This window comes from Haloferula sp., from assembly GCF_049672945.1.
GTDB lineage: Bacteria > Verrucomicrobiota > Verrucomicrobiia > Verrucomicrobiales > Akkermansiaceae > Haloferula.
In genome coordinates, this window is the sequence record NZ_JBATWY010000254.1 from 1 (window position 1) to 50490 (window position 50490).

Here is a 50490-nt window from a genome sequence, read left to right on the forward strand (position 1 = left end):
AAGCTGCTTTTCAAATCGGAGGAATGATTTGTGAGGCATTTCGACTCGGTCGGCTTAATGGTAATTTCCCCACATTCACCATTCGAGCGGCTTTCGCCGCTGCTGTCCGTTGGGATCAGAGAAGAAAATACAAGCGCAACGATTTCCACGATTTTGGGCATGCGGCTGCGGCACTTCCTTACTTCGATATTTTTGCGACAGAAAGATCCCTCCGCCATCTTCTCGTCACCGATCTGAAGTTTGATGCCCGGTTCGACACCGCCATCGAATTCGAGCCAGAAGCGATTTTGGAACGACTGTCTGCAATATGATGCTTTCATGGCCGTAAAACCTCACGAGGTATCTCGTCGCACTTTGCGTTCTTTTCCCATTCTTAAAGGACGCCCTTTCCACCCTTTGCCATCGGTCAATGGGTAACGTGCATGGTCTTTTACTTTTTGGTGATCGCGATGGCGAGGTCGCTGTGCATCTTGAAGTGCGTGAGGGCCTCCTCGATGTTCTTGCTGTCCGCGATTGCCAAGGCAGGCTTCGCCACGCTCTTTGGTGGCATTTCTGGATAGCTTTTGAGGTCTTCTCTTCGGCAAATTCCGGTTTGTCCTCCGGTGTGGGTTGGTGATTCAGGGACGACGTCCTTTCCCTTTTGTTCCGATGTGTATGGCGAAATCATCGAGGCAGGTAGGTTCGAATTTGAGCAGCCATCCCACACGACGGTGAGGGAGATCTCCTGACGAGGCATGTCGCCGGATAGAACGTGGACTAATGCCGAGATACTCGGCGGCTTCCCCAACGCTCAATAACCCGAGCGAGGGACGGTTGGATTGTGTAGATGTTTTCAATTTATCAAGATGCAGACCAATGGTTGGGGAGTCGTTGAGCGGGGTTGCATTCCGCGCAGCGATCCCGCCCTGGCTTGCTCCTGGTCCCTTTTATCACCGACGGCCAAGTCGGGAGGGCGTAGCATCTTGCTATCCAGTTACACAATTTCACGTGGCCAAAACAACGGCAGCAGTGATAGGTCACGATGCCAACAACACTTCAGTTGCGGCATGGGAGACAAGTATTTCAAAAATATTGGAAGCGCAATAAGAAAATTAAATTATTTTAATAATAAGAAGATGTTTAACTAAATATAATCTCGTTAGCCGGATACCTATGCTGTTCGGCCTCGGTTGGAGTGTGATTAGTATTTATATAGTCTTTTCAGACGATCTAAACCGAATTGCCATTTCTTAAGTCGCGTTGACGGCGTCAATTAGCATCGAAAGCCCGATGCGTGCCGATAGAATGTCTCAAAGTATCGACTTCTATTGGTACTAAATGTTCGGGGTTGAATCCATACTTCAAATGGCGAAAACATTGTTGAAAATGTATGCCTTTTTAGACACTGGAATTGATAGTGCCCTGTCCTAAAATTCGCGATGACTAGGACTCGTTCATCAGCGCTCGAATCCCTCCTTTAGAAGACTTGAATGATTGACTATCTGACTCTTTCAAAGAGCCAGCCGATCTGGCGGAGAGCCATTTATCTTTATCTGTGTTTTTTGGTATTTTTGCCTTTCAAAACAACATCTGGAGTAAGCGCCCAATACTGCTCTGCCTCATCGGCCGTGCGCTCGCCGTTCAGGTAGTATTGCCTGATCGTCGATTCGCTGTTTCCCATTTCGAGGGCAACCTTGCCGACATTGTCTAATTTCAAGACGCGATAAGTCCCATACGAATGCCGTAGCAAATCATCCTCAATGGATGGTAGATGCTCGGGGTAGAGACGTCGCTTCCATCGGCGAAACCGTTGATAAAACGCAAACCCATCTACCACTGGTCCCGACGGCGTCCCATCCTCGCGTTCGAGGATGTAATCAATCCAAGCGGCGAGGGTGCTGTTGATTGGAACCGGTCGTGCTCGTTTGACTTTTCCAAGCCGCTTTTCCTTAACTAGGTGCTTACGCCCTATGGCTTTCCAATCAAAATACAGCCAGCCACCATCAGGTTGTTCCGTCACAAATTCGTGGGGGCGGAGACCTGCGAATAGTGAAATAGTCACATAGGATAGAACCTCGCGATCATAGTTGGTGACTGCGATTCGTAATAATTCGGCAGCATCCTTAGGTGACATCGTGTTGACCGCGCGTTCTCCGGGGGTTGGTTTGGATATTCTTTTACATGGGTTTTCGGTAAGCAGGTCGTGTAGTAAGCACCACGTTCCAAAGGCGGAAATCACTAGCCAAACATTACGCGCTGATGCTGGAGTAGTCCGTTCTGATTCGTCTGCAATGAATCCGCGCAACACGGACACCTCTGCGGCTTCGAATACAGTGATCTCTGGATCTGGCTGGGCTCTTAGCCACAACCGAAGTCGATAGACACGTTCATTGATCGTCGCTGATGCTAATTTCCGGACTCCGCAATCGGCGACAAAACTATCGATTGCATCAGCAAGGGGCAAAGAAGCGGCTTGAGCAGAGTAATATGGCAACCAGAAGTCCACTGCGTCCGTCACTTTGGTTCCAGCAGCCTCACAACGTGCATGGAGCGCCAGCAGTTCCGCTACCAATGCTGGAGGCGCGTCTGCCAGCTCTTTCCCGCGCCTGAGCCGCGTCATCTTGTGCTCTCTGATCACGGAATCTATCGCAAGGCGAGTTTTCCGTTGAACGTATTTGTTACCGCCAAGGTGAACACGGTAGCTGCCGTCTGGAGTGCGGCTGACAGAGTAAGAAAGTGGCTTGGCCATAAATCACTCAAGCATAAATCCAATAGGTTGCCAATAGGAAAGTCCTGAAGAGACTATGAAATATAGGGAAAGAACGGTTTGCAAAACCGACATTCGGGGGTTCGATTCCCCCCTCCGCCTCCAGCTCTAAATCCCTTGTTTTAAGGGGTTTTTGATTCCGGTGAAGAAAAAGTGTGCATGAAAGTGTGCATGGTCTTCGATGGAGTCGAGTAAGGTCAGTGGCGTTCGATTTGATCCACGAGTGTCATGCAAACCGAGTCGTGTTCCCCATTTCGGGTCGCCCGGCAATGGTGGATGCTCCGTGGAAGCCGGACTCAATCCAGATGACAAATCGCCACACCGTCACCGCTGGTCCCCCCCCAATCACCGTTGTCGCCCCGAGTACTGCCGATTCTCCCCAACATTCCAAATCGATTCCTAAGGGCATGTCATCATTTTGGGGACTAGTGCCAATCTTGATTCTGCGATGTTCTCAATAAGGCTCAGGTGGGACTTCGCTTGAACGGCGAGGGTACTTGTCGAAATACGGCCATGTTCTTCGATCGATGATCCTGCGTGGCTCTCCCTGTTTTCGGGAAGGGTGCGAGGCGGGCATCCGGAAAACCAGCCAGGCTCTCCCAAATCAGGCCGCTTTCCTTAGCTAAACCCATGACACAAAACCCCGCTTCATCAGGCACCAAGTTCGCCTTCTCGGCAGTCACCACCCTTTTCTTCATGTGGGGCTTCATCACCTGCATGAATGACCTGCTGATTCCGAAGTTCAAGACGGACTTCGATCTCAACCAGTTCCAGGCGAACACCGTGCAGTTCGCCTTTTTTGGCGCCTATTTCCTCGTCTCCCTGCTCTACTTCCTGATCTCCGCCTCAAAAGGCGATCCAATCAACAAGATCGGCTACCAGAATGGTTTGGTCCTCGGTCTGGTCATCGCCGGCATCGGCTGCTTCATGTTCTACCCGGCAGCGCAGATCTATCAGTTTTGGCTGTTCCTCGCCGCTCTCGGAGTTCTCGGTGCCGGAGTCACCATCATTCAAATCGCCGCCAATCCCTACGTGACCATTCTCGGTCCGGAGCGCAGCGGCTCGTCTCGCCTGAATCTCGCGCAGGGCTTCTGTTCCCTCGGCTACGTGATCGCTCCATTCATCGGCGGGATCCTCATTTTCGGCTCGGAAGTCTTCGAAGGCACCCCGGTCGAGCCAGCCGTCGCGACCGAGACCATCGGCCTGGTCGAGACGCTTGTCACCGAAACCGAAAAAACCACCCTGACGGGCGAGGATGCCACCAAGGCGCTCGAAAAGACCAAAGCCGTCCTCACTGATGCCAAGGCGAAAGGCCTCGACATGCCCATGGCCAACGAACTGCGGGAACTCTCGATGACACTTGTCGAAGCCCAGCAGGAGGCAGGGCTGGCCACACCTCTCGCTGAAGAATCCCAAAGCAAAGCCAACGAGATCATCCGTGGCCTCCAGTTGGCGGAACTGGATTCCCTGAAAGCACCCTATCTCGGACTCGGTGCCGCCTTCCTCATCATCGCGGCGGTCTTCAAAATGATCTCCCTGCCATCCTTCACCCAAGAGGGAAAAATCGAGCCGGGGATCACCGCCTTCAAACACAAGCACTTCGTCTGGGGATGGCTCGCGATCTTCTTCTATGTCGGCAGTGAGGTCACCATCGGCAGCATCCTCGTCAACTACCTGGGAGATCCTTCAGTTGCCAACCTTCCCGAAAACGAAGCCGACAAATACCTTTCGTTCTGCTGGGGCGGACTGATGATTGGCCGCCTGATGGGAGCCATCTCACTGGGCGACATGAAGGAGTCCAAGAAACTTCCCTACATGATCCTCGCGGCCGTCATCTCCACCGGAATCATCTACACCTGCGCCACCTTCAAACAACTCCTCACCGTTGGCGAACACATCAATCCGATGGACATCCTTCCCTTCATCGGACTGATCGCCCTGAGCTTCATCTTCTTCAAACTCGGCAAATCCAGCGCCGGCAGAATGGTCGGACTCTTCGCCCTCGTCGCCGCCGCCCTGACGGTTTTCTCGATGAGCACCAGCGGCAGTTACGCACTGTGGTCGATCCTCGGCATCGGGCTTTTCAACTCCATTATGTGGTCAAACATCTTCAGCCTTTCGATCAAGGGACTCGGCAAGGATACGAGCCAGGGCAGCTCCCTGCTGGTGATGATGATCGTCGGTGGCGCCCTCATGCCGCTCGCTCAAGGATGGCTGACCGACAGCTATGGCATCCGCGCCTCACTCGGCATCGTGCTTCTCGGATATGTCTACCTCGTCTGGTATGGCTTCTTCGCTCCAAAGGCAATGGACACCGAAGAGGACATCACTCCGGTCGCAGCAGGTCATTGATTCACCATTCACATCTGCCACATGAAGTCCGAAGAAGACCCACGCACCGTCATGACGCTCGATGCTGGCGGTACGAACTTCAAGTTCTCCGCCGTTAGGGGCAACCAACTCGCCATCGAGCCTTTCTCTGTTCTCTCGAACGCCCACGATCTCGAGACCTGCCTCACCACCCTCATCAACGGCTTCAAAGAGGTCCGTGATTCCCTAACAGAGCCACCAGCTGCCATCAGTTTCGCCTTTCCGGGTCCATGCGACTACTCCCGCGGCATCATCGGAGACCTCCACAACCTGCCCTGCTTCCGAGGGGGCGTCGCGCTTGGACCAATGCTCGAGGAAATCTTCGGCATTCCCACCTTCATCAACAACGACGGCGACCTCTTCGTCTACGGTGAGGCCATCGCCGGATTACTCCCTCACGTCAACGTCCTGTTAGAACGCTCCGGCAGCCCCAAGCGCTACAAGAACCTCTTTGGCGTGACGCTCGGCACCGGCTTCGGTGGTGGCATCACCCGTGACGGACAACTTTTCAGCGGCGACAACATCTGCGCCGCCGAAGTCTGGATCCTCAGCAACAAACTCGATCCCGGCATGCCCGCCGAGGAGGGGGGCTGCATCCGTGCCGTGCAGAAAGCTTATGCCGAGAAAGCGGGAATACCTTTTGGAGAAGCTCCCGAGCCGAAGGACATCTTCGAAATCGGAAATGGAAACCACCCCGGGAACCAACAGGCCGCCATCGCAGCATTCGATCGCCTCGGTGAAGTTGTTGGGGATGCCATGGCCAATGCTCTCAGCCTCGTCGACGGCCTTGCGGTCATTGGAGGAGGCGTTTCAGGCGCGTGGCCCCTGTTTCTTCCCTCGATCATCGACGAGTTGAACAGCGACTTTCACAAGCCCACCGGAGAACCGGTTCGGCGTCTCACCCAGCAGGCCTTCAATCTTGAGGACTTGGCGCAGCTCGAAACCTTCCTCAAAGGCGACACCCGGGAAATCACCATCCCCGGCACCGACCGCACACTCCAATACGATCCCATGCCACGCATCGGCGTCGGCATGTCCCGCCTCGGCACCAGCGAAGCCGTCGCCATCGGTGCCTACGCCTTCGCCCTCAACCAACTCAACACTCTCTAACATGTTTCGTTCTATCCTTCTTTCCCTACTCACCCTCGGTACCGCCGCTGTTTCTGCACTGCTTCTGTTGGCATCTTCGCTCCACGCTGCGGACCCGGCCAGGCCAAACATCCTGTTCATCTGCACGGACGACCAATCCTACGATGCCCTTTCACATGTACAAAAGGAACAGGGTGAAGAGGGGCGCTTCCCCTGGCTGCAAACACCGAACCTCGATCATCTCGCCGCCCAGGGCGTGCGCTTCCGTAATGCCTTTGTGAACAATTCCCTTTGCTCTCCCAGTCGTGCGGTCAATCTAACCGGGCGCTTCAATCATGATCCCGGCAACAGTATCGCCTCGAATTTCCGGCCATTTCCGCTTCGCAATGTCACCCATGCCACGCTGATGCGGGATGCGGGCTACACCACCGCCTACGTCGGCAAGTGGCACATGGGCAGCCAGCGCGAGCGCCCGGGTTTCGACTATCATGCCACCTATGTCGGCCATGGTCGTTATGATAACTGCCGGTTCATCGTCGATGGCAAGGATGTCCCCACCAAGGGTTGGGTGGACGACGTCGCCACCGACTACGCCATCGAGTTCATCAAGAAACAAAAGACCTCGAACAAGCCCTGGTCGCTCATTCTCGGTTTCAAGACGCCGCACCAGCCGTGGGAACCACCGGCCCGCGCGAAGGACTTGTACGAGGGCGAACTGGCCCGCACGGTGCCGAACGTCAACACCCCGCCGATCTATTGGCCCAATCCAGCGCGGGCGAAGAAGCCGGTGCCGCCCACCATGCCGACGAATCTTGACTACTTCCGCTGCGTCAACGCGATGGATGATTGTGTCGGCCGTCTGCTGAAGGCGCTCGATCAATCCGGATTCGCTTCGAATACGCTCGTGATCTTCACCTCCGACAACGGCTTCTATCTCGGCGCGCACGCCACCGGCGACAAGCGCAGCGCCTACGAAGAGAGCCTGCGGGTGCCATTTCTCGTGCGCTATCCGGCACTGGGCGAAAAAGCCAGCGGCCGCGTCGTCGATGAAATGGTCCTCAATCTCGACCTTGCTAGATCGTTGTTAGACTTCGCCGGGGTTCCGGCTCCCGAGGAAATGAAGGGTCAGAGTTGGCGTCCTTTACTGACAGGAGAAAAGGTCTCATGGCGGCAGAGCTGGTTTTACGAATACTTCACCGAAAAGCAGAAAGGTACCCGCGTGCCCGACATCACCGCCGTGCGCACCAAGGATGCCAAGCTGGTCAAATATCCCGGTTTCCCAGCTTGGACCGAGTTGTTTGACCTGAAAGCGGATCCCTACGAAATCCGCAATCTGATCAACGATCCCGCCGCCGCGCTGCTCAAGGAGAAGATGCTCGCGGAGCATGACCGCTTGTCGAGGGAGGTCGACTACCAGGTACCCGACTTCGTGGACCGCCCGCCCGACTGGGGCAAGCCGGGCAGCCTCGCAGGTGAGCTCTCCGATCCATGAAACGATTTTTTCCATACTCCGTCCTGCTCATGTTCGCCGGCGTCGGCCTCGCTGCGGAAACTCCGGACCGGGCACCAAACGTCATTGTTATTTTCACCGACGACCATGGGTGGGCTGATGCCGGGTGCTACGGATCGAAGGATATCGAGACGCCGAACATCGATGCATTGGCGAAGCGTGGGGTGCGGTTCACCCAGTTTTGCGCAGCGGCTCCGGTCTGCTCGCCCTCACGCGCCGGCTTGCTGACCGGTCGTTTCCCGCCGCGTGCCGGGATGCCTGGAAACGCTCCGTCCACTCTCGGAGAACCGGGCATGCCGCCGGGTGAAGTGACGATCGCGGAAACGCTCAAGCAGGCCGGCTATGCGACCGGACACATCGGCAAATGGCACCTCGGTTTCACGCCGGAGACGATGCCGCTTGGGCAGGGATTCGACTACTCGTTCGGCCACATGGGTGGCTGCATCGACAACTTCTCACACTTCTTCTACTGGAACGGCCCGAACCGCCACGACCTGTGGCGCAACGGTAAGGCAGTCCAAATGCCAGGCCGGTATTTCCCCGACCTGATGGTGGAGGAGGCGGGGCAATTCATGGAGAAAAACAAGGATCGTCCGTTCTTCATCTACTTCGCGCCGAGTGTGCCCCACTACCCGTATCAAGGCACCCCGGAGTGGCTGGAGCGCTACAAGGATTTGCCTTACCCACGCAATCTCTACGCGGCGTTCCTGAGCACGATCGATGAGCGCATCGGGCACTTGTTAGAGCGCATGGATGCGCTGGGTCTCCGCGAGGATACGATCGTCATTTTTCAATCCGATCACGGCTACTCCACCGAGGATCGCGCGCACTTCGGCGGCGGCAGCTCGGGGCCGTTTCGTGGGGCGAAGTTCTCACTCTTCGAAGGCGGCTTCCGCGTGCCGGCGATCATCAGTTGGCCGGGCAAACTGCCGCAAGGCGAGGTGCGCGATCAACTCGCCCATGGCTGCGACTGGCTGCCGACCATCGCCGAACTCACCGGTGCGGAAATTCTAAATCCCGACATTGATGGCAAGAGCCTGCTGCCCGTCATCCAATCCGCCGATACACCCTCGCCGCATGACGTGCTGCACTGGGTCCATGGCAATAGCTGGGCGGTGCGCGAGGGCGATTGGAAAATCATCATCAACCCCCTCGAAACGGGAGGCAAAAAGCCCCGGGCCAAGGTGGAAAGTCCATGGTTGTCGAATCTCGCGCTCGATCAAGGTGAGCAAAAGAACTTCGCGGAGGAGTATCCCGATATCGTTAGAAAACTTACCGCGCTCCATCAGTCGTGGGTCAAATCGATCCCGAAATAGACCGTCAGGAATCCTCAATCCATCCTCGAATGAAAACCTTTCTCTACATCGCCTTCGCCCTGCTCGCCTGTCACGCGTCGTCCGCTGCGGAGCGTCCTAACATTCTTTTGATCTTCGCCGACGACATCGGTTACGAAGCGCTCAACTGTTACGGTGGGCAGGATTTTGAAACACCCAACCTCAACCGCATGGCCGAGCAGGGAGTCCGTTTCAGCCGCGCCTACACCAGCCCGGTCTGCACGCCTTCGCGGGTGAGCCTTCATACCGGGCTGTATGTCAACCGGCACGGCCATGACTCGGTTCTACCGGTCCACGGCGGCACCAGGAAGAAGGTGGATTTTGAGAAAATGCCGACTTTTGCCCAGCAGATCCGCGCCAACGGCTACCTCACCAGCGCCACAGGCAAATGGCAGCTCGCGACCCTCCAACATCACCCGAACCACATCCGCGAGGCTGGCTTCGACTCATGGTGCGCCTGGCAAATCTGGCGCGACGGCGGGAAAACCGATCGCCACTGGAACCCGACCTTCAACCAGAACGGTGAAATCCGCGACGACATTGCCGATCGTTTCGGCCCGGACGTTCTCGTCGACTATGTGATCGCACAGATGCGCACGGCCAAGGCGAACGGAAAGCCTTTCCTCATCGTCCACAACGAGCTGCTTCCGCACTGGCCTATTGTGGAAACCCCCGACGACCGGAAACTCAAACGCAAGCCCAGCCTCGCCCACTTCATCCACTACATGGACAAGCTGGTGGGGCGTCTCCTCGATGAGGTCGAAGCCCTCGGCATCCGGGAAAACACTTACGTCGTTTTCATGGGCGACAACGGCACTTGGGAACCCGATTTCAAGAACCCGAAATCCGGCCAGCCTGGCGAACGCCCTCACACCCGCCACACCACCGCGGGCAAGGTCAACGGTGGCAAAAACCAGCTCAACGACGGTGGCAGCCATGTCCCTCTGCTGGTTTGGGGGCCTCCATTCGTACCCGCCGGAAAGGTCTGCGGAGACCTCGTCGATGTCGTCGATCTTTTCCCCACTTTCTGCGAACTAACCGGCACGGAGATCCCCTCATCCATCGCCATCGATGGCCGCAGTATCGTGCCGCAAATCCACGGCAAGTCCGGGGTTCCTCGCCCTTGGACGCACAACGCCTTGAGTAAAAAGTTCGGTGGCGAAACCCTTTTCGATGGCAGCTTCCGCCTCTTCCGCAACAACGGGAAATTGATCGACGCCCGCGCCCTCCCTTTGGAGAAAACCGCCGACCCATCCGATCCCGAAGCGGCGGTTGCCAAGGCAAAGCTACGAGCGGTTTTTGAATCCATCAGCCCCGATGGCCCACGACCGCCGGTCCCCTTCATCAACGCCGCGGAGTAATCCCAAACCCATCCGATGAAAGAATTTTTTCTCTACCTCGCGCTCAGCATTCCGCTCTTTTCAGCGGAGAAACAGCACGACATCGTCGTCTATGGCGGCACCTCCGGCGGCATCATCGCCGCCATCCAAGCCGCGAAATCCGAGCGCTCCGTTGTGCTTGTCTCACCTACGGCTTACCTCGGCGGTCTCACCACCAGCGGCCTCGGTTGGACTGATCTCGGTAGTGATGCCATCCTCGGCGGCCTGAGCCGCGAGTTCTACACCCGCGTTTATCAGCACTACCAGAATGACGAGGCGTGGAGGTGGGAGAAGCGCGCGCAATTTGGTAACAAGGGGCAGGGGGCACCGGCGCTGAACCCGAAAACCCGTCTCGCCTCCGTCTTCGAACCCTCTGTCGCCACCGCCATCTTCGATGACATGCTCGAGGAGCACGGCGTCACCGTCGTCACTGCTCGGCTTGATCTGAAAAATGGCGTCGTCATGGAGGGCAAGCGCATCCAAAAAATCCGTACGGAAGACGGCCGGGAATTCGCCGGGAAGATCTTCATCGACGCCACTTATGAGGGCGACCTGCTCCCCGAAGCGGGCGTCAGTTTCACCACCGGCCGCGAATCGAATGCGACCTACAACGAAACCGTCAACGGCATCCAGAGCATGCGCGCCGTGAAAAACCAACTGCCCGACGGCATCGACCCCTACGTGAAGCCCGGCGATCCCTCCAGTGGCCTGCTCCCCGGCGTGAACCCGGACGCCGGTGGCGAGGATGGCGAGGGCGACCACCGCCTCCAGGCCTACTGCTTCCGCATGTGCCTCACCGACGTCCCCGGAAACCGCGTCGCGTTCGAAAAACCCGATGGCTTCGACGAGGCCGACTACGAACTCCTGTTCCGCGCCATCGAGGCGGGGCAGCGGAACGGTTTCACCAAATTCAGCCTCATGCCCAACCGCAAGACTGACTCCAACAACACGGGCGGCATCTCTAACAATCCGGTTGGCATCAACTACGGCAAGGACTGGAACTGGACGACCCTCGATCACGACGAGCGCCTCGCCCTCGCCAAAGAACACGAACACTGGCAGCGCGGCCTGATGTGGACGCTGCAGAATCATCCGCGAGTCCCGGAGAAAATCCGTGAGGAATATTCGAAGTGGGGGCTGGCCAAAGACGAGTTCACCGACAACAACCACTGGCCGCACCAGCTCTACGTCCGCGAAGCCCGCCGCATGGTTTCCGATTTCGTGATGACCGAGAATCACTGCATGCGCAAACAAACCGCACCGGAATCCATCGGCCTTGCCGCGTACACCATGGATTCCCACAGCGTCCAGCGGCACGTCAAAAACGGTATGGTCAAGAACGAGGGCGACGTGCAACGCCGCATCCCCGGCCCCTATCCGGTTTCCTACCGCGCCATCGTCCCGAAAAAGGGTGAATGCGAGAACCTCCTCGTTCCGTGGAGTCTTTCCGCCAGCCACATGGCCTTCGGCTCGATCCGCATGGAACCCGTCTTCATGATCCTCTCGCAAAGTGCCGCGACGGCCGCGGACATCGCGATTGATAAAGGTGTCCCCGTCCAGAACGTGCCCTACGAAATACTCGAAACCCGTCTTCTCGCCGACGGTCAAAAGCTGGTTGTCTCGAAGGCGAAATGAAGCTCCCCCATGAAATCCGAGCAACTGGAACACACCGGGTGACACGCCGGCGACCCCGACCAACCATGAACACCACCAAACTTCACATGCGCCCGTTGATCGGGGCATTCCTTGTCTCGTTTGCTGGCTTGTCGCTGGCGGCGGAGAAGCCTCCGAACATTGTCTTCTTCGCGTTGGACGACATGAACGACTGGGTTGGAGCGCTCGGTTACGAACAGGCAATCACCCCGAACATGGATCGGCTCGCCGAGTCCGGAGTCAACTTCACCAACGCCCATACGGCGGGCATCTTCTGTGCCCCTTCACGGACCGCGCTTTTCACCGGGCGTCATGCCACAAGCACGGGATGCTACACGACCCAGGTTTACTTTCACAGTTTGCCTGAGTTGACCCCGCTCCAGCTCGTCTTTCAGCGGGGAGGTTATTCCACTCATGGAGGTGGCAAGCTTTTCCACCACCCGGCGGGATTTGTCGACCTGAGGGGCTGGGATGAGTTCTTCGTTCGCGATGACGGTCAGAAAAGACGGGGCTGGCCACTCGATAGCTGGGAGACCGATATGGCGATCTTACCCAAGCCGTATCCTAACAGCATCTTTAACCACGACCGTGAACCGGCGAACAAGTTCTTCCTCGAGTGGGGTCCGGTGAAGAACGAGGACGAGGAAAAGATGGCCGACACGGTCCGCACCGAGTGGGCCTGCGAGCTGTTGCGCCGGAAGCACGAGAAGCCCTTGTTCCTGGCAGTCGGTCTCTACACGCCTCACTTCCCCAACTATGCTCCCCAAAAATACTTCGATCTCTACGACGCCGAGAAGATCAAGGCACCGGCCTACAAGAAGGACGATCTCGAAGACCTGCCTCCGGCGGTTCGCAAGGCAAAGCAGGCGCGTGGCGCGATCCACCGGAGGCTCGAGAGCCTGGATGCCGTCGAGGATGCGATTCACGGCTATCTCGCCTGCATCTCCTATGCGGATGCCATGTTGGGACGCTTGCTCGACGCGATCGAATCCGGACCGAACGCGGAAAACACCATCGTCGTTCTGTGGAGCGACCACGGCTACCATCACGGTGAGAAATTCGACTGGGGCAAGCACACGCTGTGGGAGCGGACGTCGAATGTTCCCTTCATGTTTGCCGGGCCGGGAATCGCGCGTGGCGCGAAGGTTAGCGCGACGGTCAGCCTGATCGACCTCTTTCCAACGGTGGTCGATCTCGCGGGTGTCGCCGATGCCCAGCAACGGGACGGCATCTCCTTGTTGCCGGTGCTCCGGGATCCGGCCGCTGCGAAGGATCGGGAGGTGTTGTTGCCGGGCATGAAGCCGAACGAATACGCGATCATGAACCGCGACTGGCGTTACATTCACTATGCCGATGGCGGAGAGGAACTTTACCGATTGGAGGAGGATCCGAACGAGTGGCACAATCTCGCTTCGCGCCGTGAACATGCACCGGTTGTGAAGCGCTTGAATGCCGCAGCACCGAAGCGCTTCGCCCAGCCCTTGCCGAGCAACAACGAGATCCGTCTTGTCGTCGACGGGGAGACATTCCGTTGGGAATCCAAGGGGAAGCAGAAAAAGAGGGCGGGGGGCGCATCAAACTGAGTCGACGAGATTCTGAGAATACTTCCACAAGACAAAAATGATCCTCACATGAAAACACTCGCCTTCGTCCTCAATCTGATTTTCTTCGCGCTGCTCCCATCTGTCGCTGCGGCTGGAAAACCCAACGTCATTTTCATCGTCTGCGATGACCTGAACACCCATGTCACCACTTCGGGCTACAAGCACATTCAGACACCGACATTCGAGAAGCTGGCAGCCAGCGGGATGAGTTTTGGTCGCGCCTACTGCCAGTATCCCGTCTGCGGCCCATCCCGTGCCTCGTTCCTCAGTGGGCTTTATCCTGAGTCAACTGGAGTCATCGATAATTTCTCGGACATCCGCCAAACCCGGCCGGGCACGGTTTCCCTGCCTCAGGCATTCAAGGAAAGCGGTTACTGGACGGCTTCCACCGGCAAGATCTTCCACAACGGAAAAGCGGATCACGGCGAGCTCGCATGGAACGAGGTCGTGCGCTTCGAGAACGACGAGATGCCGATCGAAGCGGCCGCGAGGAAAAAGTGGGAAGCCGAACACGGACCGATCACCAGGCCAAGGAACCGGAAGGCCTGGCGGGAATTTCTTCCGACCGTCGCCAAACAGACGCGCAATCAAGCGCCCGGTTGGGGCCCGTCCGGCCTCACCGATGCGCAGCATCGCGATGGTAAGAACGCCCGACAAGCGGCGGAGTGGATCGATCAGAAGAGCGATGGAGAGAAGCCGTTCTTCATCGCTGTGGGCATCCATAAACCTCACGTGCCTTTCCTGGCTCCTGACAAATACTTCGATCTCTATCCGCTGGACAAGCTGCAGTACGAACCGGCACCTCCCGACTTTTGGAAACAGGCGCCGAGGACCGCCATGTGTGGACGCTACAAGTCGATGGGCTTCGAACTTGGAGCCGAGAATGATCCTCTTCGCCGCGAACTGATGCAGGCCTATCACGCTTGCATCACCTTCATCGATGCTCAGATCGGAATGATCTTCGACAGCCTGAAGAAAAACGGCCAGTGGGACAACACGATCATCGTCCTCACTTCCGATCACGGCTTTCAACTCGGCGAGCACTTCATGTGGGGCAAGGATACCTTGTTCGAGGTTTGTAATCGCGTTCCGCTGATCATCCGCGTGCCGGGCGTGACCACGGACGGATCTTCCAGCGATGGACTCGTCGAGTTGGTCGATCTCTATCCGACTTTGACCGACCTTTGCGGAATCTCCGCTCCCGATGATCTGCAGGGAAAGAGTTTGGTCCCCATGCTCAAGGATCCCTCTGCCGTTGGAAAAGAACGGGTTTATACGGTCGTCTCGCGCGGGAAGGAACTCGGCAAGGCCCTTCGATCCGATCGCTGGCGATACTCGCGGTGGCAGGATGGGGAGGAACTTTACGACCTCAAAAACGATATCAAAGAACATCACAACTTGGCGAACTCACCAGAGTCCAAAGCCATCCTCGTGAAAATGCGCCGCGATCTGGCGGAAATCGAAAAGTCTGCTGCCTCCAAGAAGGTGGGTTCAGCGAATTCGGTTCGCTAGCGGGACCCTCTTCAATCTTGTGCCGTCCGATATTCGTTGCCTCCGCGCCCGACACCCAACCTGCGCTATCCTGATTTCAAACTCCGAACTCCATGATGAAGATGAAACTCGCAATTCTGGCGCTGCTTTTTCAGGGCGCAACGGCGGCGGAGACGACCTCGCTGGTTCAACTCGCCAATCCCCTGCAGGGCACCGACTCCGTGCGCGAGTTCTCGCACGGTAACACCTATCCGGCCATCGCACTGCCGTTTCCGATGAACGTGTGGGCACCCTACACCCAGCCGGCGGCCGATCCATTCTTCTATCAATACCGCCAGAACAAGATCCGCGGTATCCGGCAGACACATCAACCGAGCCCCTGGATCGGCGACTATGCGAATTTTTCGCTGATGCCGGTTTTCGGCAAGCTCGCCGTGACCGAGGAGGATCGCGCTTCGGTTTTCCGTCATGAAACGGAGATCGCGTGGCCGAGTTATTACAGTGTCCGTCTCGATACCTGGAAGGCGACGATGGAGGTGACGCCGACCGTGCGAGCAGCAAGTTTCCGCTTCACCTTCGAGGAGGGTGGCGACGGCTACATCGTGCTCGATGCCTTCGACAAAGGTTCCGAAGTGGAAATCATCCCTGGGGAAAACAAGATCATTGGTATCTGCCGCAGCCACCGCGACGGCGTGCCGGAAAATTTCGCCAACTATTTTGTGATCGAGTTCGACCGCTCTTTCGAGGCGCATGGCACCTGGACTCCGGAAGCCGTCCATGAAGGCAAGTCCAAGCTCGCCGCCGAGCATGTCGGGGCCTATCTCAAGTTCAATGTCGCCGCAGGCGAGGCGATCAGCTGCAAGGTTGCGTCTTCCTATATCAGTCCCGCCCAGGCGCAGCGCAATCTGGACCGCGAGATCGGCAAGCGGGATTTCGATGCCGTCCTCGCTGCGGCCGATGCCACATGGAACGCCACGCTGAACCGCATCCAGGTCGAAGGCGGCACCGAAGAGCAACAGCGCACCTTCTACAGCGCGATGTATCGCAGCGTGATTTTTCCGCACCGCTTTTTCGAATTCGATGAAAATGACAAGCCGGTCTATTACAGTCCCTACGACGACAAGGTTCATCAGGGCACACTCTACACCGACACCGGTTATTGGGACACCTTCCGCGCCTCGCATCCGCTCTACAACCTGCTCTTCCCGGAAATCAGTGCGGAGATCCTCCGAGGTAATCTAGCAGCCTATGAGCAGAGCGGCTGGCTCCCTTCATGGTCGAGCCCCGGACATCGTCAATGCATGATCGGCAACCACTCCTTCTCACTGATGGCCGACGCCTGGGTCAAGGGCATCACCAGCTTCGATGCCAACAAGGCGGTGGACGCGATGGTGCACGATGCCAACACGCAGGCACCGGAAAAGATCCGCTCGATCGGCCGCGACGGTGCGGATTTCTATCAGAAAAATGGCTATGTACCTTTTCCTGAGTTCAAAGAGGCCACCGCCAAGACCTTGGAATACGCCTACAACGATTTCTGTGCCGCGGTGCTGGCACGCGCGATTGGTCGCGATGCCGAGGCGGACGAGTTTGCCAAGGATGCGATGAACTACAAGAATGTCTTCGATGCCGAACTGGGCTTCGTGCGCGGGCGCAAGGCGGATGGTTCCTGGTGCGAAGACTTCGATCCCATCGAGTGGGGAGGCCCGTTCACCGAAGGCAACTCATGGCACTGGACATGGAGCGTTTTTCAAGATGTGCCGGGCCTGATCCAACTTCTGGGTGGCGACGAGGCCTTCGCCAGAAAACTCGACGCCGTCTTTTGCACGCCACCCGATGTGAACGTCGGCAGCTATGGCAAGATGATCCACGAGATGACCGAGATGGTCGCGCTCAACATGGGGCAATACGCACACGGCAATCAGCCGATCCAGCACATGCCCTACCTCTACAACTACGCCGGTCAGCCATGGAAAACCCAGGCTCGGGTGCGCGAAGTGATGAACCGCCTTTATCATCCCACGCCGGACGGTTTCTGCGGCGACGAGGACACTGGTCAAATGTCGGCTTGGTATGTTTTCAGCGCCTTGGGTTTTTATCCTGTCTGCCCCGGGACCACGGAATATCAGATTGGCAGCCCGCTGTTCGACAGGGCGACGATCCACCTGCCCAACGGCAAAACCTTCGTGGTAAACGCCAAGGCCAACGGCCCGCAGCGCCCTTACATTCGCGGCGCCAAGTTAGATGATATAAATTTCAATAAAACCTCTCTTCAACATTCTCAGATTACCGGGGGAGGGGAGCTGACCTTTGAAATGACATCCGCCCCCAACCATGCTTGGGCCATCGGAACCTCGGGAGATACCGGTTCAACCTCCAGTCTGAAATCCGGACTTCTCGCCCATTGGTCTTTCGAGTCACTCAAAGAGATCGGATCGGACGTTTCCGGGAACGGTCACGACGGGAGTGTGGAGGGGAAGGTCGCTTGTGTGCCAGGCCGGGTTGGCAATGCGCTGGACGTGAGCGGCGGAAATCATTTCATCCGCGTCAGTGGGGATTCCAACTTGTTTCGTTTCGGCCCCAATGATGTCTGGAGCATGTCGGGCTGGATCAAGGCGAGCGAGAGTGGCAGCGGCTGGCAGGGCGTGGTGACCAAAAGCCGGGATCAGGGCCACTGGCTGGGAATGTGGATTGGTGGCGATGGGGAATGGCATACCGGTGGAGGGGCAGGCATCGATATCGGGACCGTGGTGCCGGACCGTTGGTTTCATTGGGCCGTCGTTCACGAACCGAAGGGAAACGCTCGCGCCGAGGTTCGTCTCTACGTGGATGGAAGGCTGTTCCAATCAGGTGGAGGGTATCAACAACGCTGCGGACCAGGTGATCTTCTCATCGGCAAGGCGAGGACCCCGGAAGGCGATGAAATCTTCAACGGCCTGATTGATGAAGTCCGGATCTACAACCGGGTCTTGACCGCTCCCGAGATCGAGGAACTGGCGAGCCAAGAGTGAGCGCTGCCCTTATTCAAACGCATAGAGATACCCATCCGAACAAAGGATAAAGGCGCGGTCGCCATGAATCGCGGGAATGGACTCGTGAAAGATGCCGTCGACGCGGGTGCGCCAGAGCACCTTGGGGGTTCCATCGGGATTCGGTTCGGTGGCCAGGCAACTGATGAACACATCGGTGGAGGAACCGCAAATGACGGTGTCCGGCGTGCAAACCGACCCGGTCCAGCCGCCCGCGCCGGTGTAGTGCCAGAGGATCTTGCCGGTCTTGTCATCGAGACAGAACAAACGCCCGCCGCAAGGCATGCCGTCGTGATCGACCGTGGTCGAGATGAAGACCTTGTCGCCGGATGCAGAGGCGGTGGCGTTCATGCCCTTCTTGGGTCGGGTCGGATCGCTGAAACGCCATTTTTCCTCCCCTGTTAGTTGATCCAGTGATACCAGGGTGTTGGGCACGATTCGCCCGAGCAGATCGCCTTTCCATAAAATGGCGGCGGCCGAGTCGGGCCCGCCGCCCCGGCGGTAGTCGACGCCTTCCTTGGCATAGGCCCAGTCCGTCCGCCCGGTTTCCTCAGCGAGCGCATAGTAGTAACCGTCCCACGAGCCGGTGTAGACGAGGCCTTCGCTGACCGCGGGGGAGGGATAGATGCCGCCATTGGTCGGGCGCATCCATCGGGTGCTTCCATCCTCTGTCGAAAGCGCGAAAATCTTGCCGTCCACGGTGCCGGTGTAGAGCTGACCGTCGTGCGGGGTGGAGGTCGTCCAGACCCAGCCGGGTTGCGCGGTCCAAAGCGGTCTGCCGTCAGCTTCGCTCACGCAGTAGAGATCATCATTGCCACCCTGCTGACCGAAGAACACGCGGCCATCGTGGACGGTCGGCGCGCCGGAGACCTGCCCGGAAGCTTCGTATCGCCAGATCTCTTTTCCGCTCTCCGTGTCCATCGCACGGACGAAACGATCCGGCCCCCCGACGAAGACCTTGCCTTTGCTGACCGTTGGCGGCGACTGGTAATCTCCGCCCGCCGCAACGACATCCGCCAGGATTCGGCGACCATCCTCATAGATGCATTGCAGCAGGCTGTGCTTCCACTGTTGCTTGCCGGTGGCAGGATCGAGGGAAAATAGGAACAACTCGGAGCTGCTGGCGAGGATGCCATTTTCGCTGCCGGTTAGATTGGCGAAGATAGGGTGATGTCCGGCCGAGACCGACCAACGTTGTTTCCCTTGCAAATCAAACGCGGTGACCTTGCCATCCAGCCCCGCCGCATAAACGGCATCCGCGACGACAAGCGGGCGCGAGCGGATCCAATCGCTGGTCGCGGCCTTCCAATCGAGTTCGCCGCTCTTGATATCAATGCAGTAGAGTTTGCGCGTGGCGGAGCCGAGGTAGAGTTTACCACCATGCACGGCGGGCGGCGAAAAGAGCTGCTGCGCGCGGGGTTCGCCTTGGTTGAGCTTAAGCTTCCAGCGAAGGGATCCGTCGGAAATATCGAGGGCGTGGAGCGTGCCGTCCTGTGCGCCGACATAGACGGTCGTCTCATCCGCCACCGGCGTCGTGCGCAGCGCTGATCCGGCGTCGTAGGTCCAGGCGATGCGCTGCGGCCCGGTCAGGTTGAGGGAGTGGAGGATACCGTCGTCGGTCGGTGCGAATACGTGGTCGCCGGCGATGATGGGGTCACCGAACAGGTCGCCGACCCGCATCGTCCACCACGGAGCGCCGTTGGCCTTGCGCACGACGACGGTGTCCTGCATTTCATAAAACGCGGGGGCGCCGCGGAGATCGAGCCGCCCATAAGGATAAACGATATACTCGTCATTACCCGAGATCGGGGCGCAGCCGCGCCGGTAATCCACACGATCCGCATCCAGCTGCCGCTCGACCTTGCCTGTCTTTTTGTCGATGTAGAAAACGTGTTTGTCCTTTTCCACATATTCCCAGCTGCCGCTGGTGCCGCGGAGGACGATTTGATCCTTCTGAATGACTGGCGTCGAACTGGCGCGCGGCGCGGAATAAATCTGCAAGCCATCCTGCGGTGTGGTCCAGATCACCTTGCCGGTTTTTTCATCGAGGCAATATGCCAAAGTCGTCACGCCGGGCGAGGCGATGTAAACCCGCTCGTCCTCAACCGCCGCCGAGGCATACCAGGACATGCCGATGGGGAACTTCCAAGCGGCCTCACCCGTGCGCGGCCCGGCATCGGGCGAAAGGCAAGTTTGCTCGAGATTTCCTCCAAACACGGGCCAGTCGGTCTGAGTGGGCGACGGCTTCTCACGGGTGCCGCGCACTTCCTCGATGAAGCTCGGGTTGGTCTGAATTTTTTCCAGCGCCTGATAGGCCCCTTCCATCGCCTCATAGCGCGAGGGATTGATCGGCCCCCATGCTGAGAACTTGGCGCAGGCATCGTGGAAACCCTCCATGTTCACGCCGCGATGCACCAGCAACCGCACCCAGGAAAAAATCAAAGCGTGACGGCGCGAGGCATTCTCCGGCGTGATCGGGTTGGTCGCGAAATCACGACGCATGGCGTCGATCTCGGTGATGCCCGAGGGAACGAAGGGCTGCTCGGCGCGCAGCGCGGGGAGCGTGGATAGGATCGCTATGGCAGCAGCCCCGATCCAATGGCGAAAGGTCAGGTATATCATTGCATGAAGTGTGGGTTCGACTCAGCAGGCGGATTCTTATCTCTTCCTCAGTCGACAGAGCTGTCTCGCAGATCGGCCGGGCCGTAGCGGTGGTGCTGGCGTTGCTTTGAACGATCGATAGTATCGTCGATGTCATATCCCAGCGGAGTCACCAATTTGAGGGTCGCGCCCGGCACGGGAAGGTCAACGGTCCAGGCGGGATCCCCCGGCTTGAGGGTGGGCAGGGGAATTTCCCCTTTTTGTTCGCCCTTTTCCCACACCAGCTTGTAGCCCTTGAGCGTGTAGCTGGGAAGGTGGCCGAGCGGGCGCGTCTTCACCGTGGCGGTGACGCCATCGACCTTGAGAATTTCCACCGGACTGTACAGATTCCGGATCGTGTAATAGGCCGGTTTGATCTTCCGGTGCTGATCGACCACGCCCCACGACCGGAAGCCGGTGGGCGGCGTGTTGCGGAAGTTGCTGCGGTAGTCATTGAAACACCACAGACCGGCACCGATCAGATTGGGGAACTGACCGCGCGCGAAGGATTCCCATCCGGGAATCCATCCGGGGTCGAAATCAGCGTCGATACCGCCTTTGAGTTGATACATCCCGCACTCGGAAAGGAAGAACGGTTTGTCAGGCCAGCGGGCGGTCTGGGTGGACAGTTTTTCCGTAAAGGTCCGATACATGTTGATCATGGGGAGATCGGCCTTTTCGACCGGATGCTTCTCCGTGCCGGCGACGTCGGTGCGGTAGCTGTTCCAAGAGGCAAAGGTGACTAGGCGGTGCGGGTCGAGTTCCTTGCGGACGTAATCGATCATGTTCTCGTGGTATCCGAGATACTGATAGGATTCGTTGGCGACTTCCCAGCCGATGATGCAGGGGTGATTGTAGTCGCGCTCGATCATTTCCCGGAGCCATTGCTTGGTCAGCGGGTTGTCCACCACGGTGGTCTGTGGATCGTCGCCCCAGACCGGGATGCCGACGACGATCATCATTCCTTTTTCGTCCATCCGGTTGAGGAGATTGGTCGCCTGGGGCACGCAGTTGATACGCTGCATGTTCGCACCGGCCCGCTTCATGAGGTCGACATCGACATTCACCAGCACGTCGGGTTCGGTGTTGCCGTATTCGCCCGCATCGTCGGCGACGCGGTTGAAACCGACGAGCCGCACCGGCTCGCCGTTGAGGCGGAATTCGGTGGCACTGATCTCGATCTTGCGGATGCCGAAGCGGTCGCTGACCGCGTGCTGTACCTCGCCGGATACCGTCAGGGTGGTTTCGAGATGATAGAATTCCGGGTGATCGAAATGCCAGAGCCGCACCTGCTCCTTTGGCAGGTTGAACTGCGCGGTGACGTCCTTGGTTTCCCCGGCCTTCACCGTGTGGGTGGCGTTCACGAGTTCCTTGTCCCAGGAGGCGAGGCGGGAAGTGATGGAGACATTCGCTGGGGTGGCACCGGTGTTCTGAAGGCGGTATTTGACGGAAACAAGCGCCGTGCCGGCCGCGAGATCCGGGTCGCCGTGAATGTGCTGGAAGACAAGGCGGACCGGGTTGTTGCCGATCAGGTTCACACTGCGGCTGATGCCGCCCCAAGGCCACCAGGCGCCGCGCTTGTAGGTGTTGTCCGCGCTGACGGTGATCTCATTGGGCTTTCCGAAAACCAGTTTGTCCGTCACGTCGAACTCGAACGGGGTGTAGCCTCCGACGTGGGTGCCGATGCTCGCGCCATTCAGAAAAACCTCGGCCCCGTGATAGACCGCGCCAAAATGAAGCCGCACCGATTTTCCCTGCAAGCCCGGGTCCGGCGTGAAGGTCCGCCGATACCAACCGACACCGACGTAAGTCGAAAACTGAGGCATGGAGTCCCAGTTTCCCGGGACAGTTATGTCGACCCACGACTCCGGAGGATTCGAGGCATCGGTCGTGAAGCGCCAGACGCCGTCGAGCGACTGGCTGGTCTCGCCCGAAATGGATTCTCCCGCCGATGCCCACCCCGGCGCGCCGAGCATCAATAGGGTAATGAGAAGACGGAGAGTTGACCCCGCGCGGGATCTCCCGGTTGGGAACGGCGGGCTGGATACGCGGGCCGCAGACAGATGCGGTCCCGGTAGGTTTGTTAGAAAATTGAGCAAGTGAGTTTTAGAGGTCATGATGATGGAAAGTGCTGCGAGGATGGCCTGCCCGAGCGACAATTGCTGCGGGATCTCCGATTGGGATTGATTCCACCGAAGTGCGGATGTTGACACCGCCCTTCTGGGTCGATTTGTCAAAGATGCGAAACATGTCGGTGCCTTTTTCGGGATCAATCCCCCTTGGGCGGTTTGCCGGTTGGAACGGGCGGTTTTTTCTTCACGCCGCTTTTGTCGGGTTCGGTGCCTTTCGCCGACTTGAACGGCTTGAAGCCCTTGGGCAGTGTCAGCACTTGTCCCTGCGCCTCAAGGCGGGGCTTGAGCTTGGCGTAAGGCAGATCCTGCACCGCCACGTCCTGGTCGGCCGCCAACGCCGCCGCGATGCCTGCGCTCTGACCGATGAGCATCCAGGTCGCTTCGATGCGCAGCGAGGACATCGCCACGTGGGTGCAGGACAGCGCCACCGGCACCAGCAGGTTGTCGCATTCGGTCGGCTGCGGGAGGATGGCGCGATAAGGCACATGATGCGGGTAGCCGATCCGCTCCGGCATCTGGCGCACCGGGAAAATGGTGCCCTCGTTGATCACGCCGCCGCCCTTGATCGCCACCCGGCGGCAGTCATGCGAGTCGAGCGGAAAGGAGGCGACCATGATCGGATCCGGCTTCGTGGGCTTGTCGAGGATGTCCGCCTGGGTCATCACATGCATGCCCTTCATGCGGCGGCTCGCACGCACGTAAAGCTGGGGCGGGAAGTGGCCGTAGGCCGCAAACTCGTCCGCGCAGAGTCCCCAACCGGCGATGTCGTCGCGCCGCTTCTTACTGAAGACCGGATCCGTTTTCATGAAATGGATGAACTCGAGCGTGTATTGCTTGTGCGCCTCAAGGATCGCCGCGCGGCCGGCCTCGTCCGCCTCGGCCCAGTCCTTCGCGCCACCGACCAGTCCGATGGAAAACTGCGAGCCGATCGCGTTGTTGGCGTCGATCTTGTCGTTGGGCACCGGCAGGTAGCTGAAGTTCACTTTCCCCTCGCCATGGCGTTTCACGAAGCGGCGGATTAACTCGAAACGGGCCGGGTCGTAGTTCTTCGGCGCCGGCATCGCGACCTTGTTGGCCGCATTCTTGGTCATCGGAATGCGATAACTGTAAACCATCAACTCGTCATCGCCGATCTCGTCGGGGCCTTTTCCGACCGCAGTGATCAGCGGCAAGGGCTTGCCCTCGTCGTCGAAACCATTGATGTCCATGCGAGCCTTGGGATACTGGCGACCAGCGTAGGACTCGCCGTATTCGGCGCGGCTTTCGCGGTCGATGCGCCAGCCGACGCCGGCGGCTGCCATCAGGTCGCCCTCGTAGCTGCCGTCGATGAAGACGCGGCCGGTGAAAGTGCCGTTGCTGGTGACGATGCCGGTGATGCGCGGGCCGCTCTTGGTGACCGATTGCAGGTAGCGTTCCGTGAGCACCTTCACCCCGGCCTCGGCAAGCATGGCATCGGTCACGCGCTGCGCGACGTGCGCCTCGTAGGACCAGGTGTCCTGGTTCTTCAGGTTCACATCGTAGGGCAGGGTGATGCCCCGGCTCTCGTAGTCCTTCTGGATGCGCAGGTGCCATTCATGGAACAGTCCCATGAGCTGCTCGCGATACATCTGGTCGGAGTCGCTGAAGCTGAGGCCGCCGGTGTTCATCCCGCCGACGTGGGTGGTGGGTTCCAGCAGGATCACCGAGGCGCCCTCGCGCGCAGCTCCGATTGCCGCGCAGAAGCCGCCAGGGGTCGAACCGTAGACGATGACGTCGGCGTTCGTCTGGGCGCGGCAGACGAGGGTGCCCGACAGGGAAAGTCCACAGATCAAGAGCAGCAGTCCGATAGATCTCGCGACGTAGGATGGCATTGTATCGCGAGTTCTCGTGAAGTTTAGGAAGGGACGTGGAATATTCATGTCAGTGGTTCATGAGGTTTTGAGGCCTGATTCATTTGATCGCGTGCACATAACCATCCCCGGCAAGGACGAAGACCTTGTCGCGATAGATGCAGAGGGTGGATTCCTCGACGCGCTGGTTGAACTTGTGGATCCACAGCGGCTTTCCCGTGAGGGCGTCGAGGCAGTAGAAGAAAGGGGTGTTTCCTGAGCCGATGTAAACGCGGCCGTTTGCGATGGCGGGTGCGGAGAGTCCACCGCCGTCGGGGAAGGTCCAGAGCACCTCGGCGTTCTCGGTATCCACGCAATAGATCCGCGAGGCCGTAGGCACGCCGCGCAGGCCGATGCCTACGCGCGCCGTGTAGTAGGCGCGGTTCTTGTGGAAGGCGGGCGTCGCGTTGAAGTTGGAGAAATTCCCGGTGTGCTGCGGATTCTTGTTTCCTTCGCTCAGGATGGCTCCGGTCTTCGCATCGAAGCTCATGAACACCTTCGAGTGGTGCGGCACGTAGATTTTTCCTTCATAGGCGATCAGCGTTCCGGAATCCAATTCGATGCCGTTCACCTTCCAGACGATGTCTCCGGTCTTCTTGTTGAAGGCGTAAAGCGAGCCGCTCCATGAACCAAAAAAGACCAGGTCGCCGTCGATGGCGGGTTCCGCGGGCACGGATTTGGCGGTTGGATACATCCAGACGATGTGGCCGGTTTTCGCATCAAGGCAGACGGCGTATCCGTTGACGGTCGGGACATAGACCATGCCATCGTCGTAGGCCGCCGAGCCCCAGACCCAGCCGCCGGGAACCGTCTGCTTCCAGACCAGCTCGCCCGTTTTCGCATCGACGCAGTAGAAGAACCGCTCGCCGCCTTGCTGTCCGGCGAAGACCTTGCCTTCGCCGATCGCCGGGCCCACCGAGATGGCACCACCCATTTCGAATTTCCACTTCTCCTCACCCGTGTCCGCATCGACGCCGAAGAGAAACCCCGCCGCGTTTCCGAAATAAACCATGCCGTCCGCAGCGGTCGGCTTCGACTGGTAGTAGGTGCCTCCGGAAAGGACATCGGTGAAAATGCGCTGGCCCGCTTCGTTCTCGTAGGCGTTCAGCAGACTGCGTTTCCAGACAATTTCACCCGAGGCATCGATGCGGCGCAGCCAAAGATCGCTGTCGCTCACCAGCACGGAATCCCCGGCGCTGACGAGGTCGGAGTAAATCTGATGGGTGGAGATTTTTTTGCTCCACTGGATCTTGCCATCCGTCTTGTCCAGGCAGGCGATCTTTCCGTCCACACTGGCGACCAGCAGACCTCTGGAGGTCATCGCCGGCTTGGAGCGGATCCAGTCGGTCAATTTCGCCTGCCATTCGACCTTGCCCGTTTTGGCGTCGAGGCAATGGATATGCTTGTTCGCCCCACCGACGTAGATTTTCCCGTCGAGGAAAAGCGGGACAGTGAACTGCTTGCGCGCGCCTTTTTCGGGTGCCTCCACGCGTGTTTCCCAGACGAGCGATCCATCGGATTCCTTGAGCGCGTAGAGCACGCCGCCGTTCGATCCAAAATAGACGTTTCCGCCTGCTACTGTGACCGCCGTATTTACTGCACCCTCCGCATGGAATTTCCATGCGACCAGTGAATGTTTGTTAGTGCCCGCCAGATTCAGCGAATAAAGGTAGCCCTCGGTGGTGCCCTGCAGCACGCGATCCTCGGTCACCACCGGCTCGGCGAGGGCATCGATATCGCCGACGTTGAAATCCCAAAGTTTGCGGTTGTTGTCAGCGTCCGCACAAATCAGGCGGTTGAAATTCTGGCAGATCGCGGGCGAGCCATAGATGTCGTGAACCCCGTACGGATAGACCGTGTATTTTTCGTTGCTCGCCACTGGTGCCAGCTGCGTGCGGTAGTCGATGTGTCCGGCGAACTTCCGCGAAAGGGTCTTCCCGGTTTTCTTGTCGAGGTAAACGAGGTTCCGTGCCTGACCCTCGTTGCCGCCGTGGCTGTTAACCTCGCGCAGGATGATCTGGTCGCCCGCAATCACCGGCGTGGACATGATTGCCGGGTACTTGTAGATGCCGAAAAGCGGATGCGTCTGAGTGGATTTCCAGATCTCGTTTCCGGATTCGAGGTCGAGGCAGAGGCTGGTGGTGTGCATGCCGGGCGAGGCGACATAGACCCGATCGCCTTCGACGGTCGGCCGCGCATACCAACCGAGGCCGACCGGAAATTTCCACGCCAGTTCTCCTGTCTTCGGACCGGGGGCCGTGGTGTAGCCGGTGTTGTGCTTGCTGCCTTGGAACATCGGCCAATCCGCTTCCATATCGCCGCCCTCGGGAAAGCCTTTGGGATCACCTTTGAAGGGTTCGTAGATCGCGCCCTCATCCTTTAGTTTTCGTGCGATACTTTCCATCACTTGATAGCCCTCGGCAATCGCTTCACCCATCTCCTTGATCGCCTTGTCTCTGGCTGGCCCCTGGGTGCTGTTCACTCTTCCTTCCAGCCTGTAGTAAGCTTTGTCGGCATCGAAAAAAGCGTGCGTGTCGGCGCCTTGTTGCTGCAAGCTTGCAAGCCAGAGAAACAAGAGCAATGACCTCTCGCGATAGTTATCCGCAGTGGTTGGCGATTCCCTTATCTCAGTGCGGACACGGTCAATGTCGGCACTTCGACTCGAAAAGAAATCGGCGGCGCTACCCAGTTGAGTGAATACTAGAAAGAAGGACAATAGGCAGGCTTTCATGGTGATGTGCCGGTGGACCTGTAGCCGCTGGTTGGCTGATGCTTCTCACAGGCCAGGGTGTGACCGGTGTTTCAGTTCGCATTCGTGTTAATCGGCTCGTCCACCACCATCGGTGGCGGGAAGTTCGAAGCTTTCTCTCCACCGCGCTCACGTAGGCGCACGTTGTTGATGCCGCCAGAGGGCTGGTTCAGCGGGATTTCCATCCCACCGAGTTCACCCATCATCTGGTAGAGCTTGTTTTCCATCTGCTTGGCCTGCTTCTTGTGTGCTGGGTCGTAGAGCAGGTTGCGGGATTCCTCCGGATCCTCCTGCATGTCATAGAATTCGTCGGCATCCCAGAGACCATAGTAGGTGATGTATTTGAAGCGGTCGCTGCGGATTGCGAAGGTGGTGGGCGTTTGCGGGAAATTTTTCTCCCAGTAATAGACGTAGAGGAACTGCTCACGCCACGGGATCTTTTTGCCTTCGGCCAGCGGCAGGAAACTCTCGCCGTCCATGTGTGCGGGTTTCTTGAGGGCCATCGCCTCCATGACGGTCGGAGCGACGTCGATGTTGGCAATCATTTCGTCGACTACGGTGCCACCTTTGATGATGGCGGGGCATTGCACGAGCATTGGCACGCGCATCGAGGTCTCATAAGCCACACGCTTGTCGATCAAGCCGTGCTCACCGAACATGAAGCCGTTGTCGCCCATATAGATCACCAGGGTTTCTTCATAAATGCCCATGTCTTTCAACTGCTGCAGAACGCGTCCGATACTGTCGTCCACCGAACAAAGGGCCTCGCAGTAGCGCTTGTAGTAGCGCTCGATGTTGAGCTCGCTGTGATAGGGGAAGTCCACACCATGCCAGGAGTTGCGTTGATCGCGCAGCCAGCGGGGCTGCATCAAATTGTCAGGGGTGCTGGCCTCGGTCTCGGGACGCTTGAAGGTGATGTCCTTGAATTTGCCGTCATACTTCTCCTCGGGCGTGAAGTTGGCGTGCACGGCCTTGTGGGAGAGATAGAGGAAGAAGGGTTTTTCGGCAGGTTTCTGTTCCTTCAGCCAGTCAACGGCATAATCGGTGAGTTCGTTGGTGATATAACCTTTCTGCTTCACCCGCTTGCCATTGACGTTGAGCGTGTAGTCGGGGGAGGGGGGGAGATACTCGCCCTGACCCTTGAAGCTGACCCAGTGATCCCAGCCCGGTTGGGGCGCGTCGCTTTCGCCACCCATGTGCCATTTCCCGATGAATCCGGTGGCGAAGCCCGCCTTCTGTAGATATTGCGGGAAATAGACCGTGCCTTTTGGGATTGGTCGGTTGTTGTCGATCACCCGATGGCGGAAGGTGTAGAGGCCTGTTAGAATGGACGCGCGGCTTGGCGAGCACAGCGAGGTGGTGACCAGCGCGTTCTTCAGGTAAGCGCCATTGGCGGCCAGCGAGTCCATGACGGGGGTCTCGGCGAATTGATGGCCAAGGAAACTCATCGCGTCGTAGCGGTGGTCATCCGAGAGAATGAAGACCACATTTCGCGGTTTCGCACCGGGGATGCGTTCCGGAAGGATTTCCGCGGGGACTGGGGTGATGGCGTGAAGGGCCGAGGCGGAGGCGAGCAGCAGGGAAATAGCCCGGGCGGCAAGCCTGGCAGAGATGACGGCTTTGTCCGGCGGGCTTGGGAGGATGGAACGGTTTGATGGATTCATGATGTGACGGCAAATGCTTGGGTTGAAGCGTTCGAGTCCAGAGTAACCGGTTTGTGCGTCGTTTTGCCAAGAATAACCCTGCGTGTCATCACTTTGTGGACTACTCTGGGATCGCTTCACAACTCGACACCTGCCCATTCGTTCCGTTGAATCTCCGTGATGAAAAAAGCGATCCTACTTGTGGCGTCGGCCTTCGCCCTTCTCGCATCCGTTGCGACAGCCGAAGACGGGTTTGTCCCCATCTTCAATGGCAAGGATCTGACCGGCTGGAAGTCGAACGAGGAGAAGCCGGGTTGCTTCACAGTTGAAGACGGGGCCCTGAAAGTCAGCGGCGGGCGTGCCCACCTGTTTTACATGGGTCCTGATGGCAAGGCGGCGTTCTCGGATTTCGAACTGAAGCTCAAGGTGAAGACCCTGCCAAATGCGAACGGCGGTGTGTATTTCCACACGGAGTATGAGGATTCCGGCTGGCCGTCAAAAGGCTACGAGTGCCAGGTCAACGCCAGCCACAAGGATCCGAAGAAAACCGGCAGTCTTTATGGCGTCGTGAATGTTCTCGTGTTGGCACCCGGCCAGAAGACCCCTCCGGGCAGCCTTGAAGACATCGTTGTGGAAGAAGCGCCGAACGCTGACGGCGAGTGGTTCGACTATCACATTTCCGTGAAAGGCAAGACCATCACGCTGAAAGTGAACGGGAAGACCACCGTTGAATGGACTGAGCCGGAGGACTTCGATCCGGCGAAAGCCCTGCAGAACATGCCCGGTCGCAAGCTGGGTCGCGGCACCTTCGCCATTCAAGGGCACGATCCCGACAGCACGGCCTACTACAAGGACATCCAGTTGAAGGTTTTGGATTGAGTGAGCACAGGAGGCGCTGCTGGTCGGGTGTCATCACTATGAGGACTGGCGGGAATTGCCCTCATGGTGCCTGTTGTTGGCGGCGGGTCGGTGCGCGAAGCACTGTCGTGCCAAACTGGATTTCTCATCCCCAGTGGCTTGATTCAGAGTGCCAACCCGGCATTCGGAAAAACTCAAAGCCCAGATGGCGATTGGCGGTTGAAAATCACGAGACCCGTTTATGAACCCAACCCAGACTCAATCGCTTTTACGTGAATCCCTGCAATGGGTGACGTCTTTTATCCTGGTCATGGGCTGTTTGGAAACCGCTCGCAGTGCCGAGGTGGACCTACTCCCCAGGACGCCGCCTCCTCCCGACGGCCAGATCGACCAGGTCAATGTGGCTGGCGAAGCGGTGTGGCAGAACACAGGGACTTCGTCTTACATCTATTTCAAGCGACCGGTTTCCTTCTCCTTCACTCCGGGGCAAACGCTCTACGTGCGGGTCACCTATTTCGATGATCAGGGCGGGGGCAGGCTTGGCTTACGTTACGATAGTCAGACGGCCGCCTTTACCGATCCGGAGGTCCACACCCGCACTTCCCGGGTCGCTTCCAACCAGTTTACCGATGGATACTTCGAACTCACAAACGTCCTCTTCAGCGGGAGGGTGAACGGTTCGGACTTCCGGCTTCACTGCGGAAAACCGGGCGATGTGCCGTTTTCGGTGAAGCGCGTCACGCTTTCGGACGTGCCGTTCGCCAATTCGGATTTCCAGCTGGCGGTCGCGCGTGTCTGGCAGACGCGCTACACCGGACCGGCGAAGGACTACGTCGATCCTTCGACGCTCAAATACAAGGTGATGACCGGCTACCAGGGTTGGTTCCGGACGCCCAACGACATCGAGGACGGCGGTTGGCGCCATTGGATCTCGGGCCAGACCATGGCTCCGGACAAATTCACCATCGACATGTGGCCGGATCTCACGGAATACGATCCAGCCACCTTGTTCCGGGCGGGAAGTGTGACGACCGCCAGCGGCGGTCCTACCCACATTTTCTCCTCCGCATCCTACCCCGCCGTGTTGAAGCATTTCCGCTGGATGCGGAAACACAACATCGACGGTGCCTGGCTGCAACGTTTCCGCATGCATGCCGGGTCCGAAACCGATTTTGTGCTGCACAATATTTCGCGGGCCGCCGCCGAGGAAGGGCGCGTCTGGGGTGTCGAATATGACGTGTCCGGCAAGTCGGACAGCGCGGTCCTCGGCCTTCTCCAGGCAGACTGGCTGTGGCTCACCAGCCAGTTCGACATCCTCAATGATCCACGTTATGTCCGCGAGGACGGCAAGCCGGTGGTGTTCATCTGGGGTCTTCCGGTGCCGGACCGAAATTTCACTCCTGCCACCGCGGATGCCGTGGTGGATTGGTTCCAAGACCAGGGCTGCCACGTGATCGGCGGCATTCCCAATGTCTGGAGCACGCTCAGCCCCGCGTGGCAGACCCACATCGCGAAATACGACGGTGTCCTCGTCTGGCAGAGCACGAATACCTCGGAGGTCACCACCTTCAACAACCGCGGACAAGCCTACTACCCGCACATCTGGCCCGGCTTCTCATGGGCGCATCTCAAGAAACAACCCGCCAACCCGCCGACCCAATACACCGACCGCAATGGCGGCCAGTTTTACTGGGACAAAGGCCGGACATGGATCAACGCCGGTGCCGACCGCCTGTTCATCGGCATGTTCGATGAATACGACGAGGGTACCGCGATCATGCCGATGACCGACGACCCGCCGCCGCCCTACACGGATTGGGGCCGCTTCATCACCAACCAGGGCAAGCCCAGCGACTGGTGGATGATGCTCAGCGACGAACTCAAGCGCATGATGTGGGGCCAGCGGACGAACACCGGCACGCTGCCCACCGTCGAGTCCCTCGCCAACCGCTCGAACATCGGCCCGGAAGCTTCGATCGATCTCGGCGCGACCAATCTTGTCAGCTCCCTTTCGCAGATTGAGCAAGGAGACGGCGACACCATCGTGGAAACCGTGGGCGGCAGGGAGTGTCGCGGCAATGAGGTGCCTGCCAATGACCGCTACATGTATTTCAATGTCGACAATACCTTCGCCTACCAACTCGTGAATGGCGACGTGACCATTGAAGTGGAATATTTCGACTCTGCCGACAACACCAGGTTGGCCCTGCAGTACGATAGCGCTAGCGCCGCCTTCACCACCCACCCGCAATCGATCACCACCACCAACAGCGGCACCTGGCGCACCGTGCGCTTTGAGATCGCCGACGCGTTTTTCGGCGGTCGGCAGAACGGCAGCGCGGATTTCCGCCTGAATTTCAACGGCAAGAAACTCAACGTGAACCGCGTTTGGGTGCGGCTGCCCGAGCCGAAAGCCTATCCGTTCACCTGGTCCAACACCGGCACCAGCCCGGCGCTCAACTGGTCGCAAAACGCGAATTGGCTCGGCGGTATCGTCGCGCAGTCGGATCCCACCAGCATCGTGCGGTTCTTCCCCGGCCAGACGCTGACCGGCGGATCGATTGCGATTTCCAACAACGTCGCCGACCAGGTGTTCAACCAACTCCAGCTTGGCGGCACGGCGGCACCCGATGCGGACACCATCGTCACTCTCGGTGGCAACGCGCTCAGTCTGGATGGCACCGCCCCCGCCATTGCGCTCGATGCCACCAAGACCGCCTTCGACCTCACATACGACATCGCAATGCCCCTCACGCTGCCCGGCACGACGGAAATCAGTGGCGCGGGCGATGCCGCCCTCCGCATCTCCGGCCCCATCAGCGGGAGTGGCTGCCTCACCAAGAACCACACGGGCACCACCACCCTCACCGGCACAAGCACCTACACCGGCCCGACGATTGTCAACGCGGGAACCCTCGATATCGGCGGCAATGGCAAACTGGGCGGTGGCACCTACAACGGGGCCATTTCCATCGCCAGCGGCGCGAGCTTGAAATACAGTTCCAGCGCCACGAACACCTTCCAGACGGGTGCCATCACCGGCGATGGATCGTTCACGGTTGACGGCCCCGGGCAGTTGTTTCTCAAGGGAACCTCGTCAACCACCTTCACCGGTGGCGTGACGGTCAGGAACGGCACCTTGAATGGCGGAGGAAACCCCGCCGCATTGGGCACGGGCGGGGTCACTCTGGGCGGCAGCGGGTCCGCCGGAGCGTCCTTCATCGGCGGACAGAACTTCGGCACGACCGTCAACGTCACCCTCAACACCCCCGACAGCGGCATCAATATCATCGGCGCGAATGGTGCCGGCTCCGGCATGGTTGTCGGGTCGATCACCTTGAATCACAGCGATCTGACCTTGCAGACCTGGGCGGCGGGAATGACGGCCGCCACCACCGTGACCGGCGGCGTGACCGGCACGGGCAACCTGATCCTCGACAACCTCAGTACCACAACTGGCAAGGTTGCCCTGAACACGGCGACGGTCAACCATGCCGGCACCATCACCAATCAAGGCGTAGGCACCACGGCCAACCAGATCAACGCCGACATCGGCGCGAACGTCACCGGCATCACCCAGAACAGCTCCACTTGTCCGCTGATCCTCAACGGCGCGAACACCTATCAGGGCGATCTCACCATCAACGCCGGCCTGGTCAGGATCTCCAGCGCTCCGAATCCCGCCAATGCCAATCCCGGCAACGACGCATCCACCGTCACCATCGTTCCCGCAGCTACCCTTGAACTCACCTACAGCGGCACTGACAAGGTCGGCCAACTGGTCATTGGCAGCACCACGAAGGCTCCCGGTGTGTATGGCAAATCCGGCTCGGCATCCCCGATCATCGGTATCCCCCAGATCACCGGCAACGGCACGCTGACGGTCGCAAGCGGACCGCCTTTTTCCTCATGGATCGCCAGCACTTTCGCCAATGGCCAGATCCCGGAGGGCCAACGAGGTAGCGGCGACGATTTCGACAACGACGGTATCCTCAATCTGATGGAATACGCCTTGGCCGGTGAGGACCCCACCGTTTCCAATGCGACGGTCGGAAGCTTGACCGGAGCCACCCTCAGCTTCACCAAGCGTCCGGGCACGATAGGTCTTGATTACGCCATCGAGGAATCGGGCGACCTTGGCGTCAGCGACGACTGGACGGAGGTCACGGGTGGCTCCTACGTGAACACCCCGAGCACCATCTCCTACACCCTCGCTGAAGGCAGCCTCGCAAGGAACTTTCTGCGTCTCCGGATTCTCTCCGACTGAGTGAACGCCCCTTCCTCAAAGGACAATTTTCGAGCGCTGGAAGGGGAGTCATCGGAGCTGCCAGTGGAGCCCTCTTGGAGTCTCACCGGGTTCCTTCAGATCATCATCGTCGCCCGTGCCCGAACAGGACCTGGCCGTCGAACAACTCGGTTGGGGCAGTCCCAAACGACCGCATCGATGACAATGTGTCGGTGGATCCTGGTCTTGGGAGGTGATTTTGAGAGGGATGACATCAGATGCTTTCTGCAAAAACCCTGTGTTTCGAGCGGGTGGATCGTGCCGGGATAATTGGGATGACTTATCCCTGTCGTCACTTTGAGGACTATCATCGACTGCTCTTTCCTCGTACCTTGGAAGCTTGAGTAAAGTTGGTCGCTAGGCTTCTGGGAAAACTCCTATTCCGGGAAGACCCTTCCGATCCTCAAACCCCAAAAAATCCATGAAATTACCCAGTTTAACGTCCCGCAGAAGATCCATCCGAAATCGAACCCTCTTTGCTGCTTTGGCGGCGATGACCCTCGGCTCCCAGGCCCTCATGGCCGACCTGACCCTTGCCCTTGGCGGCAGCGGTTCCGACGACATTCAGTCGGGCACCATCACCGTGACGCTCGGCAGCACCGAGGCCCCGGTGACCAATCAGGTATTCCTTGTTCCGGGCACCGAAATGAGCCCCCAAAGGGTAAGCGGTACGCTTCCCGGGCTCAGCGGAAGCTTCGACGTCAGTTTCCAAGCCTACGGGACCAGTGCAGAAAACTTCGTCCCAGCCGATTTCACCGGCGGCGATGCGTCCGTGAACCACACCAGCACTACTTGGGGTGTCAGGTCCGACATCAACCCCCTCGAGAATACCTTTCCGGGACAGGGGATCGTCTTCAGCTTCGATTTCAGCAATCTGGTCGGGGCATCGTCGATCGATCTCAAGTCGGTGCTGATGCAGAACGATTCCGACGGGGCGAGGCTCAACTTCCGGGCTGGAGGATCAGGCACTTCCACAGTCCTTTATGGGGGGGGTGTCGCAGGATCCTCCAACCAGACGGTGACTTTGGATCAGGCCCTGTCCACCAGTGATCAAGTCGGCTTTTGGTCCACAGGAGGCGGTCAAAGGCGGATGAAGGCATTCACCTTCAGCTTCGTCCCGGAAGGGATCACCGCTCCGGTCAACCTGACGGCCTCCACCAATGGCGTGGAAGTCGGTCTGAACTGGGATGACGACCTGTCCGGAACGCTCGCCTTCTACTCCGTGTTCCGCAGCGAGACCGAAGGCGGTCCCTTCACCACCCCGATTGCGACCAACCTCCTGACCAGCGAATACACCGACACCACCGTCGCCACCGGCACCACCTACTACTACGTGGTCACCGCCACCGATGATGTCGGCCCGACCGAAAGCGGGCCAAGCAACGAAAGGTCCATCGACGTCGTCATCCAGCGTCCGACCGGACTGGTCGCGACGCAGGGGGACAGCGTGATTGACCTCGACTGGAATGACAACACCTCGGGAATCCTCGGCTTCTATTCCGTCTATCGCAGTGAAACCGCGGGAGTGTTCGAGGATCCACCGATCGCGACCAACCTCCTGACCAGCGAATACTCCGACACCGACGTGACCAATGGCACCACCTACTACTATGTGGTGACGGCGACCGACAATGTCGTCGCCATCGAGAGCGCCAACAGCAATCAAGTCGTTGCCACGCCGTTCGTTCCGGTTCCGACCACCGAACTTTACACCCATCTGGACGCCACCGAGCTTGCCAGCGTGACCGTGGAGAATTCCAATGAAGTCACTGAATGGGCGGATCTCACGGCCAATGGCTTCAACGCGACTCCCGCTGTCGGTTCGGTCTTCTATCCAAGCGTCAGCGTCAGCGATTCCGGCCTCGAAGGACTCGAATTCGGCTCTTCCGGGAAGACCACCCTCACGCTCTTCGATACCGCCGGCCAAAACACCTGGCTCAACTTTGCGAGTGGTGCTGGGGCGCTTCCCTACACCGGATTCGCGGTCTTTGTGGCAGTCCATACGGAAAGCATCCTCGGAGGAATCAACCGGGACGTTGTGATGGGCAACATTGAGACCAAGTTCTCGATCCGCTACGAAAACGGCCGGCCGCGACTGTTCTTCGGCGGTACGATCCTCCAGAACACTGCTGGTGCCGTCGAGGTGGCTGAGACCGTGATTTTTGCGGTGAATTACAATGCCTCCACCGGAGAAACGGCATTCTGGGACTCCCAGAGCGGGGTCACCGCCACGGCCACCGTTCCGGCCACGGATTTCTCCGCCAGCGCGGACTTTTTCCTCGGAGGTAGTGTCAACGGAGACCAGTACATGAACGGCATGATCGGCGAGGTGATGATCTACCGTGGCACGATGGACGCCACCACCTTTGCGAGCGAGCGCAACGCGCTGACCTTCAAATGGGCCGGCCTGACCGCTCCCGTCGGCCTGGTGGCCACCCCCGGTGACAGCACAGTCGAACTCGATTGGTCGGATCAGGACGCGGATTCCTACAACGTCTACCGTGATTTCAACCTGATTGCCGAAAATGTGACCTCCAGCAACTACACCGATACCATGCTGACGAACGGAATCACTTATGAATATTCCGTTGAGGCGGTCAAAGATGGTGAAATCGGACCGGAAAGCGATTTTGTCACCGCCACCCCGTTTGCTTTCGTCACGGAAAGCGAACTGTACGTCCACCTCGATGCAACGGACGCTGCAAGCGTGACCGTCGAGAACACCAATGAAGTTCTCAGCTGGGCCGACTTGACGTCCAACGGTATCAACGCCGTCAAGGATGCCGGCATTTTGCTTTATCCCAGCGACAGTCTCAGTCCGACCAGCCTGTCGGGTCTCGACACCGGCGACGGCACCAAGAACACGCTGTTCGCCTTCACTAGTGCGGAACAGGACGCGTGGCTGAACTTCACGGACCCTGCCGGAGCGCTGCCCTACACTGGCTTCGCGGCCTTCGTCGTCTTCAAGGCGGATGCCATCCTCGGCACCGACAAACGGGACATCGTATTTGCCAACAACGGCAATCCGAGCGCGACCACTGGGAGCTTCGTCATGAAATACGAGGGAGGCATCCCTCAGGCGGTTCTCGGAGGCCAGACGGCATCACGTGGGAACGCGGTGGTCGAGGCGGGGGACACCGTGGTTCTCGCCGGAAACTACGACGTGGCGACCGGCGAATTTGAGCTCTGGGATTCCGAGAATGCCGCTTCGGCGACCATCACCGTGGCGGTCGGGGACTTCTCCAGCACCCAGAACATGTTTCTGGGCGGCAGCCTGAATCCCACCCAGTCGATGGATGGCATGATTGGCGAAGTGAAGATCTACCGTGGCGCAATGACTCCGGCTGAATTCGAGGCGGAGCGCAATGCGCTGAGTCTCAAATGGCTCGGAGCGATCCCCGTCTCGGGCTTCTCTTCATGGATCAGCGGCCCATTCGCCAACGGCAGTGTTCCTGAAGACCAGCAGGGACCGGACGACGACTTCGACGAGGACGGCATCAGCAACCTGCTCGAATACGGGATCGCCGGCGAGGATCCGACCGTGCCGAATGCCGCGGTGGGCACCCTCACCGACACCAGCCTCAGCTTCACCAAGCGTGATGATGCGGTCGGCCTCACCTATGCCATCCAGGAATCCACCGACCTTGGGGTCAGCGATGACTGGACCGAAGTCACGGGCGAAACCTACGTGAACGATGTGACGACCATCTCGTTTGGGTTCACCCCCGGCACACCGGCAGCGAACTTCCTGCGACTTGAGATCACGAATTGATCCAAATATTCGCCCGACGTTTGATTTTGATCGGCCGGCCTCACTGAGGCCGGCCGTTTTCGTTCGGTTTTTCAGCCCTTGTCATCACTTTGAGGACTATTCGGAACTCGTGTTCTTTTGCAAATTTCAAGGGTGGCAAGCGCCTTTACGGCTTCAACCCATCCCAATTGAATCAAAACCCGAAGCAAAAAATGAAAACCAAATTACTCCCGCTACTCCTTCTTGCTGCCAGTCCTTCTGCCCACGCGGTGCTGGTCAGTCTCAACGACCACGGCGGCAACGAACAGGTCAATACCACGATCGTCGCCAACGGTGGTTATGAACTCGGCACCGGAGACACGGTCCCGGACAATTGGTCCCGTGCGGGCCAGCCATTCTACGATACTCCTGCCAACGCAGGGATCACCGGGGCCTTCTCGAACCTTCCCGCTTCCGGCAAGGTGGCCTACTTCAAAGCCGTTGAGGGCAACGTCAACAGTCAATACTTTCAGAACATCACTGGCCTTGAACCCAACACGGCCTATGTCCTGAGTGCCTATCTCTGGAACAATTCCAACCCTGGATTGGGTCGCAATATCAACGTCGTGATGGATTTGAATGACGCTCCAGGTGAGGCTCAACAAGTCTTGGGCGGCGCTGTCGCCAATGCCGCAGAGGGCTATTTTGCCTATGCGAATTTCAACACCACTACTACGGGCACTGACGTGCGCGTCAGGTTGTTCAGCCCAGCGGTGATCTATTCGGCCGGTGAAGCCGGTACTCCCTTGTTTGCCTGGGACAATGTTTCGATCACCAAGGCGAGTGAGTTCTCGCCGGTCCCCGAACCTTCGGTCGCCCTGCTCGGTGGCCTTGGCCTGCTCGGTCTCCTCCGCCGCCGCCGCGCCTGATCTCCCGCTGGGGAACACAAGTTTCGCAGCCAAGCGTTCTTTCCCAACTCCCATCCGGCCACGGGTGGGAGTTTTTCCGTGGAAGGGAGCAAGGACATGCCTGTCCTGTGTCGACAGGCACGGCTTGTGGCTCGGGATCGGGTCACAGGGTCCAAAGTCCGAACCGCCGAGTGCTTGGGATATTCCTGTTTTCCGAATGAAGCGCTTGCATCCGTGTCGTCGCTTTGAGGACTACCCAAGGAGCCGACGTTGTTGATCATGACTTCATGGGAGGAATGAAAAAGGTTCCTGCTTTCCCTAAACAAAACCACGAATCATGAAATTAAACCGAAACTCATTGGTCCTCACTGCCATCTGCTCGCTCGGCCTTGCCAGCGTCTCACACGCTGCAATGGTCCTCAGCTTTAATGGCGATGGTGGTGGGACTGCAGCCTCAGTTGTGAGAACCCAGTCGGGAACCATTACGATCGACCTTGGTGACGCGAGCACGTCGATGGTGAATACCGGCGGTTTGAATGCTCCTTCAGCGTCTGGCTCACTTGCCGGGCTGACTGGAACCCTCGGCATCAGCTTCATCGCCCTCGGAACCTCTGCCGATAACTTTGACCCCGTCGACTTCACGGGTGGCACGACTTACGGGGTGGACAAGTTTACGAGCGTCTACACCACCTCAAGCACCTGGGCGGGCGGTTCGGATATCAACGAGAACGTGAACAATTTCCCGGGACAGGCGATCGTGTTCACTTTGGATCTCTCCAACGTGGTCGGGGATACCTCGAATCTGGCCCTCACGGCCGTTGCGATGCAGAACGACACCGATGGGGGTGCCCGAATCAACCACCTGGCCAATGGAGCCCCTTCATCCACCGCCGTCTACGCGGGTGGTGGTACCCTTGGAAACAATGTGGAATATGACGTTTCTCAAGTTCTTGCTGACGGTGACGCCCTCGCATTCTGGACCGCCCCGAGTTCCGGTCAAAGGCGTCTTCGTAGTTTTACTTTTGACGTGATCCCTGAGCCATCGGTCGCATTGCTCGGCGGTCTCGGCCTCCTGGGCCTGCTGCGCCGCCGCCGTGCCTGATCCCTGACCCCGGGAACTCCAATTTCGGAATCTTCCTTTGCAAGCTCCCATCCAGAGACGGATGGGAGCTTTTTCATACCAACACCTGCCTTGCCCCACCATGAACCCCAGTTTCCCCAGCTGCAAAACTTTCATCCCTGCGACCCGGATCCGGTGGTGGAGCACATTGCTCGTCTCCGCTTCCTTTGCCGCCACCTTGCACGGTGACGTGCTCGATCAAGTCGATCCTTTCATTGGCACCGGCTTCCACGGCCATACCTTTCCCGGCCCCACCACTCCCTTCGGCATGGTGCAGCTCAGCCCTGACACGCGCACCTCCGGTTGGGATGCCTGCGGCGGCTACTATGATGACGATACCGAGATCTGGGGTTTCAGTCACACCCATCTCAGCGGCACCGGGATCGGTGACTATGGTGATGTGCTGATGATGCCTTTCACCGGTGAAGTCGGCATCAGCTCCGGCACCCCTAACAAGCCGGACTATCAATATCGATCTCCTTTCAGGAAGGAGCACCAGGCCGCCAGCCCCGGCTACTACAGCGTGTTGCTCGATCGCTACCAGATCAGTGTCGAGCTCTCAGCCACGCCGCGTGCAGGCATCCATCGCTACACTTTCCCGAAAGCGGACAAAGCCGGGGTGGTCATCGATCTGAAACACAGTATCCAGAACCGTCAGACGCTCGAAGCGGAGATTGAGGTCGTCAACGAGCGTGAAATTCGCGGCTGGAGACACGTCAAAGGCTGGGCACCGAATCGCCGCATCCATTTCCACGCGGTGTTCTCCAAGCCCTTTGTCGCCGAACTGTATTCGAACGATGCCTTGAACACTGGTGTCAAACTCAAGGGCAAGCAGCTCAAGGCAAAACTCAAGTTTGCCACCACGGATGGCGAGCAAGTCCATATCAAGGTCGGCATCAGCCCGGTCGACATGGACGGGGCGAGGAAGAACCTGATGGCAGAGATCCCCGAGTGGGACTTCGACGGCGTGGTGGTCAAGGCGGAGGAGCAGTGGGAAAAGCAGCTCAACCACCTCCAGATCACCGGCGGGACCGAGGACCAGCGCAAGATCTTCTACACTGCGCTCTACCACACCGCCATTTCCCCGAATCTGGCCAGCGATGTCGACGGGCGCTACCGCGGCATGGATCAGAAGATTTACGAGGATCCGGCCTACACGAATTACACCGTTTTTTCGCTGTGGGACACCTTCCGCGCCCAGCACCCGCTCTACACCATCATCGATCCGAAGCAGGATCAGAAATGGATCCGCTCACTGCTGCGCAAGTACGACGAAGGTGGTATTTTGCCAATGTGGGACCTCGCCTCCAACTACACCGGCTGCATGATCGGCTACCACGCCGTGTCCGTGATCGTCGATGCCTACACCAAGGGCCTGCGCGACTTCGACCTCGACAAAGCCATGGAGGCGATCGTGTTTTCCTCCGTCTATGACGACAAGAAGCCGATTCCCTATCACACCGAGGACGTCAAAAATGACCTGATGCCCAAGGCCAAGCTCTACAACGCCAGCATGGGCTTCATCCCCGCCGATCTCGAAAACGAGTCCGTCTCCAAAGCTCTGGAGTTCGCCTACAACGACTGGGTCATCGCGAAGATGGCGGAAGACATGGGGCGTGAGGAGATCGCCCGGGAGTATTTTGAACGCGGACAGCGTTACCGCACTTACTTCGACCCGAAGACCGAGTTCATGCGCGGGCGGACCAAAGATCGCTCATGGGTCGAACCATTCGATCCCAACAACGCCAACCATCGCAAGGGCCAGTATGTCGAGGGCAACGCCTGGCAGTGGACGTGGTTCGTGCCGCACGATGTGCCCGGGCTGATCCAGTTGTTTGGCGGGCGTGATGCGTTCGCGAAGAAGCTCGACCTGTTGTTCACCACCGACTCAACCCTGACCGGGGAAAAAGTCTCCGGCGACATCACCGGGATGATTGGCCAATACGCCCACGGCAACGAGCCAAGCCACCACATCGCCTACTTGTTCAACTGGGTCGAGCAACCCTGGCGCACTCAGGAAATCCTTCACCAGATCATGACCGAGTTCTACCTGGCCACACCCGGCGGCATCATCGGCAACGAAGACTGCGGCCAGATGTCCGCTTGGTATATTCTGAGTTCGATGGGCATCTACCAGGTCGCACCCGGCGACACCCGTTTCTCGATCGGCATCCCGCTGTTCCCCGAGGCACGCGTTCCGTTGCAGGACGGCAAGGCATTTGTCGTGAAAATGAAGAACGGCGGCGAGGCGAATCCCTACGTCCAGCGCGTCACCCTCAACGGCAAGCCCTTGACCGAACCCTTCATCGACTACACCGACATCATGTCCGGTGCCGAGCTGGTCTTCGAAATGGGCGACCAGAAAACGGTGTTCTGGAAGAATCCGTAGTCGGGAGAGGGGAGCGCGGCAGGGGAGCAAGGGCATTCGCCTGGCACGCTGTAGCTTGCCGAAGGCGGCTGCCCTGTCGCCTCACCCCAGACTCGCCTTGTGGATGCGTCGCAACCATTTGGGCGTGGGTTTTCCTTCAAAGACCCAGTGGCCCTGTTCGTAAACTGCCACCTTACGAAAGGGTTCACGCAGATCGTCGTTGTCGAAGATCCAGACATGCGGCAATTCGCGGATGGCGCTTTGCAGGTTGGCAAGGGTGCGTGGAAAACGGGTGATGAGTTTGTCCGACGGCACGTCATGACCTCCCTGGGAGACCCGCATTGCCACGCGCTGCTCCGAAACCTCCGGTCCGGAAATGCCGATGAAGCAGAGGATCACCGTGTAGCCCCGGGAAGCCGCATCTTTCAGGAACGCCAGCTTGTCGCCAACCGGATCGGAAAAGACCGTCTCGAACACAAAACTCTCTCCTTGTTCGACCAAGGCGCTGCGCAGGGATCCGGCCACCCGCGCGGCGACGTAGGACTCCATTTCCAGCTCCAGCGCCAGCACATCGGCATTGATGAACCTGAGGCCGGCCGGTTTGAGATGGGAGTGATAGAACGTGGTCTTACCGGCACCGTTAGGGCCGGTCACGGCCACGATCAACGGCCGCTTGTCGATGGCGGAGCTCATCGCCTGGTACGTTTGACGACTTCAAACCGGCGATTGACGAAGCGGCCGGTGCTGCGTTTTCCATCCGCGGTGGTGCGGATGAGCAAGCCGGGCGTATCGGCCGCTTCGTAGTGAGGATAGGGCAGAGCCTTGAGGTGCTCGGCGACGCGTTTGTGACCCTCCGGCGAGTTCGTGGATTCCAAGCATTCGGAGATTGGCTTGACGCCCCCGGCACGGGACAAGGCCATCGCCTGGACGCCCTGCAGGAGAGGTTCCATCGCACGTCCCAGCTTCGCCCAGAATTCAATCTGCCCGGCAATGGAACGTTCCGCCGTCTCAGCAGTGAGGCGGGCGTCAAGGACCAGCTTGTCGGAAAGTTTCACGGGTTGGCTCATGAACCAAAGGTAGCAAAAAGCTACCCAAGGTCAAGAGCTGGGGGGCAGGTTCTGGTTCCCCAACTCAAACTCTTCCTCCTCCGCTGTGCGGTCGATCAACGCGGTGTTCACCTGACGGTGCCCTCGCTTTTCCAACCGCCGGGCCGTCGGCCACTCCGCTTTCCGTGGATTCGGAGAACGCTCGGACTTTTCCCTTCAAATCCCATGAATGTCATCACTTTGGAGACTATGGGCTTCTGAGAATTCAGTGATGATCAGGATGTTATGGGAGGAAAAGATCCAAGGTCCGCTCCCGTGAAAAACCCAGTCCTATAGACCGTCCCCGTTCAAGTCGATGAAACCCAAGCATCAAAAACTCCTCCTCGCCGCCATTTCGCTCACGATATCCGTGCCGGTTGTGCATGCCGGACAAATCTGGGACGGCGGCGGCGTGAATGATAACTGGACCTCGCCCGCCAATTGGGATGGGAACACCTCTCCCAACTTCAACAACGAGATTAATTTCAAAGGCGATACCCGCACTTCCCCTATCAACAATCTTGCTGCCGACACCCTCATCGGTGGTATCAGATTTGAAAATAACGGAGATGCAGGCTTTGATGCCGCCTTCAACCTCCTTGCCACAGGGAATGGCATCACCCTTGGCGGCGGCATCGTCACCGAGACTGCATCGACGTTGATCACGGACACCATCGGTTTCGACATAATTCTCAATGCCAACCGGACGATCACCACCAAAACGAATCACAATCTCACGATCACCGGCATCATCAGTCAGGATGCATCTAACCGCAACCTCAGCAAGGCAGGCGCGGGCACCCTGACGCTCAGCAATACCGCCAACACCTTCGCCGGCCAAGTCCTCTCGGATTCAGGGACGATCCAGGTCACCAAGTTGCAGAATAACGGAACCGCCAGCAGCATCGGAGCGGGCAATGGCTCGATCCGTCTGGGCAACAATGCCACCGCCACCCTCGAATACATCGGCACAAGCGACAGCAGCACCAACAAGATCATCCAAATCGGTACCAACACCGCCACCAACACGGGCAACGCGACGATTCTTAACAACAGTGCTTCTGGCAAACTCACGTTCACCGGCAACAACTTCAACGCAACTGCCGGCGGCGGTATCACGGTAGCCCGTGCGCTGACGCTTGGCGGCAGCTACACCGGGGCAGCCAACGAAATCACAGGCGTCATCCAAGACCACAACACAGCCGGCGGGGGTATCGTCTCGCTCACCAAGGAGGGAGCAAGCAGCTGGGCTCTCTCCGGCAACAACACCTATACCGGCACCACCACCATCAGTGGCGGCGTGCTCAATATCCAGCACGCCAACGCGCTGGGCGGCACCGCTGCCGGCACCGAGGTTGCGGCTGGTGCCACGCTGCAGTTGCAGGGAGGAATCAGTTATGCTGCGGAAGCCTTGACCTTGAACAACAACACCATCAACAGCCCAATGCTGCAAAATGTCAGCGGGGATAACACTTGGAACGGCAATATTACGACCACTGGCAATGTGGCGAGTAGCTATGCCCGCTTTCAGTCGGATGCAGGCACCCTTACCGTGGCCGGGACGATTGATACCGCTGCCAATGACGACAGCTCCGCAGTGCTACAGGGGAACAGCGCGATTACGGTCACCGGCAAGATTACCGGCGATGGAGGCCTGTTCTCCAGCAACAACGGGTCGGGCATCCGCACCATCAGCAACATCGGCAATGACTATACCGGAGCTACCACCCTCAGCGGCGGCACATTGAGCGTTGGTTCGACGGGCAACCTCGGCGCTGCCGCCTCCAATCTGGTGTTCAACGGCGGCACCCTGCAAATCACCGGGACAACCTTGAGTGATTTCTCCACTATCGGTCACACGGTCTCGTTCAACGCAGCCAAGACCGTAGGCTTGGACATCGACAATGCTGCCCACACCTTTACGGTTGATCAAGTATTGGATCAAACCACCGGCGGCTTCACCAAATCCGGTTTGGGCACGGTGGTCCTCAATCAAGCCAACACCTACGCCGGCGGCACCACCATCAGCGAAGGCACGCTGCAACTCAGCGGCAGCGGCAGTTTGGGCTCAGGCAGCTATGCCGGTGGCATCAGCATCGCAAGTGGCGCGCTCTTGGGATTATCGGGTTCAGGGAACCAGATCCTGAGCGGTGTCATCACCGGAGCCGGCACCCTGCGACTCGAGACCGGGGGCGTGACTCTTTCCAACGGCGCCAACGATTTTGGGGCGCTGACCATTGCCGGCGGTTCCAGCCGGGCCTTCATCAACAACCCGGGGGCTGCGACTACCGTCAACGTCGACGCCGGCATCCTGGTGCTCAATGCCACCGGTGCCTATGACAGCGCGGTCAATGTCGAGAACAGCGGCGGGATCGCCGTGCGTGCTTCGGGGGGGGCAACCCTGGCGAACGTCACGCTGCCCGGTTCCGGCACCGTCAGTTTCAACAACGATGACGCGACCACTCGCTCCCTTACCATCAGTAGCGGCCAAGCCCTCACTGGCAACCTGAACGTCAACCTCGGCGGGGGCCGAACCAACGTCAACGCGGTCGGAGATGTGGAATTGTCCGGAATCCTGTCCGGAGCTAGCGGCGCGCTGACCGTGGATAGCCCTGGCACTCTGGCTGGTCGCTTGATTCTCTCCGGTGATAACACCTACGACGGTTCCTCGACTGTCAATGGCGCTACGCTCATGATCGCTGGAAACCAGACCGGTGCCGGGCAATTTGTGGTCAATAATGACGCGGTTCTCCAGTTCGGTGATGGCACCTCGACGGACGGTTCGGCGGTGAATGCCGGGACGGTATTCGTGAACAACACGGGCACGGTGAACCTCTTCAAGACGGATGGCGGCACCTTCGGCAATTCGGTTGCCAGCAATCCAAGCGCGACGATCACCCTGAGCGGAACCAACCTCTCTGGCACGACCAACGAATTCACCGGCACGTCTTATTCGAACGGAGGCTCGATCTCCACGCTGTCGACCAATGCCGGTGCGATCCTGGAGTTCTCCAACGCCTCGGCTCTCGACATCAAGGGCACGACTTTGACCGTCGGCGGAGCTGGCGACACCTTGTTCTCAGGAGCGATTTACAACAGCACCGGCAGCGGTCTTGTGACCAAGACCGGCTCGGGAACCGCGATTTACCAAGCGGTTAATACTTACGGCGGTGTGACCGCCATTGATGAGGGAGCGATTCGAGTTGATACCGCGCCGACTTCCGGAGGCACGTATTTCGTTGGCAACGGCGGCACGACTGGAACGGCCGCATCCTTGCTGCTTGGTGGAGGCACCACGGGACTGACCGGCGGAGTTACTTTCGATCGCGCAGTGACCAGCAATCCTGGCGATGGAACGAATCGCACGCTTGGAGGAACAAACACCAGTGGCACGAACACCTACAGCAGCACGATTGTATTGGACGGTCTATTTGGTGAGAACCGATCGGTGAACCTTACGGCGGCGTCGGGCGGCACGGTGGCATTTACCAATGTGATTTCCGGCCCGGGTCAGAACCTCACCAAAACGGGTAACGGCACCATCGTCCTCTCCGGCAACAACACCTATGGCGGTGCGACGAATGTCGATGAGGGCACGCTGGTCATCGACGGCGACCAAAGCGGTGCCACTGGCGATCTCACGGTCGCCAATGGAGCGACGCTTGGTGGCAGTGGGACGATTGGTGGAGACGTGGAGATCAGCGGCACCCACATGGTCGGCAACAGCCCGGGGATCCAGACGGTCAAAGGCAACCTGAGATACAACGCCGGATCCATTTTCGAGTGGGAGCTGATCGGCAATACCGTTGCCGGGCGGGGAACCGACTACGATGGAGTGAATGGCAGCGCGACCAAGGATCTGACGATCGTGAGCGGGGCGATTTTTGACATCATTCTGGATGGGAGCAGCAATGGAGGGAGTTCCTCGGTGAGCTTCGCGAATGCCTTTTGGCAATCCGACCAGCAGTGGGATGTCTTCACGGGTTTTAATAGCGTGACTGGAAACTTCGGTCTTGGAAGCGTGACGGTTGACTCGCTGGGCGCGGACTTCACCAGCTTTGGTAGCTTCTCGTTGGCTGGGACAGGGGGGACCTATTCGCTGAACTGGACGGCGGTTCCCGAGCCGACCAGCGCGCTCGCCGGACTGCTGCTGGCTGCCGGCCTGCTGCGCCGCCAGCGTCGGGATTGATTCGACGGAGATGCCAGGCGGGACGTCTTGTCGTCACTTTGAGGACTGTCCAATCAGCAATGGTGCGCTGTATGTTCATGGTATGGGCAATCGAATCGCTTCGGCTTGCTCTCAAAACCATTTAGCGATGGAAGCCGGACCCGCTTCTGCGGCGAACACCGTCCTTTTTTGCCGATGGTCCTTTTAGGAGGAAAATCATCATTTTCATGAACCCAAAAAACTCCCGCTGTATTCCATCTGAGCTTGTTTCCAGGGCGGACGACCGTGGATTTGCGCTCGTCGTCACGCTTTCCACAATGGTTCTGCTGACGCTCCTTGCGGTTGGACTATTATCACTCTCGATGGTCAGCCTGCGCTCGGCGTCGAGCAGCGAAGCGCAGCAAGAGGCGCAGAACAACGCACGTCTTGCCGTGATGCTGGCGCTTGGTGAACTGCAGAGCGAGCTCGGCCCGGACCAGCGGATCTCGGCCTCCGGTGGCCAGCAGCTCGATGGCGAGAGCAAGTCCGGTGGCCAGCATTGGACGGGCGTCTATGATGCGTGGCTGGAAGGCAGCGAGCTGCGGCCGGAGCCGAGCTTCCGCCGTTGGTTGATTTCCGGCGATGAGAACGTGGTCACCGATGAAGGGGCTCCGGCCAATGCCGCACCGGCGTCGAAGCGGGTGCCGGTGGTGGCGGCGGACGATGACAATGAGGCGGTGGAAGCCGGCATCATCGATCTTCCCTCCGGTGGTTATGCCTGGTGGGTGGGCGATCAGAACATGAAAGCCAAGATCGGTGGAACGGTCGAGCCGGCTGCCAATGAGGAAATCGCCGCAGCGCGTCTTCAGTCCGCGCCGCGTGCTGCGCATGAAGTGTTTCTTGGCAACGAAGTGGCGGCCGACGATCCGCTGTTGGACCGCCTGGTTTCTTTGGAATCCGTGGATTTGATCAGCAAGCCCGAGGACGGACTTTTCCACGCGGCCACCACGGATTCCCTCGGCGTGCTGACCAACGTGCGCAGCGGAGGTTTTCGCAAGGACCTGAGTTTTCTGCTGGAAACCCCACAGCCCAAGCCCAATTCCCGTGAAGTCGCTCCGCTTTACGTGGCGGGGTCCACGCCGGGCATCAACTTCGGCGAGTTATGGGTGGATCACAACGTCTGGAGCGAACTCGAGTACCTTTCCAGTCCTCCCAAGCATGCCGATGGCGGCTCGATTCCTTCCGGGATGCCTTTTCTGGTGAGCACCTCGGCCAAGAATGATCCCTTCCTGCTGTACAAGCATTTGCCGCGGCTTCAGCTGACGCTGCTCTACTCGCTGATCAGTCGCAGCAAGACGGTCGACGGCGAGAAACAGTATGACCTGTTCCTGGTCGCCGACCCGGTATTCACGATTTGGAATCCATTCGATGTCTGCCTTCACGTCCCCGAAGATGCCTTCGCTACCTTCAAAAGTTGGGCGATCCCTTATGATTTGAACTTGAAGCTGGAGAACGGGCCGACGGGCAGCAGGACCTCATACCGCAATTCGATCAAGCGACTCTCGAACAACCGGCTGTTCTTTTTCTATGGCCAGCTGGGCCGCAATCAAAGTCTGGTGCTGCGGCCGGGGGAGGTGCAGGTCATCGCCCAGGGCTTTGGTGAGTCGATCAAGGACGTGCCCGGCGGCTCGTGGCAATTTGATGGGAAACTCGGCTGGGAATTTGCCTCGGGCTACGCCTATCCGATCCCTTACGAAACCAATCCCAAGTTCAAGACCGGGGCCCAGAAAATAACCTATTCGATGACTCCCAATGTGGAGAAGAGTGATGCCGGCATGTTCCTGTGGAGTTATAATATCGGCGAGTTGGTCGATGGCTCCGGCACCACCAAGTATGTCGGTAGCTTCAACATCGACCTGGTCTACTCGCGCCTGAGCAGTGAGAAACCGATCGCCGCCTCGTCTTTCCCGAACATTTTTCCTGAGATTCCACTCGATGTTTCGGCGTCGAAGACGATTGCCCAGCTGGACGGCAACAAGTGGCCGATCTGTGTCTTTACGTATGGCTTGAGGACCGAGACCGACCCCTACTTCTCCGGCGGCCAGACGCCGGGGACGCGCTTCACCGGACGGGCCTTGCTGCGCGCGAACGAAACATCGGTGGCGCAGGATTTGTATCAAATGACGCCGGACATCGTCCGCGCCTCACCGCTGCAGGTCGGCATGCGGCGGGTCAACAGCCTCAACAGCCCGATCATCGACTGCGACAGCCGTGGGCTCGGTTTCTTCGGCGCGGAATACGGGGCGGCCGGTGGGGTGTCCCATCTGGTGACCCGTTCGATTCCCCGGGCGCCGATTCATTCGCTGGGAGCCCTCCAACACGGGGCGGCCGAGGGCACCAAATTCGGTCAGGCCCGCGGCGAGAGATCGTGGTTCGCACAGCCATCGATCAGTCATGCGATTTCCAATTCGTTTGCCCCCTCCATTTTCGAGCCCGGCGAGATCCGTGGCACGCTGGCCGGGCGGGATGCGGCGGATCATTCGTATCTGGCGAACCTGGCGCTCTGGGATGACTACTTTTATTCGTCAATTTCGCCACGCAGCGCTTCCGTGCACAAGCGTGCCGGCCCGGCCTACCGGGAACAGAAGGAACGCTTCGAGTCCTTCCTTGCCACCGACAGTGCCGATTATCAAGCGCTGCCCAACGAACGGATGAGACCGTGGACGTCCGACCCTGAAGCGACGCTGAAAGA

At 58.7% G+C, this 50490-nt stretch carries 26 protein-coding genes and 1 pseudogene; 18 read left to right on the forward strand and 9 right to left on the reverse strand.

Annotated elements, in window-relative coordinates:
• Window positions 1-311, forward strand: a pseudogene (locus tag WBG04_RS21905) (hypothetical protein); the annotation flags it as partial.
• Between the two features lie 306 nt (window positions 312-617).
• On the opposite strand, the gene WBG04_RS21910 reads toward WBG04_RS21905, so the two are convergent.
• Together WBG04_RS21910 and WBG04_RS21915 are read right to left on the reverse strand one after the other, a co-directional pair.
• On the reverse strand, window positions 618-836 hold the full coding sequence (locus tag WBG04_RS21910) for a helix-turn-helix domain-containing protein (protein WP_424317014.1): 219 nt from the start codon (window positions 834-836) through the stop codon (window positions 618-620).
• 692 nt (window positions 837-1528) lie between these two features.
• Window positions 1529-2728, reverse strand: coding sequence for a tyrosine-type recombinase/integrase (locus WBG04_RS21915; protein ID WP_424317016.1), 1200 nt, complete (start codon window positions 2726-2728; stop codon window positions 1529-1531).
• Between the two features lie 648 nt (window positions 2729-3376).
• Between WBG04_RS21915 and WBG04_RS21920 the strand changes: the two genes are divergently transcribed.
• The 9 genes from WBG04_RS21920 to WBG04_RS21960 all read left to right on the forward strand — a co-directional run bounded on the left by WBG04_RS21920 (window position 3377) and on the right by WBG04_RS21960 (window position 18187).
• Window positions 3377-5098 (forward strand): sugar MFS transporter, encoded by a 1722-nt coding sequence (locus WBG04_RS21920; RefSeq protein WP_424317018.1) that lies wholly within the window; start codon window positions 3377-3379, stop codon window positions 5096-5098.
• 21 nt (window positions 5099-5119) lie between these two features.
• Window positions 5120-6226: an ROK family protein gene (locus tag WBG04_RS21925; RefSeq protein ID WP_424317020.1), complete on the forward strand. Its 1107-nt coding sequence runs from the start codon at window positions 5120-5122 to the stop codon at window positions 6224-6226.
• A gap of 1 nt (window position 6227) precedes the next feature.
• The gene (locus tag WBG04_RS21930) at window positions 6228-7697 is read left to right on the forward strand and encodes a sulfatase family protein (protein ID WP_424317022.1); all 1470 of its coding nucleotides are present in this window, start codon (window positions 6228-6230) and stop codon (window positions 7695-7697) included.
• Complete coding sequence (locus WBG04_RS21935) at window positions 7694-9031, forward strand: sulfatase-like hydrolase/transferase (RefSeq protein WP_424317024.1); 1338 nt, start codon at window positions 7694-7696, stop codon at window positions 9029-9031. Before WBG04_RS21930 ends, WBG04_RS21935 begins: the two co-directional genes overlap by 4 nt.
• A gap of 29 nt (window positions 9032-9060) precedes the next feature.
• Window positions 9061-10410: a sulfatase-like hydrolase/transferase gene (locus WBG04_RS21940; RefSeq protein WP_424317025.1), complete on the forward strand. Its 1350-nt coding sequence runs from the start codon at window positions 9061-9063 to the stop codon at window positions 10408-10410.
• A 15-nt stretch (window positions 10411-10425) separates the two neighbouring features.
• Complete coding sequence (locus WBG04_RS21945) at window positions 10426-12063, forward strand: FAD-dependent oxidoreductase (RefSeq protein ID WP_424317027.1); 1638 nt, start codon at window positions 10426-10428, stop codon at window positions 12061-12063.
• 65 nt (window positions 12064-12128) lie between these two features.
• Complete coding sequence (locus tag WBG04_RS21950; RefSeq protein ID WP_424317029.1) at window positions 12129-13664, forward strand: sulfatase; 1536 nt, start codon at window positions 12129-12131, stop codon at window positions 13662-13664.
• 48 nt (window positions 13665-13712) lie between these two features.
• Entirely contained in the window at window positions 13713-15197 is a 1485-nt protein-coding gene (locus WBG04_RS21955; protein WP_424317031.1) for a sulfatase, read from the forward strand.
• A 101-nt stretch (window positions 15198-15298) separates the two neighbouring features.
• Entirely contained in the window at window positions 15299-18187 is a 2889-nt protein-coding gene (locus tag WBG04_RS21960) for a GH92 family glycosyl hydrolase (RefSeq protein ID WP_424317033.1), read from the forward strand.
• Window positions 18188-18196: 9 nt separating this feature from the next.
• Here WBG04_RS21960 and WBG04_RS21965 read toward each other — a convergent pair whose 3' ends face one another.
• The 5 genes from WBG04_RS21965 to WBG04_RS21985 form a co-directional block, all read right to left on the reverse strand.
• The gene (locus WBG04_RS21965; protein WP_424317035.1) at window positions 18197-20827 is read right to left on the reverse strand and encodes a PQQ-binding-like beta-propeller repeat protein; all 2631 of its coding nucleotides are present in this window, start codon (window positions 20825-20827) and stop codon (window positions 18197-18199) included.
• Between the two features lie 47 nt (window positions 20828-20874).
• Complete coding sequence (locus WBG04_RS21970) at window positions 20875-22821, reverse strand: glycoside hydrolase family 2 protein (RefSeq protein ID WP_424317037.1); 1947 nt, start codon at window positions 22819-22821, stop codon at window positions 20875-20877.
• Window positions 22822-23114: 293 nt separating this feature from the next.
• Window positions 23115-24827 (reverse strand): FAD-dependent oxidoreductase, encoded by a 1713-nt coding sequence (locus WBG04_RS21975; protein ID WP_424317039.1) that lies wholly within the window; start codon window positions 24825-24827, stop codon window positions 23115-23117.
• A 79-nt stretch (window positions 24828-24906) separates the two neighbouring features.
• On the reverse strand, window positions 24907-27576 hold the full coding sequence (locus WBG04_RS21980; RefSeq protein WP_424317041.1) for a PQQ-binding-like beta-propeller repeat protein: 2670 nt from the start codon (window positions 27574-27576) through the stop codon (window positions 24907-24909).
• Window positions 27577-27647: 71 nt separating this feature from the next.
• Window positions 27648-29258, reverse strand: coding sequence for a sulfatase family protein (locus tag WBG04_RS21985; RefSeq protein WP_424317043.1), 1611 nt, complete (start codon window positions 29256-29258; stop codon window positions 27648-27650).
• Between the two features lie 159 nt (window positions 29259-29417).
• Here WBG04_RS21985 and WBG04_RS21990 point away from each other — a divergent pair, with 159 nt between their 5' ends.
• The 6 genes from WBG04_RS21990 to WBG04_RS22015 all read left to right on the forward strand — a co-directional run bounded on the left by WBG04_RS21990 (window position 29418) and on the right by WBG04_RS22015 (window position 42527).
• Window positions 29418-30116, forward strand: a complete 699-nt coding sequence (locus tag WBG04_RS21990; protein ID WP_424317045.1) for a 3-keto-disaccharide hydrolase — start codon at window positions 29418-29420, stop codon at window positions 30114-30116.
• A 268-nt stretch (window positions 30117-30384) separates the two neighbouring features.
• Window positions 30385-34362, forward strand: a complete 3978-nt coding sequence (locus tag WBG04_RS21995) for an autotransporter-associated beta strand repeat-containing protein (RefSeq protein WP_424317047.1) — start codon at window positions 30385-30387, stop codon at window positions 34360-34362.
• Between the two features lie 439 nt (window positions 34363-34801).
• Window positions 34802-38152: a hypothetical protein gene (locus WBG04_RS22000; protein WP_424317049.1), complete on the forward strand. Its 3351-nt coding sequence runs from the start codon at window positions 34802-34804 to the stop codon at window positions 38150-38152.
• 191 nt (window positions 38153-38343) lie between these two features.
• On the forward strand, window positions 38344-39039 hold the full coding sequence (locus WBG04_RS22005) for a PEP-CTERM sorting domain-containing protein (RefSeq protein ID WP_424317051.1): 696 nt from the start codon (window positions 38344-38346) through the stop codon (window positions 39037-39039).
• A gap of 316 nt (window positions 39040-39355) precedes the next feature.
• Window positions 39356-40120, forward strand: a complete 765-nt coding sequence (locus tag WBG04_RS22010; RefSeq protein ID WP_424317053.1) for a hypothetical protein — start codon at window positions 39356-39358, stop codon at window positions 40118-40120.
• A gap of 100 nt (window positions 40121-40220) precedes the next feature.
• Window positions 40221-42527, forward strand: a complete 2307-nt coding sequence (locus WBG04_RS22015; RefSeq protein ID WP_424317055.1) for a GH92 family glycosyl hydrolase — start codon at window positions 40221-40223, stop codon at window positions 42525-42527.
• A gap of 81 nt (window positions 42528-42608) precedes the next feature.
• On the opposite strand, the gene WBG04_RS22020 is transcribed toward WBG04_RS22015, so the two are convergent.
• On the reverse strand, window positions 42609-43199 hold the full coding sequence (locus WBG04_RS22020) for a zeta toxin family protein (RefSeq protein WP_424317057.1): 591 nt from the start codon (window positions 43197-43199) through the stop codon (window positions 42609-42611).
• A complete protein-coding gene (locus WBG04_RS22025) occupies window positions 43196-43573 on the reverse strand; it encodes a TA system antitoxin ParD family protein (RefSeq protein WP_424317059.1) in 378 nt (125 codons plus the stop codon). The genes WBG04_RS22020 and WBG04_RS22025 overlap by 4 nt, the downstream gene beginning before the upstream one ends.
• A 334-nt stretch (window positions 43574-43907) precedes the next feature.
• Between WBG04_RS22025 and WBG04_RS22030 the strand changes: the two genes are divergently transcribed.
• Window positions 43908-47780 carry a beta strand repeat-containing protein gene (locus WBG04_RS22030; protein ID WP_424317061.1) on the forward strand — a complete coding sequence of 1291 codons (3873 nt, stop codon included), beginning with the start codon at window positions 43908-43910 and terminating at the stop codon, window positions 47778-47780.
• A 206-nt stretch (window positions 47781-47986) separates the two neighbouring features.
• Window positions 47987-50490 (forward strand): hypothetical protein (locus WBG04_RS22035; protein ID WP_424317063.1); only part of this gene is annotated, 2504 nt, incomplete at its 3' end.

Excerpts from the sequence above, each read along its gene's own strand:
- WBG04_RS21955 (WP_424317031.1), top strand. The coding sequence starts at position 13,713 with ATGAAAACACTCGCCTTCGTCCTCAATCTGATTTTCTTCGCGCTGCTC.
- WBG04_RS21965 (WP_424317035.1), bottom strand. The coding sequence starts at position 20,827 with ATGATATACCTGACCTTTCGCCATTGGATCGGGGCTGCTGCCATAGCG.
- WBG04_RS21985 (WP_424317043.1), bottom strand. The coding sequence starts at position 29,258 with ATGAATCCATCAAACCGTTCCATCCTCCCAAGCCCGCCGGACAAAGCC.
- WBG04_RS21950 (WP_424317029.1), top strand. The coding sequence starts at position 12,129 with ATGAACACCACCAAACTTCACATGCGCCCGTTGATCGGGGCATTCCTT.
- WBG04_RS21990 (WP_424317045.1), top strand. The coding sequence starts at position 29,418 with ATGAAAAAAGCGATCCTACTTGTGGCGTCGGCCTTCGCCCTTCTCGCA.
- WBG04_RS21920 (WP_424317018.1), top strand. The coding sequence starts at position 3,377 with ATGACACAAAACCCCGCTTCATCAGGCACCAAGTTCGCCTTCTCGGCA.
- WBG04_RS22005 (WP_424317051.1), top strand. The coding sequence starts at position 38,344 with ATGAAAACCAAATTACTCCCGCTACTCCTTCTTGCTGCCAGTCCTTCT.
- WBG04_RS22020 (WP_424317057.1), bottom strand. The coding sequence starts at position 43,199 with ATGAGCTCCGCCATCGACAAGCGGCCGTTGATCGTGGCCGTGACCGGC.
- WBG04_RS21930 (WP_424317022.1), top strand. The coding sequence starts at position 6,228 with ATGTTTCGTTCTATCCTTCTTTCCCTACTCACCCTCGGTACCGCCGCT.
- WBG04_RS22000 (WP_424317049.1), top strand. The coding sequence starts at position 34,802 with ATGAAATTACCCAGTTTAACGTCCCGCAGAAGATCCATCCGAAATCGA.
- WBG04_RS21960 (WP_424317033.1), top strand. The coding sequence starts at position 15,299 with ATGAAACTCGCAATTCTGGCGCTGCTTTTTCAGGGCGCAACGGCGGCG.
- WBG04_RS22010 (WP_424317053.1), top strand. The coding sequence starts at position 39,356 with ATGAAATTAAACCGAAACTCATTGGTCCTCACTGCCATCTGCTCGCTC.
- WBG04_RS21925 (WP_424317020.1), top strand. The coding sequence starts at position 5,120 with ATGAAGTCCGAAGAAGACCCACGCACCGTCATGACGCTCGATGCTGGC.
- WBG04_RS21935 (WP_424317024.1), top strand. The coding sequence starts at position 7,694 with ATGAAACGATTTTTTCCATACTCCGTCCTGCTCATGTTCGCCGGCGTC.
- WBG04_RS21975 (WP_424317039.1), bottom strand. The coding sequence starts at position 24,827 with ATGCCATCCTACGTCGCGAGATCTATCGGACTGCTGCTCTTGATCTGT.
- WBG04_RS22025 (WP_424317059.1), bottom strand. The coding sequence starts at position 43,573 with ATGAGCCAACCCGTGAAACTTTCCGACAAGCTGGTCCTTGACGCCCGC.
- WBG04_RS22030 (WP_424317061.1), top strand. The coding sequence starts at position 43,908 with ATGAAACCCAAGCATCAAAAACTCCTCCTCGCCGCCATTTCGCTCACG.
- WBG04_RS21945 (WP_424317027.1), top strand. The coding sequence starts at position 10,426 with ATGAAAGAATTTTTTCTCTACCTCGCGCTCAGCATTCCGCTCTTTTCA.
- WBG04_RS21940 (WP_424317025.1), top strand. The coding sequence starts at position 9,061 with ATGAAAACCTTTCTCTACATCGCCTTCGCCCTGCTCGCCTGTCACGCG.
- WBG04_RS21915 (WP_424317016.1), bottom strand. The coding sequence starts at position 2,728 with ATGGCCAAGCCACTTTCTTACTCTGTCAGCCGCACTCCAGACGGCAGC.
- WBG04_RS21970 (WP_424317037.1), bottom strand. The coding sequence starts at position 22,821 with ATGCTCGGCGCGCCGGGGTGGGCATCGGCGGGAGAATCCATTTCGGGC.
- WBG04_RS21980 (WP_424317041.1), bottom strand. The coding sequence starts at position 27,576 with ATGAAAGCCTGCCTATTGTCCTTCTTTCTAGTATTCACTCAACTGGGT.
- WBG04_RS22015 (WP_424317055.1), top strand. The coding sequence starts at position 40,221 with ATGAACCCCAGTTTCCCCAGCTGCAAAACTTTCATCCCTGCGACCCGG.